The sequence below is a fragment of the Macromonas nakdongensis genome (assembly GCF_002837145.1).
Classification (GTDB): domain Bacteria; phylum Pseudomonadota; class Gammaproteobacteria; order Burkholderiales; family Burkholderiaceae_C; genus Macromonas_B; species Macromonas_B nakdongensis.
The window spans coordinates 1-56,923 of the sequence record NZ_NWMV01000042.1 but is presented as its reverse complement, the minus strand read 5'-3'; the positions used below and the strand labels follow the sequence as shown (position 1 = coordinate 56,923).

Annotated in this window: 55 protein-coding genes (1 of these 55 cut by a window edge); 25 read left to right on the top strand and 30 right to left on the bottom strand. The window is 61.0% G+C overall.

Features of this window, described 5'->3' with window-relative positions:
- The 4 genes from glnA to ntrC all read left to right on the top strand — a co-directional run.
- Positions 1-717, top strand: partial view of a type I glutamate--ammonia ligase gene (gene glnA / locus CON77_RS07190; RefSeq protein ID WP_101048488.1) — the 3' portion only. 699 nt of this gene lie to the left of the window's left edge; only the last 717 of its 1,416 coding nucleotides appear in the window; its start codon lies beyond the left edge, outside the window; the stop codon is at positions 715-717.
- Positions 718-873: 156 nt separating this feature from the next.
- Positions 874-1,416, top strand: coding sequence for a hypothetical protein (locus CON77_RS07185; RefSeq protein WP_198552296.1), 543 nt, complete (start codon positions 874-876; stop codon positions 1,414-1,416).
- 2 nt (positions 1,417-1,418) lie between these two features.
- Positions 1,419-2,501: a nitrogen regulation protein NR(II) gene (glnL, locus tag CON77_RS07180; RefSeq protein WP_101048487.1), complete on the top strand. Its 1,083-nt coding sequence runs from the start codon at positions 1,419-1,421 to the stop codon at positions 2,499-2,501.
- A gap of 84 nt (positions 2,502-2,585) precedes the next feature.
- The gene (ntrC, locus tag CON77_RS07175; RefSeq protein ID WP_101048486.1) at positions 2,586-4,109 is read left to right on the top strand and encodes a nitrogen regulation protein NR(I); all 1,524 of its coding nucleotides are present in this window, start codon (positions 2,586-2,588) and stop codon (positions 4,107-4,109) included.
- 37 nt (positions 4,110-4,146) lie between these two features.
- On the opposite strand, the gene CON77_RS07170 is transcribed toward ntrC, so the two are convergent.
- Genes CON77_RS07170 through pilB form a run of 3 tightly spaced genes read right to left on the bottom strand, consistent with a single transcriptional unit; the run spans position 4,147 to position 7,937 of the window.
- On the bottom strand, positions 4,147-4,956 hold the full coding sequence (locus CON77_RS07170; RefSeq protein ID WP_101048485.1) for an exodeoxyribonuclease III: 810 nt from the start codon (positions 4,954-4,956) through the stop codon (positions 4,147-4,149).
- Positions 4,953-6,167 (bottom strand): type II secretion system F family protein, encoded by a 1,215-nt coding sequence (locus CON77_RS07165; protein WP_101048484.1) that lies wholly within the window; start codon positions 6,165-6,167, stop codon positions 4,953-4,955. The genes CON77_RS07170 and CON77_RS07165 overlap by 4 nt, the downstream gene beginning before the upstream one ends.
- Positions 6,168-6,209: 42 nt before the next feature.
- Positions 6,210-7,937 carry a type IV-A pilus assembly ATPase PilB gene (gene pilB, locus CON77_RS07160; protein ID WP_232788436.1) on the bottom strand — a complete coding sequence of 576 codons (1,728 nt, stop codon included), beginning with the start codon at positions 7,935-7,937 and terminating at the stop codon, positions 6,210-6,212.
- 151 nt (positions 7,938-8,088) lie between these two features.
- On the opposite strand from pilB, the gene accB reads away from it, so the two are divergent.
- From accB to CON77_RS07135, 5 genes are all read left to right on the top strand, one after another.
- Positions 8,089-8,550 (top strand): acetyl-CoA carboxylase biotin carboxyl carrier protein, encoded by a 462-nt coding sequence (gene accB / locus CON77_RS07155; protein WP_101048483.1) that lies wholly within the window; start codon positions 8,089-8,091, stop codon positions 8,548-8,550.
- Positions 8,551-8,564: 14 nt separating this feature from the next.
- On the top strand, positions 8,565-9,914 hold the full coding sequence (gene accC, locus CON77_RS07150; RefSeq protein WP_101048482.1) for an acetyl-CoA carboxylase biotin carboxylase subunit: 1,350 nt from the start codon (positions 8,565-8,567) through the stop codon (positions 9,912-9,914).
- Positions 9,915-9,945: 31 nt separating this feature from the next.
- Positions 9,946-10,833, top strand: coding sequence for a 50S ribosomal protein L11 methyltransferase (gene prmA, locus CON77_RS07145; RefSeq protein WP_101048481.1), 888 nt, complete (start codon positions 9,946-9,948; stop codon positions 10,831-10,833).
- Positions 10,834-10,908: 75 nt separating this feature from the next.
- Positions 10,909-11,946 (top strand): DUF3426 domain-containing protein, encoded by a 1,038-nt coding sequence (locus tag CON77_RS15515; RefSeq protein WP_101048480.1) that lies wholly within the window; start codon positions 10,909-10,911, stop codon positions 11,944-11,946.
- 39 nt (positions 11,947-11,985) lie between these two features.
- Positions 11,986-12,891 (top strand): carbohydrate kinase family protein, encoded by a 906-nt coding sequence (locus tag CON77_RS07135; protein ID WP_101048479.1) that lies wholly within the window; start codon positions 11,986-11,988, stop codon positions 12,889-12,891.
- 65 nt (positions 12,892-12,956) lie between these two features.
- Here CON77_RS07135 and CON77_RS07130 read toward each other — a convergent pair whose 3' ends face one another.
- The 8 genes from CON77_RS07130 to CON77_RS07095 form a co-directional block, all read right to left on the bottom strand.
- Positions 12,957-13,580, bottom strand: a complete 624-nt coding sequence (locus CON77_RS07130) for a histone (protein WP_101048498.1) — start codon at positions 13,578-13,580, stop codon at positions 12,957-12,959.
- Between the two features lie 204 nt (positions 13,581-13,784).
- Positions 13,785-14,945 carry a ribonucleotide-diphosphate reductase subunit beta gene (locus CON77_RS07125; protein ID WP_101048478.1) on the bottom strand — a complete coding sequence of 387 codons (1,161 nt, stop codon included), beginning with the start codon at positions 14,943-14,945 and terminating at the stop codon, positions 13,785-13,787.
- A gap of 131 nt (positions 14,946-15,076) precedes the next feature.
- Positions 15,077-17,989: a ribonucleoside-diphosphate reductase subunit alpha gene (locus tag CON77_RS07120; RefSeq protein ID WP_101048477.1), complete on the bottom strand. Its 2,913-nt coding sequence runs from the start codon at positions 17,987-17,989 to the stop codon at positions 15,077-15,079.
- A gap of 196 nt (positions 17,990-18,185) precedes the next feature.
- Positions 18,186-18,764 (bottom strand): 1,6-anhydro-N-acetylmuramyl-L-alanine amidase AmpD, encoded by a 579-nt coding sequence (gene ampD, locus CON77_RS07115; RefSeq protein ID WP_101048476.1) that lies wholly within the window; start codon positions 18,762-18,764, stop codon positions 18,186-18,188.
- Positions 18,754-20,256: a sigma-54-dependent transcriptional regulator gene (locus tag CON77_RS07110; protein WP_101048475.1), complete on the bottom strand. Its 1,503-nt coding sequence runs from the start codon at positions 20,254-20,256 to the stop codon at positions 18,754-18,756. Before CON77_RS07110 ends, ampD begins: the two co-directional genes overlap by 11 nt.
- Positions 20,253-21,965 (bottom strand): sensor histidine kinase, encoded by a 1,713-nt coding sequence (locus tag CON77_RS07105; RefSeq protein WP_101048474.1) that lies wholly within the window; start codon positions 21,963-21,965, stop codon positions 20,253-20,255. Before CON77_RS07105 ends, CON77_RS07110 begins: the two co-directional genes overlap by 4 nt.
- Before the next feature lie 10 nt (positions 21,966-21,975).
- Complete coding sequence (locus CON77_RS07100) at positions 21,976-22,221, bottom strand: PP0621 family protein (RefSeq protein WP_101048473.1); 246 nt, start codon at positions 22,219-22,221, stop codon at positions 21,976-21,978.
- A complete protein-coding gene (locus tag CON77_RS07095) occupies positions 22,218-23,012 on the bottom strand; it encodes a cytochrome C assembly family protein (RefSeq protein WP_101048472.1) in 795 nt (264 codons plus the stop codon). The genes CON77_RS07100 and CON77_RS07095 overlap by 4 nt, the downstream gene beginning before the upstream one ends.
- Before the next feature lie 54 nt (positions 23,013-23,066).
- On the opposite strand from CON77_RS07095, the gene ffh reads away from it, so the two are divergent.
- From ffh to CON77_RS07060, 7 genes are all read left to right on the top strand, one after another.
- Positions 23,067-24,440 carry a signal recognition particle protein gene (ffh, locus tag CON77_RS07090; protein ID WP_101048471.1) on the top strand — a complete coding sequence of 458 codons (1,374 nt, stop codon included), beginning with the start codon at positions 23,067-23,069 and terminating at the stop codon, positions 24,438-24,440.
- A 92-nt stretch (positions 24,441-24,532) separates the two neighbouring features.
- On the top strand, positions 24,533-24,784 hold the full coding sequence (locus tag CON77_RS07085; protein ID WP_101048470.1) for a type II toxin-antitoxin system Phd/YefM family antitoxin: 252 nt from the start codon (positions 24,533-24,535) through the stop codon (positions 24,782-24,784).
- Positions 24,785-24,815: 31 nt separating this feature from the next.
- Positions 24,816-25,094 (top strand): type II toxin-antitoxin system RelE family toxin, encoded by a 279-nt coding sequence (locus tag CON77_RS07080; protein ID WP_232788435.1) that lies wholly within the window; start codon positions 24,816-24,818, stop codon positions 25,092-25,094.
- A gap of 12 nt (positions 25,095-25,106) precedes the next feature.
- Entirely contained in the window at positions 25,107-26,120 is a 1,014-nt protein-coding gene (locus CON77_RS07075; protein ID WP_101048468.1) for a sensor histidine kinase, read from the top strand.
- Positions 26,121-26,169: 49 nt separating this feature from the next.
- Positions 26,170-27,501 (top strand): ArnT family glycosyltransferase, encoded by a 1,332-nt coding sequence (locus CON77_RS07070; protein WP_101048467.1) that lies wholly within the window; start codon positions 26,170-26,172, stop codon positions 27,499-27,501.
- Positions 27,498-28,481: a glycosyltransferase family 2 protein gene (locus CON77_RS07065; RefSeq protein WP_101048466.1), complete on the top strand. Its 984-nt coding sequence runs from the start codon at positions 27,498-27,500 to the stop codon at positions 28,479-28,481. The genes CON77_RS07070 and CON77_RS07065 overlap by 4 nt, the downstream gene beginning before the upstream one ends.
- Positions 28,400-28,891 carry a GtrA family protein gene (locus CON77_RS07060; protein ID WP_101048465.1) on the top strand — a complete coding sequence of 164 codons (492 nt, stop codon included), beginning with the start codon at positions 28,400-28,402 and terminating at the stop codon, positions 28,889-28,891. Before CON77_RS07065 ends, CON77_RS07060 begins: the two co-directional genes overlap by 82 nt.
- Here CON77_RS07060 and CON77_RS15785 read toward each other — a convergent pair.
- Positions 28,825-29,004, bottom strand: coding sequence for a hypothetical protein (locus CON77_RS15785; protein ID WP_369407346.1), 180 nt, complete (start codon positions 29,002-29,004; stop codon positions 28,825-28,827). The genes CON77_RS07060 and CON77_RS15785 overlap by 67 nt on opposite strands.
- Positions 29,005-29,525: 521 nt before the next feature.
- On the opposite strand from CON77_RS15785, the gene CON77_RS07055 reads away from it, so the two are divergent.
- The 8 genes from CON77_RS07055 (at position 29,526) to CON77_RS07025 (ending at position 38,589) form a co-directional block, all read left to right on the top strand.
- On the top strand, positions 29,526-29,999 hold the full coding sequence (locus CON77_RS07055) for a pilin (protein ID WP_101048464.1): 474 nt from the start codon (positions 29,526-29,528) through the stop codon (positions 29,997-29,999).
- A 91-nt stretch (positions 30,000-30,090) separates the two neighbouring features.
- A complete protein-coding gene (locus CON77_RS15130; protein ID WP_157826870.1) occupies positions 30,091-32,007 on the top strand; it encodes a tetratricopeptide repeat protein in 1,917 nt (638 codons plus the stop codon).
- Between the two features lie 58 nt (positions 32,008-32,065).
- Positions 32,066-34,033 carry a tetratricopeptide repeat protein gene (locus CON77_RS07050; RefSeq protein ID WP_101048463.1) on the top strand — a complete coding sequence of 656 codons (1,968 nt, stop codon included), beginning with the start codon at positions 32,066-32,068 and terminating at the stop codon, positions 34,031-34,033.
- Positions 33,993-34,916 (top strand): glycosyltransferase family 2 protein, encoded by a 924-nt coding sequence (locus CON77_RS07045; RefSeq protein WP_198552294.1) that lies wholly within the window; start codon positions 33,993-33,995, stop codon positions 34,914-34,916. The genes CON77_RS07050 and CON77_RS07045 overlap by 41 nt, the downstream gene beginning before the upstream one ends.
- Positions 34,913-36,070, top strand: a complete 1,158-nt coding sequence (locus tag CON77_RS07040; protein ID WP_101048462.1) for a glycosyltransferase family 4 protein — start codon at positions 34,913-34,915, stop codon at positions 36,068-36,070. The genes CON77_RS07045 and CON77_RS07040 overlap by 4 nt, the downstream gene beginning before the upstream one ends.
- 56 nt (positions 36,071-36,126) lie before the next feature.
- Positions 36,127-36,792: a class I SAM-dependent methyltransferase gene (locus CON77_RS07035; protein ID WP_101048461.1), complete on the top strand. Its 666-nt coding sequence runs from the start codon at positions 36,127-36,129 to the stop codon at positions 36,790-36,792.
- 55 nt (positions 36,793-36,847) lie between these two features.
- A complete protein-coding gene (locus CON77_RS07030; RefSeq protein WP_198552293.1) occupies positions 36,848-37,741 on the top strand; it encodes a glycosyltransferase family 2 protein in 894 nt (297 codons plus the stop codon).
- A gap of 5 nt (positions 37,742-37,746) precedes the next feature.
- Positions 37,747-38,589 (top strand): glycosyltransferase family 2 protein, encoded by an 843-nt coding sequence (locus CON77_RS07025; protein WP_101048459.1) that lies wholly within the window; start codon positions 37,747-37,749, stop codon positions 38,587-38,589.
- A 52-nt stretch (positions 38,590-38,641) separates the two neighbouring features.
- Here the strand turns inward: CON77_RS07025 and CON77_RS07020 are convergent, their stop codons facing one another.
- From CON77_RS07020 to miaB, 15 genes are all read right to left on the bottom strand, one after another.
- Positions 38,642-39,436, bottom strand: coding sequence for a class I SAM-dependent methyltransferase (locus tag CON77_RS07020; RefSeq protein WP_101048458.1), 795 nt, complete (start codon positions 39,434-39,436; stop codon positions 38,642-38,644).
- Entirely contained in the window at positions 39,433-40,389 is a 957-nt protein-coding gene (locus CON77_RS07015; RefSeq protein ID WP_101048457.1) for a glycosyltransferase family 2 protein, read from the bottom strand. Before CON77_RS07015 ends, CON77_RS07020 begins: the two co-directional genes overlap by 4 nt.
- On the bottom strand, positions 40,382-41,818 hold the full coding sequence (locus CON77_RS07010) for a lipopolysaccharide biosynthesis protein (protein ID WP_232788433.1): 1,437 nt from the start codon (positions 41,816-41,818) through the stop codon (positions 40,382-40,384). Before CON77_RS07010 ends, CON77_RS07015 begins: the two co-directional genes overlap by 8 nt.
- A 92-nt stretch (positions 41,819-41,910) precedes the next feature.
- A complete protein-coding gene (locus CON77_RS07005) occupies positions 41,911-42,495 on the bottom strand; it encodes an acyltransferase (RefSeq protein WP_101048455.1) in 585 nt (194 codons plus the stop codon).
- A gap of 16 nt (positions 42,496-42,511) precedes the next feature.
- The gene (locus CON77_RS07000) at positions 42,512-43,630 is read right to left on the bottom strand and encodes a DegT/DnrJ/EryC1/StrS family aminotransferase (protein WP_101048454.1); all 1,119 of its coding nucleotides are present in this window, start codon (positions 43,628-43,630) and stop codon (positions 42,512-42,514) included.
- 443 nt (positions 43,631-44,073) lie between these two features.
- Positions 44,074-45,339 carry a nucleotide sugar dehydrogenase gene (locus CON77_RS06995; RefSeq protein ID WP_198552292.1) on the bottom strand — a complete coding sequence of 422 codons (1,266 nt, stop codon included), beginning with the start codon at positions 45,337-45,339 and terminating at the stop codon, positions 44,074-44,076.
- Positions 45,340-45,366: 27 nt separating this feature from the next.
- Positions 45,367-47,028: a type IV pilus modification PilV family protein gene (locus CON77_RS15125; RefSeq protein ID WP_157826869.1), complete on the bottom strand. Its 1,662-nt coding sequence runs from the start codon at positions 47,026-47,028 to the stop codon at positions 45,367-45,369.
- The gene (locus CON77_RS15120) at positions 47,025-48,305 is read right to left on the bottom strand and encodes a PilX N-terminal domain-containing pilus assembly protein (RefSeq protein ID WP_157826868.1); all 1,281 of its coding nucleotides are present in this window, start codon (positions 48,303-48,305) and stop codon (positions 47,025-47,027) included. Before CON77_RS15120 ends, CON77_RS15125 begins: the two co-directional genes overlap by 4 nt.
- A 9-nt stretch (positions 48,306-48,314) precedes the next feature.
- Positions 48,315-48,962, bottom strand: coding sequence for a PilW family protein (locus CON77_RS06990; protein WP_101048453.1), 648 nt, complete (start codon positions 48,960-48,962; stop codon positions 48,315-48,317).
- 3 nt (positions 48,963-48,965) lie between these two features.
- Complete coding sequence (locus CON77_RS06985; protein WP_157826867.1) at positions 48,966-49,475, bottom strand: GspH/FimT family pseudopilin; 510 nt, start codon at positions 49,473-49,475, stop codon at positions 48,966-48,968.
- Positions 49,472-49,891, bottom strand: a complete 420-nt coding sequence (locus CON77_RS15505; protein ID WP_101048495.1) for a type IV pilin protein — start codon at positions 49,889-49,891, stop codon at positions 49,472-49,474. Before CON77_RS15505 ends, CON77_RS06985 begins: the two co-directional genes overlap by 4 nt.
- An 87-nt stretch (positions 49,892-49,978) precedes the next feature.
- Entirely contained in the window at positions 49,979-50,512 is a 534-nt protein-coding gene (locus tag CON77_RS06975) for a GspH/FimT family pseudopilin (protein WP_101048451.1), read from the bottom strand.
- Between the two features lie 85 nt (positions 50,513-50,597).
- A complete protein-coding gene (locus tag CON77_RS06970; RefSeq protein WP_255408173.1) occupies positions 50,598-50,867 on the bottom strand; it encodes a nucleotidyltransferase domain-containing protein in 270 nt (89 codons plus the stop codon).
- An 80-nt stretch (positions 50,868-50,947) separates the two neighbouring features.
- Positions 50,948-51,370, bottom strand: a complete 423-nt coding sequence (locus CON77_RS06965) for a nucleotidyltransferase substrate binding protein (protein WP_101048450.1) — start codon at positions 51,368-51,370, stop codon at positions 50,948-50,950.
- Complete coding sequence (gene miaB, locus CON77_RS06960; protein WP_101048449.1) at positions 51,367-52,716, bottom strand: tRNA (N6-isopentenyl adenosine(37)-C2)-methylthiotransferase MiaB; 1,350 nt, start codon at positions 52,714-52,716, stop codon at positions 51,367-51,369. Before miaB ends, CON77_RS06965 begins: the two co-directional genes overlap by 4 nt.
- A gap of 149 nt (positions 52,717-52,865) precedes the next feature.
- On the opposite strand from miaB, the gene CON77_RS06955 reads away from it, so the two are divergent.
- Positions 52,866-53,408, top strand: coding sequence for a Uma2 family endonuclease (locus tag CON77_RS06955; protein ID WP_232788432.1), 543 nt, complete (start codon positions 52,866-52,868; stop codon positions 53,406-53,408).
- On the opposite strand, the gene CON77_RS06950 is transcribed toward CON77_RS06955, so the two are convergent.
- From CON77_RS06950 to CON77_RS06940, 3 genes are read right to left on the bottom strand one after another with little or no spacing between them, the layout of a single operon-like run.
- Positions 53,387-53,875 (bottom strand): hypothetical protein, encoded by a 489-nt coding sequence (locus CON77_RS06950; RefSeq protein ID WP_101048447.1) that lies wholly within the window; start codon positions 53,873-53,875, stop codon positions 53,387-53,389. The two genes, CON77_RS06955 and CON77_RS06950, sit on opposite strands and share 22 nt — an antisense overlap.
- Entirely contained in the window at positions 53,872-54,171 is a 300-nt protein-coding gene (locus CON77_RS06945) for a nucleotidyltransferase domain-containing protein (protein WP_157826866.1), read from the bottom strand. The genes CON77_RS06950 and CON77_RS06945 overlap by 4 nt, the downstream gene beginning before the upstream one ends.
- Before the next feature lie 27 nt (positions 54,172-54,198).
- Positions 54,199-56,916 carry a cation-translocating P-type ATPase gene (locus CON77_RS06940; RefSeq protein ID WP_101048492.1) on the bottom strand — a complete coding sequence of 906 codons (2,718 nt, stop codon included), beginning with the start codon at positions 56,914-56,916 and terminating at the stop codon, positions 54,199-54,201.
- Between the last annotated feature and the right edge of the window lie 7 nt (positions 56,917-56,923).

Below are 56,923 nucleotides of genomic sequence, written 5' to 3'. Positions count from 1 at the left end.
CGTGCCGACTGGACCGTGCTGCAGAAGTACGTGATCCAGAACGTGGCCAACAGCTACGGCAAGACGGCCACCTTCATGCCCAAGCCCTACCACGGCGACAACGGTTCCGGCATGCACGTGCACCAGTCCGTGTGGAAAGACGGCAAGAACCTGTTCGCCGGTGACGGCTACGCCGGTCTGAGCGATTTCGCCCTGTACTACATCGGCGGCATCATCAAGCACGCCCGTGCCCTCAATGCCATCACCAACCCGACCACCAACTCCTACAAGCGTCTGGTGCCGCACTTCGAAGCCCCGGTGAAGCTGGCCTACTCAGCCAAGAACCGTTCCGCCTCGATCCGCATCCCGTACGTGGCCAACCCCAAGGCCCGCCGCGTGGAAGCCCGCTTCCCGGACCCCATGATGAACCCCTACCTGGGTTTCGCGGCCCTGCTGATGGCCGGTCTGGACGGCGTGGAGAACAAGATCCACCCGGGCGAAGCCGCCACCAAGGACCTGTACCACCTGCCGCCGGAAGAGGACAAGCTGGTGCCGACCGTGTGCCACAGCCTGGACCAGGCGCTGGAGCACCTGGACAAGGACCGCGCCTTCCTGACCAAGGGCGGCGTGTTCACCGATTCCATGATCGACGCCTACATCGAACTGAAGATGCAGGACGTGACCCGCAGCCGCGTCGAAGTGTCGCCCTGCGAATTCGACATGTACTTCAGCCTCTGATCGGCTTGGCCCATAAGGCTTGGAAAGGGACGGCGCAAGCCGTCCCTTTTTCGTTGGCGCCCCCGGTGGTGCAGACCCCGGGCAATTTCGGCGATACTGGAAATCCCTGAGGTGTGGGGGCTTTGACCGCCCCGAATCCGCATTGCAGAGCAAGCCATGAACGTCTTTTCTTCGCGCCCCGCCACCGTTGTGGCCCCCCTGCTGCTGGCCCTGTCTGCTGCGGTCGGGGCCCAGAGCCCGATCTACCGCTGCGGCAACGAATACACCAACAACCCGGGCAACGCGCAGGCCCGCGGCTGCCGCCTGGTGGAGGGCGGCAACCTCACTATCGTCGAAGGCACGCGCCCGGCGGCGGCCCCGGCCGGTGCGGCGGCGGGCGAAGGTAAACCCGGTGGCGCACCCAAGGCCGCTGGGGCACGCAACGCCGGCGAACGGGTGGACAGCAGCGAGCAGCGCGCGCGCGACAGCGATGCCCGCCAGATCCTCGACCAGGAGCTGCAGCGCGCCCAGGAGCGCCTGGACGAGCTGCGCGAGGAATACAACAAGGGCCAACCCGAGCGCCTGGCCAGCGAGCGCAGCAACCCGCAGCGCTACCAGGAGCGGGTGGCCGATCTGAAGGCCCGCCTGGAGCGGGCCGAAAGCGATGTCGCGGCCATCCAGCGCGAGATCGCGCGCCTGAAGCCGGCCGGGGAACGCTGAGCATGCCGACCGCGCGCAAAGCCAAAAATCCCATCCCCCAGCGTTTCCAGGCGCTGGACATGCTGGCCACCCTGGTGGCGGTGGTCAACGGCGAAGGCCAGGTGCTGTTCGTCAACAACGCGCTGGAAGACGCCATCGGCCTGTCGCGGCGCAGCATCGCCGGGGTGCCTCTGACCGATTGGTTCACCTCGCCGGAGCTGCTGCAGAACGCGCTGCAAGGCGCGGGCGGCAACGAGTACGCGGTGATCCGCTACGACGCCCACCTCAAGCGCCTGAACCACGAGCCGCTGTCGGTGCACGTGGTGCTGGCGCAGAGCGATGTGCCCGGCGAGCTGGTGGTGGAACTGCTGCCCCTGGAGCAGCAGGCGCGCCAGGAGCGCGAGGAGCGCCTGATGGACCAGGCCCAGGCCAACAAGGAACTGATCCGCAACCTGGCGCACGAGATCAAGAACCCCCTGGGCGGCATCCGCGGCGCGGCCCAGCTGCTGCAGATGGAGCTGGACTCGCGCGAGCTGGTGGAGTACACCCAGGTCATCATCCACGAGGCCGACCGCCTGCAGACCCTGGTGGACCGCCTGCTGGCGCCGCACCGGCGGGCCCAGGTGGTGGGCGACGTCAACATCCACGAGGTCTGTGAGCGGGTGCGTTCGCTCATCCTGGCGGAATTCCCGCGCGGGCTCAAGGTGGTGCGGGATTACGACATCTCCATCCCCGAATTCCGGGGTGACCGCGAGCAACTCATCCAGGCGGTGCTCAACTTGGCGCACAACGCGGCACACGCGCTCAAAGACCGCATCGCCGCGGGCGACGCCGAACTGGTGTTCCGCTCGCGCGTGCAGCGCCAGGTCACTTTCGGCAAGCGCCGCTACCGGCTGGCATTGGAATTGCATGTCATCGACAACGGGTCCGGCGTGCCCGACGAGATCAAGGACCGCATCTTCTACCCGCTGGTGTCGGGGCGCGATGGCGGTTCCGGTCTGGGGTTGACCCTGGCACAGACCTTTGTGCAGCAACACCATGGCCTGATCGAATGCGACAGCGAGCCGGGCCGCACCGATTTCAAGTTGCTGATCCCCCTGCCTTGAACCCGGTTGCCATTGGAGCCCGAGGTGACGCCACAGACACAAGCCAGGGGCAGGGGGACACATGACAAGTACAGGAATGCGCGCATGAAACCCATCTGGATCGTGGACGACGACCAATCCATCCGGTTTGTTCTCGAGAAAGCCCTGCTGCGCGAAAGCCTGCCCACCCGCAGTTTCACCAGCCCGCGCGAGGTGCTCGACGCCCTGGCCGATGCCGACGACGAGGGGCCGCAGGTGCTGGTCAGCGACATCCGCATGCCCGGTGGCTCTGGCCTGGAACTGCTGGACAAGGTCAAAAAGCAGATGCCCGGTCTGCCGGTCATCATCATGACCGCTTTTTCTGACCTGGACAGCGCCGTGTCGGCTTTCCAGGGCGGTGCCTTCGAGTACCTGCCCAAGCCCTTCGACCTGCCCAAGGCGGTCGAACTGATCCGCCGTGCCGTGGAAGAAAGCCAGCGCGAGGAGGTGGCCGAGGAGCGCCTGAGCGCCGCGCCCGAAATGCTGGGCCAGGCCCCGGCCATGCAGGACGTGTTCCGCGCCATCGGCCGCCTGAGCCAGAGCAACGTGACGGTGCTGATCACCGGCGAATCGGGTTCGGGCAAGGAGCTGGTGGCGCGTGCCCTGCACAAGCACTCGCCGCGCGCCAAAGGACCGTTCGTGGCCATCAACACCGCGGCCATTCCGAAAGACCTGCTGGAAAGCGAACTGTTTGGCCACGAGCGTGGCGCCTTCACCGGCGCCCAGACCATGCGCCGCGGCCGTTTCGAGCAGGCCGAGGGCGGTACCCTGTTCCTCGACGAAATCGGCGACATGCCCTTCGACCTGCAGACCCGGCTGCTGCGGGTCCTGAGCGACGGGCATTTCTACCGCGTCGGCGGGCACAGCGCGGTCAAGGCGAACGTGCGTGTCGTCGCCGCCACCCACCAGAACCTGGAGCAGCAGGTCAAGGAAGGGGGCTTCCGCGAAGACTTGTTCCACCGCCTCAACGTCATCCGCCTGCGCCTGCCGGCGCTGCGCGAGCGGCGCGAGGACGTGCCGGTGCTGGCCCGCTTCTTTCTGCAGGCCAGCGCCAAGCAGCTCGACGTGGAGCCCAAGCGGATTTCCGACGCCGCCCTGCAGGCGCTGTGCGGTTTCGACTTCCCTGGCAACGTGCGCCAGCTGGAAAACATCTGCCACTGGCTCACCGTGATGGCCCCTGCGCAGCTGATCGACGTGAAAGACCTCCCGCCCGAGGTGCTGGCTGCCGCCCCCGCTGGCGGTGGCGCCGAGGCCCTGGTGCCGGTGGACGAGCACGACCCGATCGCGCTGGCCGGCGCCGCGGCTGTGCCGACCGCGCGTTCGCTGCCACTGGTCGCACCGCTGGCCGCGGTGGCGGCCTTGCCCGTGGCCACTGACGTCGGTTGGGAGCAGGGCTTGCAGGCCGAAGCACAGGCCCTGCTCGCCGACGGCCGCCCCGATGTCTGGGATGTGCTCAGCCGCCGTTTCGAGTCACGCCTGATCCAGACCGCCCTGGTGGCGACCCGGGGGCGGCGCATCGAAGCCGCGCAGAAGCTGGGCATTGGCCGCAACACCATCACCCGCAAGATCCAGGAATTGCACCTGGAGTGAACCCCGCACCGCCCGGTCGCATGGCCGGGCGGGCACTTCAGTCCAGCGTCAACACCACCGGGGCGTGGTCACTGGGCTGCTTGAGCTTGCGCGGCGCGCGGTCGATGGTGCAGGCGCGGGCACGCGCTTTGAGCGCGTCGCTGACCAGGATGTGGTCGATGCGCAGGCCGCGGTTTTTCTGGAAGCCCAGCATGCGGTAGTCCCACCAGCTGTAGCTCTTGGGCACTTGCGGGAACAGGCGGTGCGCGTCGTGCAGGCCCAGGCCGATGAGTGCCTGCAGGTGAGCGCGTTCTTCGGTGGTGCAGTGGATGGTGTCGCGCAGGCCGTCCGGGTCCCAGACGTCGGCGTCGTCGAAGGTGATGTTGTAGTCGCCCACCAGGGCCAGACGGGGGTGGCGGGCCAGTTCGTCGGCGACCCAAGCACGCAGCGCCTCCAGCCAGCGCATCTTGTAGGCGAACTTGTCGCTGCCGGGGGCCTGGCCGTTGGGGAAGTAGGCGCCGATCACGCGCACCGCGGCCTCGCCTTCGCCGTAGGTGGCGGCGATCACGCGGGATTGCTCGTCGGCAAAGCCGGGGATGTTCTTCACCACCTCGCGGCCCGGGCTGCGCGAGAGCAAGGCGACGCCGTTGTAGGTTTTCTGGCCGAACCAGACCGCGTGGTAGCCGGCCTGGGCCAGGGCATCGGCCGGGAATTTGTCGTCGGTCAGCTTGAGCTCCTGCAGTGCCAGCACGTCCACCGGGTGATTGGCGTCCGCCTGCGCGGCGAGCCAGTCCAGCACCTGCGGCAGGCGCACGCCCAGGGAGTTGACGTTCCAGGTGGCGAGGCGGAGGGCTGTCGTTGCGCTCAAACCACCTGCCCCAGCTTGAAGATGGGCAGGTACATCGACACCACGATGCCACCGATCACCGAGCCCAGAATGACGATGATGATGGGCTCCATCAGGCTCGACAGGCCGGCCACCATGTCGTCCACCTCGGCCTCGTAAAAGTCGGCGGCCTTGCCCAGCATGTGATCGATCGAGCCGGACTCTTCGCCGATGGCGCACATCTGCAGCACCATCGACGGGAAGATGTTGGCGTTGGTCATGGCCATGGTCAGGCTGGTGCCGGTGGAGACTTCCTGCTGGATCTTGCTGGTGGCGTCGGCATAGACCGTGTTGCCCGAGGCACCGCCCACCGAATCCAGGGCTTCGACCAGCGGCACGCCGGCGGCGAACATGGTCGAGAGCGTGCGCGTCCAGCGCGCCACGGTGGATTTTTCCACCAGGGCGCCGAAGATCGGCACTTTCAGCAGCAGCCGGTCCATGAAGCGCTGCACCTTCTCGTTGCGCTGCCAGGCCTGCATGAAGAAATACACGCCACCGCCCAGGCCGCCGAAGATCAGCCACCAGTAGGCCACGAAGAACTCGCTCATCGCGATCACGAACAGGGTGGGCGCGGGCAGGTCGGCACCGAAGGACGAGAACACCTCCTTGAACGCCGGGATCACGAAAATCATGATCACCGCCACCACCACGAAGGCCACCACGACCACCGCCGTGGGGTACATCAGTGCGGACTTGACCTTGCTCTTGATCGCCTCGGTCTTCTCCATGTAAGTGGCCAGGCGGTCCAGCAGGTCTTCCAGAATGCCGGCGGCCTCGCCGGCCTCCACCAGGTTGCAGTACAGGGCGTTGAAATACAGCGGATGCTTGCGAAAGGCCGCGCTCAGCGAGGTGCCGGTTTCCACGTCGGTGCGGATGTCGTTGAGCAGCTTGGTGACGCTGGGGTTGGGGTTGCCGCGGCCGACGATGTCGAAGGCCTGCAGCAAGGGCACGCCGGCCTTCATCATGGTCGCCAGCTGGCGGGTGAAGATGGCGATGTCCTTGGGCTTGATGCGCTTGGCAGAGGCCATCTTGCGCTTCTTGACCTTCTGCACCAGGATGCCCTGGCGCCGCAGGCTGGCCTGCACCTGGTTCTCGCCCACCGCGCGCAGTTCGCCGCGCACGGTCTTGCCGTTGCGGTCCTTGCCCTCCCACTCGAACACGTAGTCCTTGACACTTTTGCTAGCCGTGGCCATGTTTTCCCCGTGGTGTCTGTGTGTGGCGGAGGTACGCGCCCGTCATTCGTTGGTGCAGCCCAGCACTTCCTCCAGCGATGTGATGCCCAGTTTAACCTTTCGCAACCCGGATTCGCGCAAACTGCGCACACCTTCGGCCTTGGCCTGGTTGGCAATTTCCAACGCACTGCCGCCGCGCAGGATGATTTGCTGCATGTCTTCGGTGATCGGCATGACCTGGTAGATGCCGACCCGGCCCTTGTAGCCGTTGTTGCAGGCGTTGCAGCCCACGGGCTTGTACGGTTTCCAGGAGCCGTCGAGTTCCTCGGCCTTGAAGCCGGCCTCCCGCAGGGCCACCTCCGGCACGTCGTCCAGGGGCACCTTGCACTGCTTGCACAGGCGCCGGGCCAGGCGCTGCGCCGTGATCAGGTTCACGCTGGAGGCGATGTTGAACGGCGCGATGCCCATGTTCAGCATCCGCGTCAGCGTCGAAGGCGCGTCGTTGGTGTGCAGCGTGGACAACACCATGTGCCCGGTCTGCGCCGCCTTGATGGCGATGTCGGCGGTTTCCAGGTCCCGGATCTCGCCCACCATGATGATGTCCGGGTCCTGCCGCAGAAAGGCCTTCAGCGCCGAGGCGAAGGTGAGGCCCGCCTTCTCGTTGACATTGACCTGGTTCACCCCCGGCAGGTTGATCTCCGACGGGTCTTCGGCCGTGGAAATGTTCACCCCCGGCTGGTTCAGGATGTTGAGGCAGGTGTAGAGCGACACCGTCTTGCCCGATCCGGTCGGACCGGTCACCAGCACCATGCCGTAGGGGCGGTGGATGGCGTTCAGCAGCTTTTCCTTCTCGTCGGGCTCGTAACCCAGTGCTTCAATGCCCATCTGCGCGCTGCTTGGGTCCAGAATCCGGATCACGATCTTTTCGCCGAACAGCGTGGGCAGGGTGCTGATGCGGAAATCGATCACCTTGTCCGGCCCGACCTTGAGCTTCATGCGTCCGTCTTGCGGGATGCGCTTCTCGGAAATGTCGAGTTTTGAAATGACTTTGATGCGCGAAGCCAGTTTTTCCTTGATGGCCGGTGGCGGCGAGGCGATTTCGCGCAACTCGCCGTCGATGCGGAAGCGCACCCGGTACTGGTGTTCGTAAGGCTCGAAATGCAGGTCCGATGCCTTCATCGAGTAGGCATCGAGCAGCATTTTCTGCAAAAACTTCACGATCGGCGCATCTTCGACCTCCTGCGCCACCTTGTCGGTGGGCTCGGCCGAGGCCATTTCGATGCTGCCCTCTTCGAATTCGAAGTCGCCGCCGACGATGTGGTCGATTGCCTCGCCGGTCGAGGCGCTCAGGCTCTCCACCAGCTTGCTCAGCTTGTCCACCTCGGCGATGACCCAGTCCACCCCCAATTGGGTGGCGAACTTGATTTTTTCGGCGGCCTGGTGGTCCGACGGGTCGGCCGTGGCCACCGTGAGGCGGTTGCTGCGCTTGCTCAACACCACCAGCCGGTACTGCTGGCAGGTTTTGGCGTCCAGCAGGCCTTTGGGCAGGCGCTGCACGTCCACCGCGTCCAGGTCCACCAGGGGGGCGGCAAAGGCCTCCGACATGGTGTGGGCCAGGTCGCGCGCCGACACCGCCCCGCTGCCGATGATTTCCTGGATGAAATTGGCCTTTTTGGCCTGGGCCTGGGCGTAGAGTTCTTCGGCCGTCTTCTGCGGCAGCGTGCCGGCCGCGACCAGCGCCCGGGCCAAGCCGGGCAGGGCCATGGTGGAGACGCCTTCTTCTTCGACCATCGCTCGTCAAGCCCCTTTGAAACGCCCCGCGCGGGGTTTTCCTAGCACAGAAATCCGCCGCCGTGCGGCCGCGACATCGTGTATATTCCGTCCCAAATCCGCGTGAATGCGGAAAGTTTGATGCATTTTAGATGCATATTCTGGAGAAAACATGGATTTGCGCAAGCTCAAGACCCTGATCGACCTCGTTTCCGAGTCGAATGTATCCGAACTCGAGATCACCGAAGCCGAAGGAAAGGTCCGCATCGTCAAAACCGCCCCGGCTGCGCCCGTGGCCATGGTGGCCGCAGCGCCGGCCATGACCGTGGCCGCCCCCGTGGTCGCCGCCCCGCTGGAGGCCGTGGCGGCCCCCGTGGCCGCGGCCCCGGCTGCGCCGACGGGCCATGTCGTCAAGTCGCCCATGGTCGGCACTTTCTACCGCGCCTCCAGCCCGGGCGCCAAGCCTTTTGCCGAGGTGGGCCAGACCATCAAGGAAGGCGAAGCGATTTGCATCGTGGAAGCCATGAAGATCCTCAACGAAATCGAGGCCGACAAATCCGGCACCGTGACCCAGATTCTGGTCGAAAACGGCCAGGCCGTCGAATACGGTCAGCCGCTGTTCGTCATCGAATAAGGGGCGCTCCGCTCATGTTCAAGAAAATCCTGATCGCCAACCGCGGCGAGATCGCCCTGCGGGTGCAGCGCGCCTGCCGCGAAATGGGCATCCAGGCGGTGATGGTCTACTCCGAGGCCGACCGCGACGCCAAATACGTCAAGCTCGCCGACGAGGCCGTCTGCATCGGCCCGGCCCCGTCCGGCCAAAGCTACCTCAGCATGCCGGCCATCATCTCGGCGGCCGAGGTGACGGACGCCGAAGCCATCCACCCCGGTTATGGCTTCCTGAGCGAAAACGCCGACTTCGCCGAGCGCGTGGAAAAGAGCGGCTTCGTCTTCATCGGCCCCACGCCCGAGTCCATTCGCATCATGGGCGACAAGGTCTCGGCCAAGCAGGCCATGATCCGCGCCGGCGTGCCCTGCGTGCCCGGCTCCGAGGGCGCGCTTCCCGACGACCCGGTCGTCATCAAGCGCACCGCCAAGGCGGTGGGCTACCCGGTCATCATCAAGGCCGCGGGCGGCGGTGGTGGCCGCGGCATGCGCGTGGTGCACACCGAGGCGGCGCTGCTGCACGCGGTGCAGACCACCAAGGCCGAAGCCGGTGCGGCCTTCGGCAACCCCGAGGTGTACATGGAGAAGTTTCTCCAGAACCCCCGGCACATCGAAATCCAGGTGCTGGCCGACCAGCACCGCAACGCCGTCTACCTGTTCGAGCGCGACTGCTCCATGCAGCGCCGCCACCAGAAGGTCATCGAAGAGGCGCCGGCGCCGGGCATCCCGCGCCGCCTGATCGAGAAGATCGGCGAACGCTGTGCCGCCGCCTGCAAGAAGATCGGCTACCGTGGCGCCGGCACCTTCGAGTTCCTGTACGAGAACGGCGAGTTTTACTTCATCGAGATGAACACCCGCGTGCAGGTGGAGCACCCGGTGACCGAGGCCATCACCGGCATCGACATCGTGCGCACCCAGATCGCGGTGGCCGCTGGCGAGAAACTGCCCTTCACCCAGCGCCAGATCCAGGTGCGCGGCCACGCCATCGAATGCCGCATCAACGCCGAAGACGCGTACAAGTTCACCCCCTCGCCGGGCCGGGTCACCACCTGGCACATGCCGGGCGGGCCGGGCGTGCGGGTCGACTCGCACGTCTACGCCAACTACATGGTGCCGCCGAACTACGATTCGATGATCGGCAAGCTCATCGTCCACGGGGACACCCGTGAGCAGGCCCTGGCGCGCATGCGCACGGCCTTGTCGGAGGTGGCGGTCGAAGGCATCAAGACCAACGTGCCGCTGCACCGCGAGCTGATGGTGGACGCCAACTTCGAGGCCGGCGGCACCAACATCCATTACCTTGAATCCTGGCTGGCCCAACGTGAGCGCTGACACCGTTGCAACCGGCAGCGCCGGCGCCCGCATGTTCGAGCTGGTGCTGCTGGCGCCAGAAGAGCGCATCGAGGACCTGAGCGATGCGCTCGAGGCCCTGGATGCCCTGAGTGTGTCGGTGGAAGACGCCGATGCCCAGACCCCGGCCGAGCGGGCCCTGTTCGGCGAACCCGGCATGCCGGCGCCCAAAGCCGGCTGGCAGCGTTCGCGCGTCGTCGCCCTGTTTCCGGCGCAGTCTGCGGCGCAGGAAGCCGCCGATCTCTTGGCGCTGCAAGTCTTTTTCGAGGGCTGCGAGACCGTGGGCGTGCGCCCGGTGGCCGACGAAGACTGGGTGCGTCTGACGCAGTCCCAGTTCTCGCCCGTGGACATCACCCCGAGCTTCTGGATCGTGCCCAGTTGGCACGAGCCGCCGGCCGCGGCCCAGACCGTGATCCGGCTGGACCCGGGGCTGGCGTTTGGCACCGGCACGCACCCCACCACCCGCATGTGCCTGCGCTGGGTCGCACAGCGCTCGCTCGCCGGTCGGCGGGTGCTGGACTACGGGTGCGGCTCGGGCATCCTGGCCATCGGTGCCGCCAAGTTCGGTGCCACCGAGCTGATCGCGGTCGACATCGACCCGGCGGCCGTGGAGTCGACCCGGATCAACGCCGCCAACAACCACGTCGCTCTGCAGGCCGGCTTGCCGGAGCTCGCGCAGGGGGCGTTCGACGTGGTGCTGGCCAACATCCTGGCCACGCCCTTGAAAGTGCTGGCCCCCCTGCTGTGCGGCCATGTGGCCGCGGGCGGGAGCCTGGTGCTGGCCGGCATCCTGGAGCGCCAGGCCGACGAACTGAAGGCGGCCTACGCCCCCTGGCTGGCGCTGGAGGTGGCCGACTGCGAAGACGGTTGGATCCTGATGACCGCCGGTCGCCCGGCCTGACCGCGCCCGTGCCAGGCTCCCGCGGCAGGTCTGGGCGCTTCCCAGCTGCCGTGGTGGGCCTGCAATAATCCAGGCATGAGCTTTATCACCCGTTGTCCGGCGTGCGCCACCGCATTCAAGGTGGTGAGCGACCAGCTCAAGATTTCCGAAGGCTGGGTGCGCTGCGGCCACTGCCAGCAGGTGTTCGACGCCACCCTCGACCTGCAGCCCTGGTGGCCCGGCCTTGAGCCCATCGACTTGCCCGCCCAAGCGGCGCCCCAGACCGACCCGGTGCCGCCTGCGCCAGTGTCCGTGCCTGATCCTGTTTCGGAAACCCCCGCCTCCGCGCCCGAACAACCGGCCGTCGGCCTGACCGAAAATGGGGTGGGCACCGCAGTGGTCGCCCCCGATCTCGCGTGGCCGACCGCGTCTGATCGGGCAGAGCCCGTCGGTCCTGCGCCCGAGCCCCTGAGCGGAACGCCGACCGAGCCCCTCTGGTCTTCTGCTGCGCCGGGCGAACCCGCTGTCGCCCCCGCACAGGCTCCGCGTTCCGAGCCCTCCGACCGGCATGAGCCCGCCCATCCCCCGGCGTTCGCTGCCGAGCCGGATCCCTACCAGCCCAGTTTCGTGCGTCAGGCCGAGCGCCGTGCATTCTGGCGCCGGCCCTGGGTCCGCGTGGGCTTGGTCGCAGTGGTGCTGGTGCTGCTCGGTTTGCTGGCGTTGCAGGCTAGCCTGCATTGGCGCGACAGCCTGGCCGCCCGCGTCCCCGATGCCCAGCCGGCCCTGGAAAAAATCTGCGCGCCGCTGGAGTGCGCTGTGGCCCCGCCGCGCCAGCTGGAGGACGTCGTCATCGACAGCTCCGTGCTGCTGCGGCGAGCGCCGGGCCGCTACACTTTCAACGTCGTGGTGCGCAACGCCTCCGCGCTGGAAGTCGCCACGCCCGCGTTGGAGTTGACCCTCACCGACATCCACGACCAGGTGCTGGTGCGCCGCGTGCTGCCCCCGCAGGAATGGCCAGAACCCCGGGCCACCCTGGCGCCGGGGGCCGAATGGCCGGTGCAGTTCGAACTGGAACTGGCCAGCCCCGAGGCCCAGGTCATGACCGGCTACCGTGCCATCCTGTTCTACCCCTGAATTTTGTCCACGGGCTGCGGCCCGAGAAAGCGTTTCGGCATGTCCATCCTGATTTGCGGCTCCCTGGCCTTCGACACCATCATGACCTTTGAGGGGCGCTTTGCCGAACAGATCCTGCCCGACCAGCTGCACATCCTCAACGTCTCCTTCCTGGTGCCGGGTTTGCGGCGCGAGTACGGCGGCTGCGCCGGCAACATTGCCTATGGGCTGCGCCAGCTCGGGGCCCAGGCCCGTCCCGTGGCCACCCTGGGCAGCGACGGGCAGGACTACCTGAGCCGCTTGGACAGCCTGGGGGTCGACACTCGCCACGTCCAGCTGGCGGCGGAGCAGTACACCGCCCAGGCCATGATCATGACCGACCGCGACAACAACCAGATCACCGCCTTCCACCCCGGGGCCATGTCGCTGGCCCACCGCAACCCCATCGGGGCCGACACGGGCGCGGTGATTGGCATCATTTCGCCCGATGGGCGCGACGCCATGCTGCAGCACGCCGAGCAGTTCCACGCCGCGGGCATTCCCTTTGTGTTCGACCCGGGCCAAGGCCTGCCCATGTTCAATGGCGAAGAGTTGTTGCGCTTCGTCGAGCTGGCCGATTGGGCGGCCTTGAACGATTACGAAGCGCGCATGCTCAGCGACCGCACGGGTCTGGATCACGCGGCCCTGTCGCAACGCTTGCGCGGGCTGGTCATCACCCTGGCCGACCAGGGCTGTGAGCTGTGGCAGGACGGTGAGCGCACCCACGTGCCGGGTGTGCCGGCGGCCGAGGTGGTGGACCCCACCGGTTGCGGTGATGCCTTCCGGGCTGCCCTGCTCTATGGCCTGTCGCAGGGCTGGCCGCTGGCACGGTGTGCCGCCTTGGGCAACCGCATGGGCGCCGAGAAGATCGCCTCGCGCGGCGGTCAGAATTACCGTTTCGACGCCACGGCTCTGGCGACTGCCTGAACCCCGGGTAAAAAAACAGCCCGCCAGCCGAGAGCGGCTGCGGGCTGCGGTGGACGGGGGCCGTGTTAAGGCTTCTTGGTCGGGAAGGGCCAGGCCGCCTGGGGCGTGAGCTTGGTCTGCGCGGACGGAGCCGGTGCTGCGGCTGCGGCCTTTTTGGCCGGGGCTTTTTTCGCCGGTGCTGCCTTGGCTGCGGGGGCTTTGGCGGGAGCGGCCTTCTTCGCCGGCGCTGCTTTCTTGGCGGGTGCAGCCGCTTTCGGGGCGGCGGCCTTGGCCGGAGCCACGGCGGCTTTCTTGGCGGCAGGTGCCTTCTTGGCCGGGGCGGCGGCCTTGGGGGCGGCTGCGGCCTTCTTCGCCGGCGCCGCCTTCTTGGCGGGTGCAGCCGCTTTCGGGGCGGCGGCCTTGGCCGGAGCCGCGGCGGCTTTCTTGGCAGCGGGCGCCTTCTTGGCCGGGGCGGCGGCCTCGGGGGCCGCAGCAGCGGCTTTCTTCGCTGGTGCGGCCTTCTTGGCGGGCGCGGCCGCCTTTGGTGCGGCGGCTTTGGCCGGAGCGGCCGCCGCTTTCTTGGCCACAGGGGCCTTCTTCGCGGGCGCCGCGGCAGCTGCCGTCGGAGCCGCTTGCTTGGCGGGGGCCGCGGCTTTCTTCGCCGGCGCCGCCGCTTTCTTGGCCGGAGCGGCCTTTTTCGCAGTTGCCATGTTGTTCTCCTTGATCAAGTTGCAAAGAGCGCTTGACCGCAAACACTGCAGGGCAAGCGATTCAGCGCCATGGGTTCGGGCGGATGCATCTCGCCGATGAACCCAGGGCGTTGAATGGGGACACCAAACCCGCGCTCGGCCCACCGGGCCGCCGTGGCGGAGTTTGCAAAAAAAGGCCGCATGGATCGTTGCCGTGGGCTGGGATCAGTCCCAGGACAGCGCGCCCCCCGACTGGTACTCGATCACACGGGTTTCGAAGAAATTGCGCTCCTTCTTGAGGTCGATCATCTCGCTCATCCAGGGGAAGGGGTTTTCTTCGTTCGGGAACAGCGGCTCCAGGCCAATTTGCGTCGCGCGGCGGTTGGCAATGTAGCGCAGGTAGCCCTTGAACATGTTGGCGTTCAGGCCCAGCACGCCACGCGGCATGGTGTCTTCGGCGTAGGCGTATTCCAGGTCCACGGCCTTGAGGAACAGCGCCTTGATCTCGGCCTTGAACTCGGCCGTCCACAGGTGCGGGTTCTCAAGCTTCAACTGGTTGATCAGGTCGATGCCGAAGTTGCAGTGCATCGACTCGTCGCGCAGGATGTACTGGTACTGCTCGGCGGCGCCGGTCATCTTGTTTTGGCGGCCCAAGGCCAGGATCTGCGTGAAGCCGACGTAGAAGAACAGGCCTTCCATCAGGCAGGCAAAGACGATCAGCGACTTGAGCAGGGTCTGGTCGGTCTCGGGCGTGCCGGTGTGGAAGTTGGGGTCCATGATCGCGTCGATGAACGGGATCAGGAACTCGTCCTTGTCGCGGATGGACTGCACCTCGTGGTAGGCGTTGAAGATCTCGGATTCGTCCAGCCCCAGCGACTCCACGATGTACTGGTAGGCGTGGGTGTGGATGGCCTCTTCAAAGGCCTGGCGCAGCAGGAACTGGCGGCATTCGGGTGCGGTGATGTGGCGGTAGGTGCCCAGCACGATGTTGTTGGCGGCCAGCGAGTCGGCGGTCACGAAGAAGCCGAGGTTGCGCTTGACGATGCGGCGCTCGTCCTCGGTCAGGCCGTTGGGGTCTTTCCAGGTCGCGATGTCGCGCGACATGTTCACTTCCTGCGGCATCCAGTGGTTGGCGCAGGTGGCCAGGTATTTTTCCCAGGCCCACTTGTACTTGAACGGCACCAGTTGGTTGACGTCGGTCTGGCCGTTGATGATGCGCTTGTCGGCGGCGTTGATGCGCTGGCCGGCGGCCACCGCGGTGCTGCTGGCCGTGGCCGGTGTGGCGGTGTAGGAGGGTGCCGAAACCGTCGCCGGCGTTTGCGGAGCGGCGGGGGTGGTGCGCACGGGTTGCAGTGCGGGGGTGCTGTGGTCGTCCCAGGTCAACATGCTTGAGTCCAGTCTGTCGGATTATGAAAGTGCAGGCCGGAAAAGCAAGCGTTTTCCGAGGGGCCACGCGAACTCCCCGCAGGGTGTTGCGTGGCCGCATCGAAACGCGGCTGTTGCGGCCCGGCCGCGCCTCACTGGCAGGCTTCGCAGCCCGGATCGTCGATGGCGCAGAACTTGATGTCGGTGGCCGGCACTTCGGCTTCCGGGGCGGCGCTGGTCGCCACCGGGGCTGCGGCGGAGGGGCTACCGGTACCGGTATGACCGGCGCTGGGCACGGCGTTCAACTGGCCAATGCGACCGGTCGATTTTTCGGCGTGCGTGGCGCTGGTGGTGCGCAGGTAGTAGGTGGTCTTCAGGCCGCGCGTCCAGGCCAGCTTGTAGGTGTCGTCCAGCTTCTTGCCCGAGGCACCAGCCATGTAGATGTTCAGGCTCTGGGCCTGGTCGATCCACTTCTGGCGGCGTGCGGCGGCTTCCACCAGCCACTGCGGTTCCACCTCGAAGGCGGTGCAGTACAGCTCTTTCATGTCCTGCGGCACGCGGTCGATCGGCCACAGCGAACCGTCGAAGTGCTTCAGGTCCATCATCATCACCTCGTCCCACAGGCCCAGGCGTTTCAGGTCCTTGACCAGGTAGCTGTTGATGACGGTGAATTCACCCGACAGGTTGGACTTGACCGACAGGTTGCCGAAGCAGGGTTCGATCGACGCGTCCACGCCGATGATGTTGCTGATGGTGGCGGTGGGGGCGATGGCCACGCAGTTGGAGTTGCGCATGCCGTCGCGGGCGATTTTGGCGCGCAGGGCGTCCCAGTCGAGGGTGGTGCTGCGGTCGACCTCGACGTAGCCGCCGCGGTGCTGGGCCAGGATGTCGAGCGAGTCCTGCGGCAGGATGCCGCGGTCCCACAGCGAGCCCTTGTAGGTGGCGTAGCGGCCGCGCTCGGCCGACAGTTCGGTGCTGGCCCAGTAGGCGTAGTAGCACACGGCTTCCATGGACTGGTCGGCGAACTGCACCGCGGCCATGCTGGCGTAGGGCGTGCGCTTGAGGTAGAGCGCGTCCTGGAAGCCCATGATGCCCAAACCCACCGGGCGGTGGCGCAGGTTGGAGTCGCGCGCCTTTTTCACGGCGTAGTAGTTGATGTCGATCACGTTGTCCAGCATGCGCATGGCGGTGGACACGGTGCGCTTGAGTTTGTCGTGGTCGATCTGGCCGTCGGCGCTCAGGTGCTGGGCCAGGTTGACCGAGCCCAGGTTGCAGACGGCGGTTTCGGCGTCGTTGGTGTTGAGCGTGATTTCGGTGCACAGGTTGGACGAGTGCACCACGCCCACGTGCTGCTGCGGGCTGCGCAGGTTGCACGGGTCCTTGAAGGTGATCCAGGGGTGGCCGGTCTCGAACAGCATCGACAGCATCTTGCGCCACAGGTCGGTGGCGGGCAGCGTCTTGGTGGGCTTGATCTCGCCGCGCGCGGCCTGGGCCTCGTAGGCGGTGTAGGCTTCCTCAAAGGCGGTGCCGAACTTGTCGTGCAGGTCGGGCACGTCGGACGGGCTGAACAGCGTCCACGGGCCTTTTTCCATCACCCGCTTCATGAACAGGTCGGGGATCCAGTTCGCGGTGTTCATGTCGTGGGTGCGGCGGCGGTCGTCGCCGGTGTTCTTGCGCAGCTCCAGGAATTCTTCGATGTCCAGGTGCCAGGTTTCCAGGTAGGCACAGACCGCGCCCTTGCGCTTGCCGCCCTGGTTCACTGCCACCGCGGTGTCGTTCACCACCTTCAGGAAGGGCACCACGCCTTGCGATTCGCCGTTGGTGCCTTTGATGTGGCTGCCCAGGGCGCGCACGCGGGTCCAGTCGTTGCCCAGGCCACCGGCAAACTTGCTCAGCAGCGCGTTTTCCTTGATGGACTCGTAGATGCCGTCCAGGTCGTCGGGCACGGTGGTCAGGTAGCAGCTGGAGAGCTGCGAACGCAGCGTGCCGCTGTTGAACAGCGTGGGGGTGGACGACATGAAGTCGAACGAGGACAGCACCTCGTAGAACTCGATGGCGCGGGTTTCGCGGTCGATCTCGTTGAGTGCCAGGCCCATGGCCACGCGCATGAAGAAGGCCTGCGGCAGCTCGATGCGGGTCTTGCGCACGTGCAGGAAGTAGCGGTCGTACAGGGTCTGCAGGCCCAGGTAGTCGAACTGCAGGTCGCGCTCGGCCTTGAGGGCCGCGCCCAGGCGGGCCAGGTCGAAGTTCAGCAGTTCGGGGTTGAGCAGCTCGTTGTCCACGCCCTTCTGGATGAAGGTGGGGAAGTAGTCGGCGTAGCGCGTGGCCATGTCGGCCTGGGACACTTCCTCGCCCAGCACTTCCTTGAGGATGGTGTGCAGCAGCAGGCGGGCGGTGGCGTAGGTGTAGTCGGGGTCGGTCTCGATCTTGGTGCGGGCGGCCAGGATGGCGGCCTTGTACACCTCGGTCATGGGCACGCCGTCGTACAGGTTGCGCATGGTTTCGGCGACGATGGGCTCGGCCTTCACGTCGGCTCCCAGGTGGGCGCAGGCCGAGGCGATGAGGGCGTGCAGGCGCGGCACGTCCAGGGCGATGCGTTGGCCGTTGTCGGTGACGTGCAGTTCGGGGTGGGCCACGGCCGGGGCTTCGGCTTTCTGTGCGGCGCGTTCCTGGGCGCGGCGCTCGCGGTAGAGCACGTAGGCGCGGGCCACTTCGTGGTGGCCACCGCGCATCAGGCCCAGTTCCACCTGGTCCTGCACGTCTTCGATGTGGAAGGTGCCGCCGCCCGGGCGCGAACGCATCAGGGCGCGCACCACGGCCTGGGTCAGCACTTCCACGTCCTGGCGCACGCTGGCCGATGCCGCGCCCTGCGCGCCGTGCACGGCCAGAAATGCCTTCATCAGCGCCACGGCGATCTTGTTCGGTTCGAACGGCACCACGGCACCGTTGCGGCGGATGATTTGGTAGTGCTGCAGCGCGGCGCCGTGGGGCGCACGGGCGGCTTCGGCGGTGGCGGCGCTGTGCAGCGTGGCGGCGGGCGTGGGGGCGGTGGTGGTGGGTTGCATGGGTCCTCTCAGCTTGTTGGTGGGGCTGTGCCAAACACTATAGGTAGCGTTGCTTTTGTGTAAAAAGCACTAGCGGTAGTGTAGCTGCGCAAATCTCCCCCGGGGGCGCCGAGCCCCAAAAAAATTCGACAGACGCGCCACCTGCCTGGGATGAGGTCGGGTAAACCCCGGTGCCGCTGGCCGTGTCTGCTGGGGGTCAGCGCACCGCTGGCGGGAAGCGCTCGGCAGGCCAGTGGGTGAGCCGCTGCAGCCGTGCCCAGTCGAAGCCGGGGCCGGGGTCCTGCTTGCGGCCGGGGGCGATGTGTTCGTGCCCCACCACCTGTTCGATCGGGTATTGCCGGGCCAGGTGGTGGCACAGCGTGGCCAGGGCTTGGTACTGCGCGGGCTCGAAGGTGTCGCCTTCCAGCCCTTCGAGTTCGATGCCGATGGCGTAGTCGTTGCAGTTGTCGCGTCCGCACCAGCTGGAGCGCCCGGCGTGCCAGGCGCGCTGGTGGCCGTCCACAAACTGCACCACCTCGCCCGTGCGGCGCACGAAGAAGTGCGCCGACACCTCCAGCCCGCGGATGGTCTGGAAGTAGGGGTGGGCGTCCCAGTCCAGGGTGTTGGTGAACAGCTGTTCCACCGCCGGCCCGCCGTATTCGCCGGGCGGCAGGCTGATGGAGTGCACCACGATCAGGCTGACCTCGGCGCCGGCCGGCCGGGGGCCGAAGTTGGGGCTGGCGCACCAACGGCTGCCCGGCGGGCGCTGGGGGGGCGATGTGGGCTCAGCCGTCACGGTCGGGGGTCCGCAGGTGGTGTTCCAGCCCCAGGCGCTGCAGGCGGAAGCGGAGCTGGCGCGGGTTGAGCTGGAGTGCCGTGGCCGCGGCTTCGGCCTCCCCGCCGTGTTGCTCCAGGGCGTGGAGCAGCACCTCGCGTTCGCGGCGGTCCAGGTAGTCCACCAGGGTGGCGGTGGGCGTTGGGGGGGGCGCGGGGGGTGGCGGTTCCGCCACGGGCAGGGTGGGGGCTGGCGCCGGGCTGGGCGCTGAGGCCGCCGACAAGCCGCCGAGGCCGGAATGGGGTTCCTCGGCCATGTCGTCGGGGGTGAGCGTGTCGCCGTTGCACAGGGCCAGGCCCCGGTGCAACAGGTTTTCCAGTTCGCGCACGTTGCCCGGCAGGGGCTGTTGTTGCAGCCAGGCCAGGGTGCTGGCGTCGAGCCGGGGCAAGGCCTGGCCGGTTTCGCGGCACAGCCGCAGCAACAGGGTCTGGGCCAGTTCGGGCAGGTCTTCGCGGCGTTCGCGCAGCGGCGGGATGCGCAGTTCGATCACGTTGAGGCGGTAGAACAGGTCTTGCCGGAACTGCTGGGTGCGCACGGCCTGGGCCAGGTCGCGGTGGGTGGCGCTGACGAAGCGCACGTCGACCGGTTCTTCCTGGGTGGAGCCGAGCGGGCGCACCTTGCGCTCCTGGATGGCGCGCAGCAGCTTGGCTTGCATGGGCACGGGCAGGTCGCCGATCTCGTCCAGAAACAAGGTGCCGCCGCGGGCCGCCTGGAAGTAGCCGGGGCGGTCGTGGGTGGCGCCGGTGTAGGCCCCTTTGCGCACCCCAAAGAACTCGGCTTCAATCAGGTTTTCCGGGATGGCGCCGCAGTTGACCGCGACGAACGGCCCGTCGGCCCGGTGGCTGCAGGCGTGCAGGGCCTGGGCCACCAGTTCCTTGCCGGTGCCCGATTCACCCAGCACCAGCACCGGTGCCATGCTGCGGGCGACTTTCTCCAAGCGCTGGCGCACGGCCACCATGACGGCGGAGGGGCCGACGATGCAGGCCAGGGACGCGGCGGCGCCCGGCGCCGGGGCCGTCGGCGTCGGATGGCCGGTGGGGGCTCGGGGCGGGGCGCTGCTGGGGCTGGAGCGGCTGACGTCGTGCAGCGCCGTGGCCACGGCGGTTCGGAATTGCTGCAGGTCCACCGGTTTGGTCAGGTAGTCGAACGCCCCGGCTTTCAGGGCCTCCACCGCTTTTTCGGGGGAGCCGTAGGCGGTCACCACCATGCATTTTTCCGGGCGTTGTGCCTGGGCCAGTTCTTTCACCAGTTCCAGGCCCAGACCGTCGGGCAGGCGCATGTCGGTGATGACGATGTCGAAGGTCTGCTGGGCGAGCCAGTCGCGGGCCTCGGCCAGGTTGGCGGCCGCCTCCACCTGGTAGCCCAGGCGCAGCAGGGTGAGTTCGTACAGGGTGCGCAGGTCGGGTTCGTCGTCGACCACCAGCAGGCGCGGGGAGGCTGGCATGGGGTTCATGGGGCGGCGGAGGTGGGCTGGGCCGGGCAGTGCAGGGTGAAGGCGTTGCCGGTGTCGGGGCCGTGTCGGCTGCGTTGGTAGCCCAAGGTGGCGCCGTGGCGTTCGCACAGTTCCTTGGAAATGTACAGGCCCAGCCCGCTGGAGCGGCTTTGCGACGACACAAAGGGCTCGAACAGGTGGGCCTGCACCCGTTCGTCCAGGGCAGGGCCGTCGCTCCAGACGGTGAGGGCCACCCCGCGAGGGTTGTTGGTGTTGGCTTGGGTGTGCACGCGGATGGCCCGTGCCGCCCCGCTGGCATGGCGGTCGGCGTTGTCCAGCAGGTTCACCAGCACACGGCGCAGGTGGTCGGGCTCGAATGCCACGGCCCAGCCGGCCGCGTTCGCTTGCCAGTCCAGCCGTGCGCCTTGCGGGCGTTGCAGCTGCCAGTCGCCCAAAATCTGGGCCACGGTGTCGTCCCAGGGGCAGCGGGTGGCGTTGTCGGGTGTGTCGAGTCGCGAGGGCTGGCGCACCACTTCCAGGATGTCGTCCACCGTGCGGTTCAGGCGCTGCACGTTGTGGCCGATCATGGTCGTCAGCCGTTTCTGCCCGGGGTGCTGGATGTCTTCGTCCAGCAGGGCGTTGGCCTGGGCAATGGCCGCCAGGGGGTTGCGGATTTCGTGGGCCACCGCGGCCGACACCCGGCCCATGGCCGCGAGTTTTTCGTTGCGCACCCGGGTTTCCACGTCGTGCTGGTCTTCCAGAAACACCACGCAGGCGGCCTGTGCCGGGTCGCCGCCGGGCGGGTGGGTCAGGCGGGCGCGGGCCACCACGCGCCGACTGTCGCCCTGGGCGGTGGGCAGGGTGAAGGTCCGGTCCTCGTCCTGGCCAAGCCGCAGGCAGGCCTGGGTCCATGCGGCCAGCAGGGGCCAGGCCGGGGTATGGGTCGCCTGCATCGGCGTCAGGGCCGCCTGCGCGGGCAGCCCCAGCACCAGGCAGGCGGCCGGGTTGGCGTGCCACACCTGGCCGTTGGAGTGCACCACCAGCACCCCTTCGTTCAGGCCGGTGGCGATCAGGCCGTTCACCTGCGTCTGGGTGTCCACCAGCAGGCGGCTCAGGCGGGCTTGTGCCTGTTCGCGGCTCAGGCGCAGGGCCAGCTCGTGCGCCAGCAAGGCCACCAGGAACAGCCCGGCCCCGGTGATGGCGCCTTGCACGTACTGGGCGGCCCATTGGTCCACCCCGCGGGCGCTGCCCCAGGCCTCGAACAACAACACCAGGGTGGCCGCCGACGCGCTGCCCAGGGCCAGCGGCAGTGGCCCCAGGGTGGCGGCCAGCAGCACCGGCATCACGAACAGGGGGGTGTAGTTGATGGCCGCCTGGCCGTGGCCCAGTTGCAGCAGGGCGTACAGGCCGATGTCCACCCACAGGGTTAGCAGCCAGCGGGTGGACCAGGCCGTGTCCGAAGGCGCCGGTTGCGCCCAGCGCAAGGCGGCGGCGGTGGCGAGCAGGTACAGGCCACACAGGCCCAGCAGCCACAGGCGCCCAGTGCCTTGCGCCAACGCCAGGCTTTGCAGCGCCACCAGGGCCAGGCCCACAAACAGGCGGGCTGCCATGAAGTAGTGCCACAGCCGTTCCGGGGCGTGGCCCGGTGTCGGGGCCGGGGTGGCGCTGGGCGCTGGCACGAACCACGACGGCGCAAAGCCGTGGGCCGTGTCGGGCGGTGGGGCGGTCACGGGCAGCGCCTCAGCCTTCGGCCAGGCGCCGGTGTTCCTCGCCGCAGTAAGGGCCCAGGGCGCCGCGCACGGCCTCGCTGTGGGGCAGGTGCAGGCCGCAGTGCCGGCAGGTCACCATGGCATTGGGTGGCACCGGCGTGCGGGTGCTGGGGGGCGGCGGGGCGGGGCGGTCCTGGGCGCGCACCTCGGCACCGCGTTTGTGGCGCCACACTTGCACCGCCACCAGCAGCACCGCGAGAACGAGGAGGTATTTCATGCGCGCTGCAGCACCACTTCGAGCACGAAGCGCGAGCCCACGTAGCCCAGCAACAACAGCCCGGCGGCGGCGTAGAGCATGCGCACCGCCAGCCGGCCGCGCCAGCCCCAGCGCCAGCGGCCCCACAACAGCACCCCCAGCACCGCCCACGACAGCACGGTGAACACGGTCTTGTGGGTCCAGCTCCAGCCGTGGGCCGGCAGCACGGTGCCAAAGTACCAGCCGGCCAGCAGCGTCAGGGTGAGCAACACGAAAGCCGCTGCCACAAAGCGGAAGGTCAGCCGTTCCAGGGCCAGCAGGGGCAGCATGGCCTCGCCCGCCTGGCCGCGGCGGATCAGTTGTTCGGTGCGCTGCATCATCCAGGCGTGGGCCACGGCCACGCCCAGCAGCCCGTAAGACGCAATGCCCAGGGCCCAGTGCAAGGGCAGCCAGGTGGACTGCAGCACCGGGTAGGCCGCGCCGGGGAACACCAGGGCCAGCAGCACCGCGGGGGTGCCCAGGCCCGCCAGCGTCCAGCGGGCGCGCAATTGCGGGTACAGCCGCGTTTCCAGCGCGTAGACGCTGAACACCAGCCACGCCGTGACCGACAAGGTGGTGGCAAAACCAAAGCGCACCGGCTCCATGCCCAGCACCAAGGCCAGGGCCAGCCCGTGCAGCACCCACACCGCGCCCATCAGCGCGCTGATGGCGTGGCGCCCCAACTGCCCCGAGCCGGCGGCCAGCAGGGCGTAGCCCAGCGCGGCGCCCACCGAGGGCACGGTCGTCCACCAGGGGCTCGCAGCTAGAATCATCCCCACAGTTTAACGGCCAGCCGCGCCGCTCGCCGCCCACCCGGAACACTTTGCATGGCCTCAGCCCTTACCGAAAAACTTTCCCGCCTCGTCAAAGAAGTGCGTGGCCAGGCCCGCATCACCGACAGCAACGTCACCGACATGCTGCGCGAGGTGCGCATGGCCCTGCTGGAGGCCGACGTGGCCCTGCCGGTGGTGCGCGACTTCATCGCCCGGGTCAAGGAAAAGGCCCTGGGCGCCGAGGTGGTGGGCTCGCTCACGCCGGGGCAGGCGCTGGTGGGCATCATCAACCGCGAGCTGGCCGCCACCATGGGCCAGGGGGTGAGCGACATCAACCTGGCGGCGCAGCCACCGGCCGTCATTCTGATGGCCGGCCTGCAGGGCGCCGGCAAAACCACCACCACCGCCAAGCTGGCCAAGCTGCTTATTGAAAAGCGCAAGAAGAAGGTACTGACCGTCTCGGGTGACGTGTACCGCCCGGCGGCCATCGAGCAGTTGAAGACCGTGACCAAGCAGGCCGGGGCCGAGTGGTTCCCCAGCACGCCCGAGCAGAAGCCGCTGGACATTGCCCATGCCGCGCTGGACTACGCGCGCAAGCACTACTTCGACGTGCTGCTGGTGGACACCGCCGGCCGCCTGGCCATCGACGAGGCCTTGATGGCCGAAATCCAGCAGCTGCACGCCGCCCTGAACCCGGTGGAAACGCTGTTTGTGGTGGACGCCATGCAGGGCCAGGACGCGGTCAACACCGCCAAGGCCTTCAAGGAGGCACTGCCGCTGACCGGCATTGTGCTGACCAAGATGGACGGCGACTCGCGCGGCGGCGCGGCGCTGTCGGTGCGAGCGGTCACGGGCGCGCCCATCAAGTTCGCCGGGGTGAGCGAGAAGATCGACGGGCTGGAGGTGTTCGACGCCGAACGCCACGCCGGGCGCATTCTGGGCATGGGCGACATCGTCGCCCTGGTGGAGCAGGTGACCGCCGGGGTGGACCTGGCCCAGGCGCAAAAGCTGGCCGCCAAGGTCAAGAGCGGCGAAGGCTTCGACCTGGAAGACTTTCTGGACCAACTGCGCCAGATGAAGAAGATGGGCGGCCTGAGCAGCCTGATGGACAAGCTGCCCACCCAAATGGCCGCCAAGGCCACCGACGCCGACCTGAGCCGCGCCGAAAAAGACATCAAGCGCAAGGAAGGCATCATCTGCAGCATGACGCCACAGGAGCGGCGCAAGCCCGATCTCATCAAGGCCACGCGCAAGCGCCGCATCGCCGCCGGTGCCGGTGTGCACGTGCAGGAGGTGAACCGCCTGCTCAAGGAGTTTGAGCAGATGCAGGCCATGATGAAAAAGATGAAAGGCGGCGGCCTGATGAAGATGATGAAACGCATGGGCGCCATGAAGGGCATGGGCATGCCCAAGTTGCCGGGCATGTGAGCCTTGGCAGCTCTCATGCCTGACGCGCTGTTGGACGGGCATTGAACTTGTATTTAGAATGGCTCCAAATTAAGACTTAATTTGGAGCTTTTATGCAAGCCATTCTTGCCGACTACTCGGTCAGCATGTCCGAGTTCAAAAAAAACCCTGCCCAGGTGCTGCGCGAGGCCGGTGACAAGCCGGTGGCGGTGCTCAACCACAACCGGCCCGCGTTTTACATGGTGGCGCCGGAGTTGTTCGAGGCCATTCTGGACGATCTGGCCGACCGCGATCTGGTGGCCCTGGCCCGCCAGCGTTTGACCACCAAGGCCTTGGCCATTGAGGTGGACATTGATACCGTCTGAAACGCTGCCTGCCGCTTACCGCCTGCGGTTTGTGCCAGAAGCCTTGGCAGAATGGCAGCGTTTGGATGGCAGTGTCAAAGAGCTTTTGCGCAAGGCTTTGAAAAAGCGCCTGCAGCAACCCCGTACGCCAGGGGCCGAATTGCACGGTGACTTGCGAGACTGCTACAAGATCAAGCTACTCAAGCAGGGCTACCGGCTGGTCTATCAAGTAGACGATGGAGTGTTGCTTGTATTGGTTTTGTCCGTTGGCAAACGTGAAGACTTGCAAGCCTATCGCTCGGCCGTTGCGCGCCTGAAACCAGGCCATTGAGCCACAGCACCCATGGCCCAAACCGCCCCCAGCCGCCTGCCCAACTTTCGCAACCTCGGGGTGGTGTTGCGTGCGTTGGTGCTGACGCAGTTGCTGCGCCTGGCCTACGGCTGGGTGCAGGCACCCGGCTGGCAGGTGTGGTGGCAAAGCCTGCTGGACGCCGCCCCCCTGTACGAACCCGTGACGCTGAGTACCGTGTTGCTGCTCTACGCCCTGGCCCCCTGGCTGGAGCGCGCCGCCTACCGCCACGCCGTGGCCGCCGTGCTGGCCCTGGCCGGGCTGGTGGCCACCGCCTGGCACAGCGCCCTGGTGCACGGCATGGGGTTGACCCTGCCCGACACCGTGGGCCACAGCGCCAGCGTGGCCGCCCTGGTGGCCGGGGTGGTGCTGTGCTACTTCAACTGGCGGCACCACCGCCTGTCGCCCGCGCTGGCCCAGGCGCGCATGACGGCCTTGCAGGCCCGCATACGGCCACATTTTTTGTACAACAGCCTCAACAGCGTGCTGGCCCTGCTGCGCAGCCAACCCGCCCAGGCCGAAGCCATGCTGCACGACCTGGCCGACCTGTACCGCGCCCTGCTGGCCGACGCCCGCACCCTGGTGCCCCTGCAGCAGGAGCTGGCACTGGCCCGAGCGTACGCCAACATCGAACAACAACGCCTGGGCGAACGCCTGCGCCTGCACTGGCTGTGCGACCACGCCCCCGCCCAGGCCCTGGTGCCGCCCCTGCTGCTGCAACCCCTGCTGGAAAACGCCGTGCGCCACGGGGCCGAACCCAACCCCCGGGGCGCCGACGTGACCCTGCAGGCCGTGGCCGACGACAGCACCTTGCTGCTGTACGTGCGCAACACCCTGCCGCCGCCCGAGGTTCCCGCGCAGGCGCCGCACAGCGGCAACCACCTGGCGCTGGACAACATCCGCGAACGGCTGGCTCTGCACTTTGACGCCGAAGCCAGCCTGCGGCTGCGGCAGGAGGGTGGGGAATACGAGGTGTTGGTGCGCTTACCTTTGCGCCTGACGAGTTGATGCTGCGCTGCTGCTAGGATTGTTCATTCATCTCTTGCTGCGCTGCCCCATGCCCCAGTCCCAGCTCTCCCGTTCATTGGTCGCCTTGCTGTTGCTGGCGGTGCTTGTGCTGGCCGCTGCGTTGCGCCTTCAAGCCATCAGCACCACCGTGGTAGACACGCCCATTCGGGCCGATGCCAAGGTTTATTACAACAGTGCGCTCAACCTCCAGCGTTGGGGCGTGTTCTCCAGTGCCCCGCCAGCCAAACAGGCACCAGCCCCCGATGCTTTTGTCCAACCCCTCATGCCCTGGATGGCCTCGTCGGTGGTAGACCGCTACGCCAGTGAACGCATGCTGCTGCGCTTCAACACCCTGCAGGCCGTGCTGGGCGTGTTCACGGTGCTGCTCACGTTCTGGTTGTTTGCCGGCCTCGCCCATCCCCTGGTCGGCGTGGGGGCGGCCTTGCTCACAGCCTTGTCTCCGCACCTCATTGTGATGAGTACGTACTTTCTCACCGAAACGCTGTTCACGTTCCTGCTGGTGGCGGCTTTGGGCGGTCTGGTCCAGGCGGTGCGGCGCTCCAGTGCGGGCTGGGCTTGTGTGGGAGGCGTGTTGCTGGGACTGACGGCCCTCACACGGGCCACCACCGAGTACGCTCCTTTGCTGATGGTCGGGGCGGTGTTGCCATTTGCCACCCGGCGCCAGTGGCTCACCCTGTTGTTGCCGGCGGCTTTGGCCGGTTTGGTGGTGGTGCTGGGCTGGAAACTGCGCAACTGGGCGGTGGTGGGGGCCGTGTCCGACCCCACCCTCATGGTCAACACCGTGTTGCACGGTGCGTATCCCGACTTCATGTTCAATGGCCTGGAGGCTTCTCACGGCGCCCCCTATTGGTACGATCCTTTTGCCCAGCAGGGCGGGTACGACATGGCCGCCGTGCTGCAGGAGGTGTGGCGCCGTGTGGTGCAAGACCCTGTCACCTACCTTTATTGGTATCTGGCCGGCAAGCCCATCTCGCTGTTGTCGTGGAACATGATCGATGGCATGGGCGATGTGTTCATCTACCCCGTGCTGGAGTCGCCGTACTTCGACAACTTCTACTTCGCCATCTCGCGCTGGGGCATGCAGCACATCCATGCGCCGCTCAGTGTCTTGGCCGTGGTGGGGGGCGTTTCCCTGCTGTGGAAGGCTGGCGCACTGGGTCTTTCCAGCACCCAGCGCCTCATGCTGGCCTGGCTGGTGGCCTTGTTCGGGTACTTTTTCCTCATCCACGCCGTGGGGGCTCCCTTTCCACGTTACGGCATTCCCCTGCGCCCCTTTGTGTATGGCCTGGCCGTCTGGGTGTTGTGGGTGGCCGGTCAGCAGACGGTGAAGTGGTGGCAAAGCCGCAAGGTGTCTGCATGAAGCCGTCGGTCCAGTCCTGGCCTCGGGTGGCAGTCGTCATCCCGTGTTACCGCGTCACGCGGCACATCGGTGAGGTGCTGGCCGCCATCGGCCAGGGCTGCCACGCCATCTACGTGGTAGACGATGCCTGCCCCGATGGCAGCGGACAGTGGGTGCAGCAGCATTGCACCGACCCCCGTGTTCATGTGTTGTTTCAATCCGCCAACAGCGGTGTTGGCGGGGCCGTCATGCGGGGGTACAGCCAGGCCTTGGCCGATGGGGCCGACATCGTCGTCAAAATCGATGGGGACGGGCAGCACGACCCGGCGCTCATCCCCGAACTGATTGTTCCCTTGCTGGACGGCGAGGCCGATTACACCAAAGGCAACCGTTTTTTCGATTTGGATGGGCTCCAGGGCATGCCGCGCTTGCGCATTTTTGGCAATGCCGTGCTGTCGTTCTTCAATAAATTGTCCACCGGTTATTGGAACGTGTTCGATCCCACCAACGGCCTCACTGCGGTACGGGCCGAGGTGCTGGCCAAACTGCCTTTTGACAAAATCAGCCAACGGTATTTTTTTGAATCCGACATGCTCTTTAGGTTGAGTCTGGTGCGGGCGGTGGTGGTGGATGTGCCCATGGCCGCCCACTATGCCGACGAAGTCAGTCATTTGCGTGTGGGGCGGGTGGTGGGCGAATTTTTGTTCAAACACCTGCGCAATTTTGGCAAGCGCATTTTTTACAACTACTTCCTGCGCGATGTGTCGCTGGCTTCGCTGGAACTGCTGCTGGGCGTGGCTTTGCTGGGTTTTGGCAGCGTGTTCGGTGCCTGGCATTGGTACCAGGGCGTGCTGAGTGGGCAAGCCACACCGGCCGGTACTGTGATGCTGGCCGCGCTGCCCGTGCTCATGGGGCTGCAGTGCTTGCTGGCGTTTTTTGGGTACGACATTGCCAATGTGCCCAAGCGGCCACGCGCTCGGCCCTTGCGGGACTTTCGGTGACCTGGCCGGCACGTTGGCGCGAAGCTTCGCGCTTTCTGGTGGTAGGCCTTGCCGTGACCGCCGTGGATTTTTCCATCACCTGGCTGGCTGTCTGGGGGGGGCTGCCTTGGCCTTGGGCGGTCAGTCTGGGTTATGCCTCGGGTTTGGTATCCGGGTACGTGTGGCATGGATCGGTCAGTTTTCGGGCGAGTCTGGAACCAGCGCGCCAAATCCCCCGTTTTGCCGTGTTGGTGGTGCTGAATTACATGATCACACTGGTCGTGGCTTGGTGGCTGGTGGATGTGTTGGGTGCAGGCGTGCTGTTGGCCCGGGTGCTGGGTGCCGTGCCCGTGGCCTTGAACAGCTATGTGTTGTCCCGATATTGGGTGTACGCGGCGAGCCCGCCCGTTTCGCGCCAACCCTCCAACTGAGACTGGGCAATCCTGTGCCCCGCACCGGCAGCTTTGGCCAGCCAAACCATGCCTTGGGGCAAACTGGCTTCACAACCTTCGCCACGCAAGTGGCACATGGCCAGCCAGTGCATGGCGTCCCCAGCGCCCTGTCTGGCGGCCAGTTGAAACCAATACACCGCACCACCTGCGGCGCCCGCTTGCAGCAAAGCCTCGCCCAGTTCGGCTTGGGCGGACGCAACTCCTGCATCGGCGGTCAGCACCAGGGCTTGTGTGGGTTCGCCAGGGGGCAATTTCAGCCAAGGGGATAGAGCGAGCCACGGCACCGTGGCCCGACCTTGGGCGTCGTCTGGCCCGCGCGGCAGGGTGCCGTCGGCCACTTTGCGCCACAAAGTGCGGCGGCTGCGCCCGGTCAGGGTTTCTGCGGCGTAGAGGCTGATACAGGGGGAGGTGTCCCCCCTTGCTGTTGGTGTGTCATCTGCATTTGTCACACCTATATTCTGTGTCAATTTGGTCGGCGTGCGACCGAGTGCGTGGTTTTTTGGCAAAACTGCCGCTCTAAGCTGCATAGTTACCGTTTGGCGGCACTACACTGCGATGGCATGCTTCGTGCGTGGCAAGTGACGTCCATCCCATCCATCACAGGAGGTTTTTCATGAAATCCATCCAGCGCTCCATTCAGCGCGGCTTCACGCTCATCGAACTGATGATCGTGGTGGCCATCATCGGCATTCTGGCTGCCATTGCGCTGCCCGCGTACCAGGACTACACCATCCGCACCCAAGTGTCGGAAGGCTTGACCTTGGCGGCGGGTGCCAAAACTGCTGTCGCAGAATTTTATGACAATAATGGCCGATTCCCTTCGACCAACGCTTCCGCAGGCTTGTCTAGTCCTGTCAGTATTAAGGGCAACTATGTTTCCAGTGTGTCTATTGATGGTACTGGTCTCATTCGTGCCGGTTTCGCTACAACCGCGGCTCATGCAAAACTGAAAGACTTGACAGATCCGTCCTTGGTGTTGTCTTCTGTTGTCACAGCGGGAGATGGTGCTTTGGCGTGGCGTTGCAAATCAGATGCTACTAATGGTATTCCCAACAAGTGGTTGCCAACTGCTTGTCGTACAAATTAATTCAAGTAATTTTCTAATAAGCCCCGCATTGCGGGGCTTATTTTTTGGAATTTAAATTACTTCAAGCATGCGACTGCCAATTATTTCGTGTTTGATCACGGCGCTGATCGCGGTTTTATATTGGCCGGGACTCGCTGGTGGTTTTGTCTTTGATGATTTTGTTAACATCGTTGAAAATCCGAAATTTATCGCCATATCGAAAAATGAGATTCCATGGTGGTCTGCGGCTTTTTCGGGGGGGGCTGGGCCGCTTGCTAGGCCTATTTCTGTTCTAAGCTTTGCCTTGGAAGTTTATTTTTTTGGATTGCAGCCTTATACCATGAAGGTTGTCAATCTTGTTTTGCATTTGATTAATGTTTGGTTGGTCTTTGGCTTGAGTTATGCGATTGGTCGATCATTTTGGGATAGATATCCTTTATTGCCTTCCTCTGTCTCCCCTTGTTTGTTCGCGATCTTGGTGGCTACGGCCTGGGGTGTTTTGCCAATCAATTTAACTGGGGTTTTGTATGTTGTCCAACGTATGGAAAACCTCTCTACATTGTTCATGCTTGCTGGTTTGTGGGCATATGTACATGGCCGAGGGTTGATAAATTCCGATGCTTGTACGGCAAGTGCGGGGTGGCGGTGGGTTTGCTTTGGCATGTTTGGCTTTGGCCTGCTTGCCGTGTTTAGCAAGGAAAATGGGGTCATGCTGCCAGTCTATGCTTTATTGATAGAGTGGATGGTGTTTTTTAAATATTCTGATGCCAAAGCGAAAAGAAATATTTATTTTCTGTATGGGATTGTTTTGTTTTTGCCAGGGGTCCTGGGTCTTGCGTGGATATTGCCTGGCTTGATATCTGGCGCAGCGTATGAGAGCAGGCCATTCACGTTGAGTGAGCGGTTGTGGACAGAGGCTCGTGTGGTATGGGGCTATTTGGCATGGATATTGGCGCCATCCATGGATGTGCTTTCTCTATATCATGATGCTTATGAGGTTTCCACGGGCCCACTGAGTCCGCCAGCAAGCATTTTTGGTGTAATTGGAATTTTTTTGTTGATCTGTGTTTCCATTTTACTCCGTAAAGATAAGCCGTGGCTTGCTTTTGGGATTTTATGGTTTTTCGTAATGCATTTGCTTGTTTCGACTGTAGTTCCGCTTGAGTTGGTGTATGAGCATAGAAATTACATGGGTTCTGTCGGGGTTATGTGGGTTGTATTTGGCTTATTGCTTTTTCATGCGCATTTCGGTCGTTGGAGGTTGGTGATATATTTTTTTATATTTGCATTGCTTACTTGGTATGTTGGTGTGACGTATATGCGCTCTAACGAGTGGTCTCACCCGGTCAAGCATGCATATTTCGAAAGTCAGCGGCAGAGTAATTCCCCGCGTGCAGTTTATGAACTGGGAGTCGTCTTGAATCGGCTTAATCCTGATCCTGGCACACCTGGGTTTCACGAGTCGGTGTCTGCTTTTAGGCGTGCTGCGGATTTGCCTAATACTACATTTTTGCCGTATCAGGCTTTGCTTTTTCTAAATGGTAAAAAAGTTTTGTTGGATGCCGATGTTTGGTGGGGTAGGGCGGAGAATTATATTGTGTCCCATCCGCTCTCAAACCAAGATGTTAATGCTTTGTATGGACTTTTGGAAGCTCAGATAAGCGGTGAAATTCAATTGGATTCGGAGAGGTTGGTGAATCTCCTGAGGGAGGCCTATCGGGTTCATTCGTGGCGCTCGGACATATCGGCAATGTATGCAAACAGTTTGTTGAATTTGATCAAGGATGTCGATGAGGCTGGTTTGGTTTTATCGCAAGCGGTTGTTCAATCCCCCCGTGACGTTCAGATGTGGATGAACTTGATTTCTGTTCAATTGATTTTGGGGCACTTTCGTGAGGCGCAAGAAGGGATTGAAAGAGTTCAAGAGCTTGATCGTTGGGGTCATAGAGATGGCGCAATTCAGGCTTTGCAACAAAAGCTCGATCAATTGTCAGGGCGGTTGAATGAAAAAAAATCCATGCCTCGTTGATTTTTCAAAGGTAAAACCAGTTTGTTGGATATTGGTGTGGCTTGGGGTTGCGGTACTGGTGTCCCTCCTGTACTGGCCGGGCCTGTCGGGTGAATTCATTTTTGACGACTGGAGCAACCTAGCCCTGCTGGGGCAGTACGGTGTCATCGACACCGCAGAAAAGCTGTGGCTGTACCTCAGCTCGGGGTTTTCTGGGCCCACAGGGCGCCCGCTGTCGCACCTGAGCTTTTTGCTCGATGCGCGCACCTGGCCGGCCGAACCCTGGCCTTTCAAACGCACCAACCTGCTCATTCATTTGCTGAATAGCTTGCTGCTGTGGGGCCTGCTGCGCCAGTTGTTGCTGGCTGTGGGCACACCAGCCCACCGCAGTGCGGCGGTGGCCGTGTTGGCCACGGGCCTGTGGTTGCTGCACCCCATGTGGGTGTCCACCACGCTGTACGTGGTGCAGCGCATGGCCCAGTTGTCGGCGCTGTTCAGTCTGCTGGGTTTGTGGTGGTATGTGTGGGCCCGTACCAGCCATGCACCACGCGCTGGCTGGCCCTTGTACTTGCACATGGCTTTGGCGGTGGGCGGCTGTGGCTTGTTGGCGGTGCTGAGCAAAGAAAACGGCGCCCTGTTGCCGGTGCTGGTGCTGGTGCTGGAAATCACGGTGCTGGCCGCGCACGACCGGCGCCAGCCCCATCCGCCCACAGCGGCCTTTCGCACCTGGCGGGCCGTTTGCGTGGGCTTGCCGGCCGCGTTGGTGCTGGGGTATTGGTTGGCTTTGGTGCCCAGTTTGTGGGGGGGCGAAGCCGGTGCACGTGCCTTCACGCCCTACGAACGCCTGCTGACCCAAGGCCGCGTGCTGTGGGACTATCTGGCCGCGTTGGCCTTGCCCAAACCGGGCGGTGGCAGCCTGTACAACGACGCGGTGGTCGTGTCCACAGGTTGGTTCAGTCCGTGGACCACGGCATTCGCCTGGGTTGCCTGGGCCGTGGTGGCGGGACTGGCGCTGCGTTGGCGCACGCGCTGGCCCCTGGCCGCCGCGGCAGTGCTGTTCTTTCTGGCCGGGCATCTGCTGGAGTCCACCTTTCTCCAGTTGGAGTTGTACTTTGAGCACCGCAACTACCTGCCCGCTGCCTTGTTAGGCCTGCCGGTGGCTTGCGCCTTGTGGCCCAAGGCCCCGGCACCTGGCCGGCCGTGGTGGGCCGACCGGCGTGTATTGGCTGTGCTGTTGTTGACTGGCTTGGCCGCCGTGACGGCGCAGCGTGCCAACGTGTGGGGGCAGCCTTTTGTGCAGGCCTTGCGCTGGGTGCAGGAGCAACCGCGTTCGCCCCGGGCCTTGCACCACCTGTCCAACTTCTGGCAGCGCACCGGCCACTTGGAGGAAGCGGCGCGACTCAACCGCCTGGCGCTGGAGCTGGACCCGAACGGCCTGCCGTGGGTGCTGGCTTCTGTGGGTTTGGATTGCCAGCAAGGTCAGCCTCCGCAAGCCGGGGTGGGGCGTTTGCTGGCCACCTTGAATGCGGTGGCACACCAACCCCAAATAGCCACAGCCCAGCTCAACCAACTGTTTGCGTATTTGACCGACGGCACCTGCCGTGGCTATACCCCTGCACAGGTGTTGGTGCTGGTGCACGAGGTGCGTACTTCCCGCCTGGCCCGCGATGCACAGCCGGTGCAAGTGCTGTTGTGGCAACGCGAGGCCCAATTGCACTTGCAGCAAAAACGCTATGTCGAAGCGGCGCAGGCCTTTGGGCAGGTGCGGCAACTCACGCCGGAACCCGACGTGAACCTACTGGGCGTGGCCCAGTTGGCCACCCATGGGCAATACCGCCAAGCCTTGGCCCTGTTGGACACGCTGCAACCCACCACCGCCGCCGCGCCAGGCCTGCCGCGCAACATGCCGGCCGTACACCGCTGGTACATGGCGAAGGTGGGCTACCATGAGCGCGAAATGCAGCGCCTGCGCCAGGCCCTGCTGGACGAACTGAAGGACCTACCTCTTGACGCCCAACCCCACTCACCAGAGCCCCCTGTCCGCTGAGGCCGGTCTGCCCACACTGAGCATTGTGTTGCCCGCCAAAAACGAGGCGGGCGCGATTGGCCGGGTGGTGGCCGAACTGGTGCAGCGCCACCCCGGGGCCGAAGTGCTGGTGGTGAACGACGGCTCCACCGACGACACCGCCGCCGTGGCCACCCAGGCCGGTGCCCGGGTGGTGAGCCACCGCTACAGCATGGGCAATGGTGCTGCCATCAAAACCGGTGCGCGCCACGCCCAGGGTGAGGTGCTGGTGTTCATGGACGCCGATGGCCAGCACCACCCGGCCGACGTGGCCCGCTTGCTGGACACGCTGTGCCAAGGCTTCGACATGGTGGTGGGGGCACGCGGCAAAGGCTCCCAGGCCAGCGTGGGGCGCGGCTTGGCCAACCGTTTTTACAACCGGCTGGCCACGTACATGGCGGGCCACCGCATTCAAGACCTGACCTCGGGCTTCCGGGCGGTGCGCGCCCACAAGTTCAAGGAATTTTTGTACCTGCTGCCCAACGGCTTTTCTTACCCCACCACCAGCACCATGGCGTTTTTCCGGGCCGGGTATGCGGTCGGTTACATCCCGATTGACGCCGCCCAGCGGGTGGGCAAAAGCCACATCAGGTTGGTGAAAGACGGTGTGCGCTTTCTGCTCATCATTTTCAAGATCGGCACCTTGTATTCTCCGCTCAAACTGTTCGGGCCTGTGGCCCTATTGCAGTTTATGGCGGGGGCCGCCTGGTACGGCTATACCTTGGGCACCACGGGCCGCTTCACCAACATGAGTGCCATGCTGTTCAGCGGGGCGCTGCTGGTGTTTTTGATGGGCTTGATTTCGGAGCAGATCACCGCCTTGATGTACAAAGACAGTCATTCCCAAGATGGGGTGGATGCATGAGCCGTGTGCTGGTGGTGACCCGCAACTACCCCCCCTTGTTGGGCGGGATGGAGCGGCTCAACCGCCACATGGTGGATGAATTGGCCCGCAGGCACGAGGTGCGGTTGATCGCTCCTGAGGGGGCTGGTAAGCACACCACAAATGACGTACGGGTGCGTGAAGTGCCGTTGAACCCCTTGCGGCGTTTTGTGTGGCGCAGTGCCTGTGTGGCCCTGGCGGAGGCGCGCATTTGGCGCCCTGACGTGGTGCTGGCAGGCAGTGGACTCACCGCCCCTGCAGCTTGGTTGGCCGCCAGGGCCTGCGGCGCCCGTGCAGTGGCATATGTGCATGGACTGGACGTGGTGGTGCCCAATCAGGTGTACCAGCGTGTTTGGGTGCCCATGCTGCGCCGCATGGACCGCTTGGTGGCCAACAGCCGTGCTACCGCTGCTTTGTGCGAGGCCGCGGGTGTGGCACCTGCGCGGGTGGGGGTGGTGCACCCGGGCGTGGCCATGCCGGCCACTTTGCCTGCAGAGACCTCTGTGGCTGCCTTCCGTCACAAACATGGTTTGGGTTGCAAACCCATGTTGTTGTCGGTGGGGCGCTTGAGTGCGCGCAAAGGCCTGCTGGAGTTTGTGACCCATGCCTTGCCAGCCATTGCGCGCGCAGTGCCCCATGTGGTGCTGGTTGTGGTGGGTGATGCACCCAAGCATGCACTTCATGCCCAGGCGCAATCGCCTCAAGCGATTGCCGAAGCGGCTGAATCTGCCGGCGTTGGTGCGCATGTGCATTTTTTGGGCATTTTGGATGATGCCGAATTGGCCCTTGCTTATGGAGCGGCCAACCTGCATGTGTTCCCCATACGCGAAATGGCGGGTGATCCAGAGGGCTTTGGCATGGTGGCCATCGAGGCGGCTGCACACGGCTTGCGCACCGTGGCATTTGCCGCAGGGGGCGTGAGTGATGCGGTGTGCCCCGACCGTTCGGGTTGGCTGGTGCCTGTAGGCAACTACGCCGGGCTTGCCGATGCGGTGGTTCATGCACTGGCTTGCGGTGAACCCACCATTGCGCAATGCCAAGCCTTTGCCAGCCAGTTTGAATGGCAGAACTTTGGTCTGGGCATCACCCAAGAATTGCAGCGAACCATAACCAGTTTGAGCGAGACAGCGCTTTGAGCAAAAGTAGACAGCCGCATGCGGTGCTGGACTTGCCGTCCAGATGCCTCAAGGGCATGAAGATTGAGCAATTGCTGGCGCTGCCGCCACGGCTTGAACCTTACCGGTTGCTGGAAATCGGTACTGGGTCTGGCGGCATTGCGCATTATTTTGGTGTGCAAGCCACCCACCGTTATGACGTGACGGCTGTGGATGTGGTGGACCAACGCTTGGTGCACGATGGGTACCGCTATGTGCAGGTGGCAGGTGCCGCCTTGCCCTTTGAAGATAGAGCTTTTGATGTGGTCGTGACCAACCATGTGATTGAGCACGTGGGTGACGAGGCCGCCCAATTGGCCCACCTACAAGAAGTGCGCCGAGTATTGAAACCGGATGGTGTGGGGTATTTGGCTGTGCCCAACCGCTGGATGCTGGTGGAGCCCCATTACCGGCTGCCCTTTTTGAGCTGGCTGCCGCGCGGCTGGCGCACACCTTACCTGCAAGCTGCACGCCGGGGCAGACATTACGACTGCGAGCCCTTGACGCTGGGCGAGATAGAAACCTTGCTGGCAGAGGCCGGTCTGGCATTCGAAAATGTGTGTGTCCCCGCTTGGCGTGCAACCCTGGACATAGAGCGGCCAGGCAGCAGGATGGCGAAATGCTTGAAGGTCGTGCCTGATAGCTGCCTGACCCCGTTGCGTCCCATGATTCCCACATTGATTTACCGATTGAAACGGGCCTGAAATGTCGGCAGCCGCGATCACCCAAAGGGCCAGTGGGCTGGACAAGGTGCTAGTTGTGACGGTTACCTACCACCCAGACCTGGACGTTCTGCGGCGGCAAATGCAGTTGTTGCCACCAGAATGCCCAAAAGTGGTGATCGACAACGCCTCTGGCGAGGCCACTGTGCAGGCCCTGCTGGCGCTGCAAAAAACAGTGCCCCGCTTGCAGGTGGTGGCGAATACACAGAATTTGGGCTTGGCGGCAGCCTTGAACCAAGGTATCAAGCAAGGCCGTGCGCAATGGCCGACTGTGGAGTACTGCTTGCTGCTGGACCAAGACAGCGAGCCACAACCGGGCAGTGTCCAAGCCTTGTGGGACGCGATGGACGGTCTGCAACGGGGCGGATTGAACCCGGGCACCGTGGGGCCCATGTTGCTGGATGTAGAAACCGGCTTGCAACATGGGTTTCACCAAGCCACACGGTGGCGTTGGCGGCGCATTTACCCGGAGGCAGGAAGCCTCCAAGCCGTGCCCTGCACCAATGTGAATGGAAGCGGTAGCTTGGTGCCGGTTCACTTGTTTGATGAACTGGGAGGACTTGATGAAGCCTTCTTCATTGACCATGTGGACACCGAATGGGCCTTTCGTGTGCTGCACCATGGGTACAGCCTTTGGGGGATACCCAAGGCTATCTTCAAGCACCGAATGGGGCAGAAAACGCTGAAGTATTGGCTCTTTGGGTGGCGCGTGTGGCCATATCGATCACCAATTAGGCACTATTATCTTTTTAGAAATGCAATCTGGCTGGTGAGGAATGATTGCGTGCCAGGTGTTTGGAGGTTTTGGGCGGTAATCAAACTGGGAATCACCATTGTTGTACATGGCATTTTTGACTCGCAGCGCATGGTCCAGTTGACTCACATGTGGAGAGGGGTTGTGAGTGCATCTAATGTTAAAAAATATCGGTAAATTATATGAAAAGTGTTGTGGGGCTCACGCTGAATTATAGAGATGCATTGAGAACAGAAAAATGCGTTGAGAGTTTATTGGATGATGGTGTTGACCATGTGTTGATTTTTGATAACTCTGAGGATCAAGGTGTCTCTGCTGGAGAAGTTAAAGAAATTTTCTCTTTAAATGAGAAGGTCAGTGTTGTGATAAGTGAGAGAAATTTGGGGTTTTCGGCTGGTGTTAACCGGGGTAGAGAGTGGATTCAGCAGAATCATCCAGGCTCTTGGATTTTATTGATAAATAATGATGCAGTTGTCGTTAAGGGGGCGATTGCCAAAATGTTGAGGCCTCTGGAGGAGGATCGATCGATTATTGTCTCTTGTCCATCTATCGATCATAATGGTGCTGTTTTGGGGGAAGTTTATTATCAAAAGTATTTTGGATTGTATTTGAGGAAGAAATGGTTGGGTAGTTTTGGATATCCTAGCGGCTGCTGTCAACTCCTTGCGACAGAGCGTCTTTCTTCAAAATGGTTTGATGAAGATTTTTTTATGTATGGTGAGGATGTTGAGTTTGGACTAAGGCTTGGAATAGGGAAAATTGCTTTTGTTGATTCAGCTAGAGTTCTTCATGAAGTTGGGGCAAGTAGCGTGCCAGGATCCGATTTTTATGAAAAAAAAATCATTGGCTCTCATCTTTTACTTCATAAGAAGATGTTTGAATCTGGATTTATAGCAGAGATGGTCTATTTTTTGAAATTGACTGCACTGCTTTTGCGATCAGTAACCAGGGCGATTCGCCATAGTAGTCTTTCATTTATATCTGCATATTTCTCGGTTGTTGCGGGTGATAAATTTGGTGGTTGATTGAGTTTGGATGCTGCTTGATAAGGGGCTCTTTGTTTTTTGCAATCTGGATTCAATCGATTTCGGGTTTTTTAAATAAGAAAAATGGCTCATTTGGATTGACGCCGATTTTTTTGTGGTTTGTGTTTGATAATATATTGTTGTGTTGGCTTACTGCTGAGATTAAGCCGTGAGTCGAGAGAATTTGGAAAATATCAGACCCAAAAAGACGAACATGATCATTTTGGCCGTAGGCTTGTAGACGCGCCTCTTCAGTGTCAATCCCTTTGTCTTCCCATGTAGATATTAATTTCTTGCAAAATGGTGTTTGAATAATCGCATGGCCGCCAGGTTTGATTACGCGTGTTATTTCTTTAATTGCGCGATCTGCATCGAATACGTGCTCCAGAACATGATTGGCTATTAGAAGATCAAACTGGGAGTCCTTGAAAGGCATGCTAAGCATGTCAACTTTTATGATATCTGGACTATGCGGGTACAGGTCACATCCAATGTACTCGTCTGGAGAGCTTGCTCGAATAATCCGACTCAAATGCTTTTCTGGAGCGAAATGCAAGATTTTCTTTCCGGTAAGATCCGGAAGAAAACCTGATGCAGTCATATACATGAAAATATGACGTTCGCGATCATGGCATCCACACCAAGGGCATGAAAACGCCTCGACATTACTGCCAATGCATTCAAGTGCATCTGTAAGTTTGGAGACTCCAGCATGCGCGTAAGGTAAAAACCCGCCTGAATATCGTTTACAAATTACGCAGTAATGGCGCTTGAATGGAGTGAGCCGATAAAACAACCCTAAAGCAATAACTTTTGGGTTGATTTTAAGGATTCGTTTAATATTCATCGTGGATACAATATCTTCATTGGGTTTCCGGTTAATTTTTTGTATATTCTAGAGGCTACTATGGTTGAACATCTACGAATTATAGCGCTGATGGCTTGGGCCAAAATTATGATTTTTCCTGAAGGGGCATTCTTAAGAATGCGAGGTAGCCAGTAGGAGAGGGGTGATAAAGATTTTTGGAGAATCGCTTGGAAAAAAATTGTTCGAAGAAACTCTGCCATGCCAGCGCTGATTTCGCTATTGGTTGCGTATGGATATTTAACTGAGCTGAGAGTTGCCCAGTAGAGTTCGCGAATGTAGTTTCCTGAGTGAGTTATTATGGAGGTTCTTGATGATACTCGATAGGTCGTTAGGGGTTGATTTAGAAAGCCCAATCTTCCATGTGATGCTAGATTAATGTGGATGCTGTAATCTAGCATATTGCAACTTGGGTGTACTAAAAATTTTTTTAAATTACCTCGATATAAGAGGGGGCTGTGGTTAAGAAAATTTCCTCGACGAATAAGCTCATGCGTACTTATGCGGCTATATTTGTAATTTGTAAACAAGCCGGCGGCGGAGCCATCGTCATTAATGCAAAAAGCATTGGTGTAGACAGCAGGGCAATCAGTGTAATTTTCCAGAAATGAAATTTGCGCAGCAATTTTCCCTGGTAACCAAAAATCATCGCCGTCTAAATGCGCGATGTACTGGCCACGTGCTTCTTGGATTAAATAATTTAAATTTTTTGTAGCGCCTTTATTTTTGATATTTCGAATGTGACGGATAACTCCCGGATTGAGGTTCGCAATTTCATTGACGATTTTCGTGGTTTCATCGTTGGATGAGTCGTCTCCTACTAAGATTTCAAGTGATGCACACTCGGTCTGCATTAGAACACTATTAAGACATGCGCGTATGTATCGTTCGTGGTTGTAGGTGGTAACGCAGACACTCACTAGGGGCTTAGACATTATTTTGGTTTCTCGCAATCGAAAATTCTTTCAAGATGTACTGGCAAGTATGTCTGCCAGATAATATTCCTCCGAAACCAGCTAGAACCATTGAGCATGTGATCCATACCAGAGCAAGTGGGGTCCAGAGTCCATCGGGCATGAAGAGTGATGAAAGCAAAAGAAGACTGGCAATCGCAATAGTCGGCGGAATAATATCTAAAAATAACCATCGCCATTGAAGATAAGGTATAAATTTTTTGTGAACAATTGGTGACCAAGCAAGTAAAAAAAGCATATTTGTAGTAAAAAATGTGAATGCTGCTCCAGTGGCGCCAAAGTTTGGAGTAACGATTAATAGGGTTGGTATTGATATGAAGAGTAAGATGCTGCTGCCAATCGCATGTAATTTCAATTTACCATGTGCGAGCTGAAGCATAAATGGCATCAGCATGGTCCCCATTGTCGAGTTGGCTAATCCGTACCAAAAAAGTACTGGTGAAATTGAGTTGATCAGTTCCTTTTTTCCTGTCCAGATGTAAATAATTTCTTCGGAAAATATGGCGGCAGAAATTCCCAATGTGAAGAAACCTATGGCGCTGAACTGACTTGATAAGCGATAAAGCTGAATAAATTCTTTAAGCTCTGATTTGGCTAACAAATAGTTCAGGCGTGGCTGAATAACTTGATTCATTGGCGCGATGAGTACAAAAACACCACTTGCAACTGCAGTTGCGAGGGTGAGGTGGCCATAATTATTTAGGCTAAGAATACCCGATAGTATAAATTTGTCTGTTTGCGTCTGCAGAATCCAAATGCCATTAAGAAATGCCATGCTGCTCACCATGGGGATGGTCTCCCTGAGTGATAATAATAATTGCCGGCTTTTCTTCAGTTTGGGGAGGTAATCATGGGAGGATATGCTGAAGGCAGCTAACTCTAAAGCGCTTGTGAATAGTTGAAAGATAAGAAAACTTTCGGGTGTGGTCGATATAAATATAAAAATTGGTATTGGGCCGATGAAGCGAAGGGTTGCAAATATGGCTGACAATTTGTTGATTTTCTGCTGTTCTTCAAGGCCTGCCAAAATGCCTCTATACATACCACTCAACCAGCGAAGTGCACTGGTGCATCCGATTAGTGATAAATATGTGGAAATGCTCGAGGTTGAAAATTTTTCTGTGCTTATCCAGTAGGCTGCGATTAAGTCGCTGCACAACCAGGTTGCTAAAGTAATGACCAAGGCTAGTGTTCTAATGATCCACTTTATGGATTGCACTCGCGCAATAGCTGTTTGTGGCGATAGTTCTTTAGCGCGCATTCTTGCTATTTCGCGTGAGAGCGTTGGTGTCAGGCCCATGTCAAGAAGCTGTATGAGTGACTGGGCCAATAGAAATATGCCTACTAATCCGAAGGCTTCTGGGCTGAGGTAGTTCAGATAGACGGGCATCAATATGATGCCCAATAGGTTGATGTAGGCCTGTACAAGTATGGATGTACTTATTTGGGTTTTCAATTTTTCCCCGCGTGCGTGATCTTATCTTAAGATCTGATATTCTGAGTGATATTTTTCAATTCATTTGTGAATTCTTTTTCAATTTCAAGAAGGTTTTGATTCCTGTTCATGATTTTTTTTGCCGGGTTGCCTGCGTACATGCAAAATTGATCGCAGTCTTTTTTTATTAAACTTAGTGCTCCGATAGCTGCGCCTTCTAAAATTTTGACGCCAGGCAATATGATGCTTCCGCTGCCTATGATGACATGCTTCCCTATATATACGGGTGCATGCTTTACATTCGTGAATTTAGAGGGGACCATTGGATTGGTCATCGCGAATCCACTGTAATCATCATTGCTTGAGTAGATGGAGACTCGTGATGATATATTGCTGTAATGATCGAGATGAACTCGACCATGGCCTATAATTGAGGAATATACAGCTATGTGTACATAGTCTCCTATTTCGATGCCATCAATGCCTGCTGATAAAATGCAAAAATCATCGATTCGAACATGATTTCCCAAATGAATTTTTGAGGCTCCATAGAACTGGGCATGTTCGGATATTCGTACGTTTTCTCCGACGGAGGCAAATCCAATTTTTGCGATCTTTTTTTTGGTCAACATTTTGTCTATATGAATTTTATGTTTTTAGAATGAGGTTTATGATTCTTTCTTGATCGTTGTGGGTGAGATTTGGAAATATTGGGAGGCAGAGAATTTGCTCTGCTGCTTTTGTTGCAATTGGAAGATTGTTTTGCTTCGATGATGGAAGTCCGCGGTACATTGGAAAGTTTGAAATTAGGGGGAAAAAGTATCGTCTAGCATGAATTCCATTTTTCTTGAGTATCCCATAAACTTCGTCTCTGCTGGATTGATTTTCAGCGGTTACGAATAAAGGAAAATACGAGTAGTTATTGCGGGCGCTGATGGGTTGAATTTGGATGCTCACCCCATTGAATTCTGAAAGTGACTTTCTATATCTTTCGTGAATTTCTTTTCGCGCTTCAAGTGCATGTTTGATGTGCTTGAGCTGCGCTAAACCCACAGCGGCTTGGAATTCATTCATCTTGCCGTTGATGCCAGGTGCGACCACCGTAACTTCATCAGCAAAACCAAAATTCTTCAGGTGGTCGATGCGCTTCTTGGTTTTTTCGTCCGGGCTGATGATCGCACCACCTTCGAAGGTTGTAAAAACCTTGGTGGCGTGAAAACTGAGAATCGACAGGTCACCATGACGTAGTATGCTGCCTCCTTCATCCTCGACACCGAAGGCGTGGGCGGCGTCGTAGATAACTTTGAGGCCGTAGGTGTCAGCTATTTTCTGAATGCGTTTTGTGTCACAAGGGCATCCGTAGACATGAACCGGAAGAATGGCTGTTGTTTGAGGCGTGATAGCGGCTTCGATCTTATCTGGGTCTAGATTCAGCGTTTGTGGGTCAATGTCCACGAAGACCGGCTTGATGCCATTCCAGAGCAAGGAATGGGCGGTTGCGACGAAGCTGTAGGGAGTGGTGATGACTTCGCCAGTAATGCGAAGTGCTTGTAACGCAGTGACTAGGGCAAGTGTGCCGTTGGCGAAGAGGGATATATGCTCCACGCCCAGGTAGTCACACAAGGCTTGTTCGAGTCTGACATGGAACGGGCCGCCATTGGTGAGTTGATGATTCGCCCAGATCTGCTCTAGATAGGGAATAACCTCTTCCAGTGGAGGGAGGTGGGGCTGCGTGACGTAGATGGGTTTCGAGTCAGAGTTGCTCATGCGTTACTCCTGTGGTTTTGAGGTGGCCACAATCTGTACCGGATCGCAAAGCACACCTAGATGGACGTTGTTGGGTGGGGCAGGCTTTCCATTACAAGGATTGTGGATATTGACGCCCAGCCCTTTGAACTTAGAGCCAGCCGCGTTGCGAGTGACGAAGGTCAGACGGTGCTTTTGCGTGGTTGTGGCGAATATTGAGTCGCGGATCCTGCGTATATCGGGAGCATGCATGTCGGTACACAACAACGCAGTGTCGATTGTGAAGGGGGATTTCGAGGTTTTAATGCATCCAATTCGTACTGTCGAACGGGTCCATGCGGTCAGCTGAAATCCGCAGCTTCAGGACATCGTCGATACGGTGGTTATGGTCACGGCGCGTCCTGGGTGTTGATTTTGTTGCATGTTATGAGTGCAGTCAGGCCAATGCAAGCTGTCCGCCAAGCTTAAAGCCGCAAATCCGCCTCGTCCGCCGCAAACAGGTTTTTCACGTCGAACAGCGTGTGCACCGGTTTGCCCAGGGCGCGGATGGTGGCGATACCCATGTTTTTGAAGGCTTGGTGGGCCACGGCCAGCACCACGCCGTCGTAGGTGCCGGGGGTGGGGGCCGCTAGCAAGGGGTAGGGGGTGGGGGCTTCGCTGCTGAGGTCGGCCACGGGGTCGAACACATCCACCGCAATGTCGTGCTCGCGCAGTTCGTCCACGATGTCTACCACGCGGGTGTTGCGCACGTCGGAGCAATTCTCTTTGAACGTGAGGCCCATGACCAGCACGCGCGCACCCTGGATGGCGATTTTCTGTTTGATCATTCCCTTGATGAGCTGCCGGGCCACGTGCCGGCCCATGCCGTCGTTGACGCGGCGGCCCGAAAGGATGACTTCGGGGTGGAACCCCACGCTTTGCGCTTTGTGGGTGAGGTAGTACGGGTCCACCCCAATGCAGTGGCCGCCCACCAGCCCAGGGCGGAATGGCAGGAAGTTCCACTTGGTGCCGGCGGCGTCAAGCACGGCCTGGGTGTCCAGGCCCAGGCGGTTGAACAGCATGGCCAGTTCGTTCACCAGGGCGATGTTGATGTCGCGTTGGGTGTTTTCAATGACCTTGGCGGCCTCGGCCACCTGAATGGACGCCGCCCGGTAGGTGCCGGGCTGTACCACGGTGCGGTAGAGCGCGTCCACGCGGTCCAGGGCTTCGGCGTTAGAGCCCGAAATGACCTTGACCACGTTGGTGAGCCGGTGGGTGCGGTCGCCGGGGTTGATGCGTTCGGGGCTGTAGCCGACGTGAAAGTCCACGTTCAGGCGCAGGCCAGAGAGCCGTTCCAGCAGGGGAACGCAGTCTTCCTCGGTGCAGCCGGGGTAAACGGTGGATTCGTACACCACCAGGTCGCCGCGTTTGAGCACGCCGGCGATGGTGCGCGTGGCGGCCAGCAGGGGGGATAGGTCGGGCCGCTTGAAGTCGTCCACCGGCGTGGGCACGGTGACGATGAACACGTTGCAGGCTGCGAGGTCGGCCGCTTGGTCGGTGAAGCGCAGTTGCTGGGCCGCAGTGATTTCCGTCGTGTCCATTTCACGGGAGGCATCCACCCCCGCGCGCAGTTGCTGGATGCGCAGGGGGTTGATGTCGAACCCGACCGTGGGCAGGTGCTTGCCGAATTCCACCGCCAGCGGCAGGCCGACGTAACCTAGGCCGATGATGGCGGGGTGGGTGAGGGGCAAATGGTGACCTTTAATCTTGTGAGATTTTCAAGGAGTGACGGTGCAAGCCATAGTGTAAGCAGTACCTGCAATCGTACACTGAGTTGGGAGAACTGTCGGAGAAGTGCCGCTGGTTGAGCAGACGATTTTTGAGTCAGCGATTGATGTGCAGGTTTTGCTACCGCCGCTTCCAACCTCTATTTTGAGGCCAGTTGGTTTTGCAGCAGTTGAGCCGACATTGAATTCATATGCAGTGGTGCAGTTAAACTCTTTATCGTTCTTTTTGGTGCAGGTGTAAGGCGAAATGATTTCAGGTGTGTTGCAGAATTTTGGAGTGCTGGTGTTGAATTTTATTTCGGCTATTTTTATTGAGCAAGGGGTGCTGACGCAATCTATGGCGGTATATGCTGTCGTGCTTTGAGCATTCCCGAGTTCATCTTCAAACAGACCGGAGGCGCCGTTGCAGGTAAATGTTTTCTTGACACCATTACAATCGCCGGAGGAGCTGGTGGAGTAAAAATCCCTTGTTGCACCAGGATTGTAAGTAATGCCGGCAACTGTGCAGCTGCTAGATCCAGTCGGTGTGCATTCTCTGTATTGGAATGTGCCTGAAAGTGTTCCGTTAGAGCAAACACGGTTTTGGGTTGTGCAGGTGGCTGCAGTAGGGAATTCATAAGCATTAATATTGCTGCCAGAGGCAATGATTCCCAAATAAGTTCCGCCATTGCATGGTTCGCTGCATGATTGATTTGTAAACGTACCCGAGAGTACAGCGTTGGTGCAAGTTCTGGTTTCACTGACAGTATTGCAGGATGACAGGGGGTTGGCGCTGCTGTAGGCAGTTACATTTCCGCCGTTTTCAATGACAGAACCCCAGGGGGCTGTGCACTTACCTGGTTCGCAATCGCCAGATGTTTTGTTCCAGATGCCTGCATTGCAAGTGAAGACGCCACTGCCTACCCCCCCTGCTGTATAAGTGACGGATGCTGTTCCCGCGTGGTTGGTGGGGGGGGCAGTGCCCTCGCATGAACCATCCTGAACCACCGTTTCAGCACAGTTCGCGCTGCATGTACTTGTGCCCTTGACCAAAGTGCCGTTTGTGCAAGTCCATTGACCACTGCCGGCGCCACCTGAGGTGTATGAAATGGTCAAAACTTGCCCGTTGGTTGTTGCTGAGGCTGTGCCGATGCATGCATCGTCATTTACGGTCTGACTCGGGCAACCCCCGCTGGTGACAATACCGGGGTCAGACATGAGAATTCCTGCTGAAGCAGGATCAACCCATGCGACACTGGTTGCAAAAACGACCGATTCTGTCGTGTTGATAGACAGGGTCCACGAAACGGTAACTTTTACATCTATGAACGTGTAGGGGCTTGTGTAGCTGGTGACTTCGGTTAAGCGAAGAAAATTTGCGCCATCTCTGCTGAAACTCTCACCCCCAGATGGCCCAAAAATACCTGGCGTGCTGTCATTCGCCGTGGTGTCAACAGCAGCTATGGCCGAATAACCGGCGGAGCTGATAAAGCCCCGCAGCTCTTCCATGCGTTCTTGGGCTATAGCGGTGGCAATGGAGCGTTGCTTGGCTACCGCGCCATTGAAAAAAAGTTGAGATTGAAATTTGATGATGCCAACCACACCGAGTGCCACAATGGTGATGGCAACGAGGGCTTCAATGAGGGTTATCCCGTGGGATTTATGACTGATCATTGAAAATCCCTCCAAGTGCCAGGAACTCTGGCGAAAATGGCTGCCCCCTCTGTGACGATGGATTCCCAATCGTTGGTGAAGGCGCTGTTTCTGATAATGGTGTTGGCGTTAAATTTCGTAATGCTGCCTTCGGCTGCAATGGTTCCTGTCAAGTCTACAGATCCACCACCGTGAAGCTCACAATTGGAAGTGGTTTCGTAATAGACTAGTGCGTGAAAATCCCCAGGTGCCAGCTTGAGGCAGTCCGCTGAGCTGTCCACGTAGATAATTACTGGCTGTGAGCTGGTTCCTTGGGCTGGAATTTTGGCAGGAGCGTTTGATCCGTTGTAGTAGACAAATCCGGGGACTGAAGCTGCAGCAAATGTTTGCACCATCTGTTCAGTCAGTTTTCCGTTGGGAAATAGCGTATCCCATACGGTTGCAGTTGGGGTATTGAGGAAGCTTCTACCGCCTCCATGCGGTTTCATGTGTGAGCTGCCTAATGGCAAGCAAGACTCCGCGGCTGCGGAGTCAGTAGGTGTAGGTTGCAGTGAAACCAATGCGACGCCTGTTGTGCCAGTACCTGTTGCGCAATCGGGTGCACCGCCAGCCCCTGAAATATCTTCACTTCCGCTGCTAACATTCGCTGGACAAATATCTGGATTTCCGGTAACGCCAGTTAAACATTGCTTGACGATGAGAGGGCTGTCTGCCAATCCGCCAGAGCCCGTTGGGCCTGCTGGTATTGAAACAACTTGTTCTACTCTTGCACTTCCTCCCATTGTGTCGGAAGAGGCTGAGGTTGCTGAAATTTTTAAAAAAGCAATGTCTGAAATGGTGCTTATGGTTTGGGTGTATTGAATGTTTACGGTGTAATTGATGCTGCCCATTTGAATTGCCAAACTGGTTGGCATATTGAGGTTGCATGGAGAGCTTGCATTGATGAATCGTGAGTTGCCAGCGGGCGCTGACCAAGCCAAGGAATATATGCTGTAAACATTGGTTGGTGTGGTGTTCTCTTTGCAAGTTGTCGTGTTGCTTCCAGACCAGTTCTCAATATTAGGGCTGCTGGAGCGAGATTGCAGCCATGCCACTCCACGTTCCAATCCTAGCTGAGCCGCTTCAAAAGCTTGGGTTGATCTGTATTGGTTGGTGGAGATATTTTGTTCAAAAATAAGAAATCTTGATGAGTACAGCGTGACCAAGGTCAGTAGCGTCAAAAAGACTATTGAAATAAATACGGTTGCCACGCCGCGCTGCTTGCCTGGCAAGTGTGTGAGGCTGAGAGTTTTGTGCATCGTACAACCTTAGGAGAATGAATCGTTTCTAATTTTGACTGTTTCAATCAGTGTTTTTGTCGTTGCGGGGCTCTTGATGAGTGCGCCTGTGATTGAGATTTTCACCATGTTGATTTTAATTTTTTCGGATACGCCTGATATGGTTATCGAGTGGCTTGAAGGCGCTGTGCTGGTGCAAGTGTCATTGGTTGGGTCTGAATCGCCCTGTGTGTCTACGTAGCAAAAATTTAAATTGGTAATGCTGGTCGAATAGTCGTCACTAACTTTTTCTGCGGCAGCAGACCCAATTTTGTGTCTGAGTGAGCCGCTGGATAGATCGAATTCCCTTTGAATGCTTTCGTATGTGTATGTGATCTTGTCGCATCCGGACGTGGTGCAAGTGCCGCCAAGTGTCAATGCATTGGGTAGCAATGTTGAGGTGTTTGCTCCAAGGGAAGATTGAATAGAGGCCGTGTAATGAGCGCGACGAATGTCTCGAACCATCAGGTCCATGATGGCCCTTAAGTCTTGATTGAGTCTGGCAGCGTTGACGGCATCCCGGTTTGCCTTCAAATTGTTGACGGCAAATGTCGTGGCAGCTGCAAGCACGATGAGCCCCACGGTGAGGCCAATCATCAACTCAACCAGTGATACGCCCTTTTGTTTTTTTGAGTTCATGTTTTAGCTGCATTCCGGTATGCCGGGTACGGATCCGGCTTTGACGCATTCCCTGACTCGACCGGTTGAGTTTAGCTGCACCTCAACGATTTTGCCTTTTTTTGTGAAAGTAATGGTCGATGAGGTTGAAAAACTTCCATTCCTGGGTTCAAAGAATTGGGTGGTTGCGCTTGCAGTCAAAGTAGTGGCTTGTGTGGTTTCGGGATAGTCGGAAATAATTTTTTTTGCTATATCGCATGTGGTCGTTGCGTCTGTACAGTTGCATGTGGGTAAGGTGCTTGCTGCATAGCAAGTAGTGCTTGCACTGATGTAAATACGTTCATTTCTTTTTATGGATTCAAACTTTGCATTGTTTAGCGTTTGCAAAGCTGTTTCGGCTGCGCCTTTGATGGTGGCGTTGTCTCTAAAATTGGTTAATAGGGGTAGTCCTATCGATGTAAGTATGCCTAGTATGCCTAGCGCAATCATTAACTCAATGATTGTGAATCCAAATTGCGATTTGTATGGTTTCACTTTTTGTTCCAGCAAACATTGGTTGGGCCGAATGTTTCGGTGATGCCGCTGATGGTGAGCGTTATGGTTGAGCAGGTCGTGTCTCTGGCTTGAGAGTCTCTGGGGCTCGCTGTAATGACATAGCCTGTGCTGGTTGGGCTGGTTACGGCAATGTCGTAATACCGTTCAGGAGAGATTGTGGCGTAGGGAAGTGCGGGAGTTGTGGATTCGTTTCCATACGTTGTATTCGTCGCACGGAACCTAGCTTGGTCTTGCTGTATGCGCAGGATGGTGTTGTGTGCATCGGCTCTTCGTGAGCGAAGAATGTAGTCGGTGTATCTTGGAATTGCAATTGAAGCAATTATACCAATTGCCGAAATCACAATCATCATTTCGATCAATGTAAAGCCGATCTGGGGCTGAGCTACCTTTTTCATGCCTCAATACTACGCCGAGTGAGTGTCCTCTGTGTGAGGATCAGACGTGCGTGCTCTAAGTGTCGATGGACGGTCAAAAGTTGTGTGTCAGCACAAAGGATAGCCGGTGAAGCGGGCCTCTCCTGTGGGTGTGCATGTTCGGATGCGTCCTAAGCCACTCACTACTACCCTCAGTTGTTTTCCGTTGCTTGCAGTCAGTGTGACACTGCCCGCAGTGACCGTGCCGCGACGTGGTTGAAATGAGAATCGATTGCCTGAAACGCTTGGCAAGATGCGCACACCAGGGTATTGATGATGCCGTCTGACTTGCTCCAGATTGTCGATAGAACATGAGGTGGGCACTGTGCAGTCGCAGGAAATGTCGATGCTGTATCCGTAACACCACGTGTCGCCGTTGGTTCGGAAGTTGACGGAAAAGCCCGCTTGTCTTTTTACGGACTCGCTTTGCGCATGACGAAGTTCGGAGGTCAGGGCCTCTGCCGCACCTTTTAGCTGCATATTTTGTTGCAGATGTTTCGCGATAGGGATTCCGATTGATGTGAGAATTGCCAATATGCTAAGGCTCATGAGTGCCTCAAGCAGCGTCAACCCCCGGCTGCGTGCGCCGAATGCGTGTTTCATGCCGAATTCCCCCTGAGTATTTATGGGGGAATTTTTAGCATTGCAGGGGGTTGGGGGCTATCCCCTGTTTGGGGGAGTGGGGGCGTTACAGGCTGGCCGTGCGGACGTGGAAAGGCAGACCCACGCGCTGGATGTGTGCCAGCAGTTCGGGGGAGTCGATCGTGTGCCGCAGCACCAGGTCCACTTTCCAGGGGAGCAGCAGGTCATCGATCTCGGCGTCCAGGTTCCAGAGTTCGTGCGGCGAGAGGCTGGGCGCGGTCAGACACAGGTCAATGTCTGACCCTGACCGGTGGTTCCCCTTGGCGCGGGAGCCGAACAGGACCACCTGTTCCACGCTGGGGTGATTTTGGAACACCTGTTGCAGGCGCAGCCAAGCCCCCTCTGGCAGGCCCGACTGAGGCAGCCAGGGTGTGGACTGGCAAGGGATGGGTGCCTTCACCGTGCAGCGGCCAGCGTTTGCATGTGCTGGTGAAAGGCGATAAACAGCGGGTGGTATTGCCCGCAGACGCGCTGGGCGATGTCGTCGGCCACGGCCTGGTTGTAGGTGTGAGAGGTTTGGTTGCGGCTTTTGATGGTTTCCATCCAACCTTCGCCGTCTTGAACCAAGCCTTGTTTGAACGCCTCGCGGATGGCGTCGCGCGAACCGGTGATGCCGGTGTGGCCCTGGTAGACGAAATAGTCTTTCATCACGTTCCAGGCCAGTTCGTGGGTGAATTCGAAGGCCTGGACGAGGCCTTGTTTTTCCAGGTCCGACAAGGACCGTTGCTGCGCCAGTTCGACGGCTTCGCTCAGACGTGCCAAGGCTTTGCCAAAGTTGGCCAAGCGCTGCTGCCAGCGAATGTCGTCAGAGGCGGTCATGCCAGCGCGCCTTCCTTGACCACCACCTCACCCCGCAGCGAATGCGGCAGCGCCTGGGTGATGGTCACGTCCAGCATCTGGCCGACCAGGCGGGTGCTCTGGGGGCCGGCGTCGAAGTTGACGATGCGGTTGCATTCGGTGCGGCCCATGAGTTCCTGCGGGTTTTTGCGGGACGGCCCGGTGACCAGGATGCGTTGCACGGTGCCCACGCGGCTGGCGCTGATGCGCTGCACGTTCTCTTCAATGACGGCTTGCAGGTGTTGCAGGCGCTTCAACTTCACCTCGTGCGGCGTGTCGTCCGCCAGGTTGGCGGCCGGGGTGCCGGGGCGCGGGCTGAAGATGAAGCTGAAGGACGTGTCGTAGCCCACGTCGGTGATGAGCTTCATCATTTTCTGGAAGTCTTCTTCCGTCTCGCCGGGGAAGCCGACGATGAAGTCGCTGCTCATGGACAGATCGGGCCGGATGGCGCGCAGCTTGCGGATGGTGCTTTTGTATTCCATCGCGGTGTAGCCGCGCTTCATGGCCATGAGGATTTTGTCCGATCCATGCTGCACGGGCAGGTGCAGGTGGCTGACCAGTTTGGGAATCTTGGCGTAGGCCTCGATCAGGCGGGGCGTGAATTCGTTGGGGTGGCTGGTGGTGTAGCGGATGCGCTCGATGCCGGGGATGTCGGCCACGTATTCCAGCAGCAGGGCGAAATCGGCGATTTCGTCGGTATCGCCCATCTTGCCGCGGTAGGCGTTCACGTTCTGACCCAGCAGCGTGACTTCCTTGACGCCCTGGTCGGCCAGGCCGGCCACTTCCACCAGCACCTCTTCAAACGGGCGGCTGAATTCCTCGCCCCGGGTGTAGGGCACCACGCAGTAGCTGCAGTATTTGCTGCAGCCTTCCATGATGCTGACGAAGGCGCTGGCGCCGTCCACCTTGGCTGGGGGCAGGTGGTCGAATTTTTCGATTTCGGGGAAGGAAATGTCCACCTGCGGGCGGGCCTGGGCCTGGCGTTCTTCCAGCAACTGCGGCAGGCGGTGCAGGGTTTGCGGGCCAAACACCACGTCCACGAACGGGGCGCGTTTGATGATTTCTTCGCCCTCCTGGCTGGCCACGCAGCCGCCCACGCCAATGAGCACGCCTTTTTGCTTGAGGTGTTTGACGCGGCCCAGGTCGCTGAACACTTTTTCTTGCGCCTTTTCGCGCACCGAGCAGGTGTTGAACAGGATGAGGTCGGCTTCGTCCACGTTCTGGGTGGGTTCGTAGCCCTGGGCGGCGCCCAGCACGTCGGCCATTTTGTCCGAGTCGTACTCGTTCATCTGGCAGCCGAAGGTTTTGATGAAGACTTTTTTGCTCATGGCGGTGCAGCGGCGCTGGTGTAGACCCAGGGGCTGGTGGAAGGTGGAAAACCTTTGATTTTAAAGGCTTGGCTGGCTGGGCGGGGCTGGTCTACACTGCGGTTGCAGGAACACACCACAGGGAGAAAACGATGACCGCACAGGCCGCCATGAGACGTTTCATCGCGCCGCAGGAATACCTGGACGGCGAATTGCACAGCGAAGTCCGCCACGAGTACGTGGACGGGCAGGTGTATGCCATGGTGGGGGCGAGCCGGGCGCATGGGCGCATCGTGAACGCGGTGGCGTATGCGCTCACCCCGAAAGCCCGGCAGAAGGGCTGTCAGCTGTTCACGTCGGACATGAAGGTGCGGCTGGATTTTGCCGGGCAGGAGGTGTACTACTACCCGGACCTGGTGCTGGTGTGCGACCCCGCAGACGCCGCCACCTACTACACCGAACGCCCGTGCCTGATCGTGGAGGTGCTGTCAGAAAGCACCGAGCGCATCGACCGCCGCGAAAAGCTGCTGGCCTACCAGAAGCTGCCCAGCCTGGAGGCCTACCTGCTGGTGGCGCAGGACGCGCGCCGGGTGGAGGTGTTCCGCCGCGCCACCGGCTGGCGCCACGAGCTGCACACCGAAGGCGCCATTGAACTGCCGTGCCTGGACAGCCCCTTGGCGCTGGACGACGTTTACGTGGACGTGGGTTTGTGACCTTGTAGACGTTGTTGGGTTTGCAGCAACAGGCGTTGGGCCGACGTCACCAGCATGGGCACTTGCTCGTGGGCGGTGTTCAGGGCATCGCTCAGCACTGCGGGGTCGCGAATGTATTCGTGGACCATTTTGTTGCGCATTTGTCGCATGTCCAGCCAAGCACTGGCGCTGGGCAGCCAGCCCCACTTTTCGGCGAGGTTGAGGTTGTCAATGACCGGCCCGGGCATTTGCCCCACGAAGCGCAGCAGCGCTGGCAGCAGTTTGTCGCCGGTGGTATCTTGCAGGCGCCCAAAGCGGGCGACGAATGCGTCCAGCTTTTCGGACTCTGTGGGGTCGTGTGCCAACCCCATGACCCGCTGGGCGTCGAAGGGTTGCGCAAACAAGCGTCCATCGGTGACAAGCAGGTGTTGGATTTCCAGTGTCACCACCTCACACAGGTGACGCAAGCGTTCGGTGGCGTCGCTCACAGCAGCTGGCCTTCGGCGTGCGCAATGCGGTGAATGGGCAGCTGCAGCAGGTTGGGCGCTTCCAGTACCACGTCGATGCGTTGATCGCCCAGGGCCAGTTGCAGCCGCGTGGCGAGCTGCGCAGGCAGTAGGGCTGGGCGCTCCACCGGCAAGGGGGAGGTGACGAGCAGGTCGATGTCGCCACCCAGCCCCGTGTCGTCCAAGCGGGAGCCGAACAGCCGCACCTGGGCCTGGGCGCCAAACAGATCGGTCGTGTGGCGTTTGATCAAAGCGGTTTGCTGGGGAGACAGGCGCATGGGGAAATTCTCGCACGGCCCGTCGGTTCAGTGGCGCATTTGTCGCAGCACGGCTTTTTCCAGTTCGAGCAGCACCAGCACCGCCGCACCAATGCCACAGGCCAACGCCAGGTGGACCCCGGGCAGGGCCTGGGTGTGGAACAGCGCCTGCATGAAGGGCACGTAGGTGAACAGACTTTGCAGCACCGCCACGGCCCCCACGGCGGCCAGCACGCGCGGGGTGCCGCGCACGCCCTGCCAGTGGAAGGACGGGTTTTTGAGGTAGCGCACACTGAACAGGTAGCACACCTCCATGGCCACCAGGGTGTTGACGGCCAGGGTGCGGGCGTGTTCCACGCCGTGGCCCTGCTGCAGGGCCCATTGGTAGGCGCCAAAAATGCCTGCGGTGAACAGGCCCGACACCAGCAGCACCCGCCACACGACAAAGGCGCTGAGCATGGGCTCGTGCGGCGGGCGGGGGGCGCGGTGCATCACGTCGCGCTCGGTGGGCTCGAAGGCCAGCACCATGGCCAGGGCGATGGAGCTGACCATGTTGACCCACAGGATTTGCACCGGCGCGATGGGCAGGGCCAGTCCCAGCAGCACCGCCACCAGCAGCGACAGGGATTCGCCACCGTTGATGGGCAGCAGGAAGGTGACGGTTTTGCGCAGGTTGTCGTAGACGGTGCGGCCTTCTTCCACCGCCTGGGCGATGGAGGCGAAGTTGTCGTCGGCCAGCACGATGGCGCCGGCCTGCTTGGCCGCTTCGGTGCCTTTCTGACCCATGGCCACGCCGACGTCGGCCTGCTTGAGCGCGGGGGCGTCGTTCACGCCGTCGCCGGTCATGGCCACCACCTCGCCCTGGGCTTGCAGGGCGCGCACCAGGCGCAATTTGTGTTCGGGGCTGGCGCGGGCGAACACGTCCACGGTTTGCACGGCTTGCTGCAGGGTGGCGTCGTCCAGGGCTTCGATCTCGGGGCCGGTGAGGGTGCGCAGCCCGGGGCCCATGCCGAGCTGGCCGGCGATGGCGCTGGCGGTGACGGCGTGGTCGCCGGTGATCATCTTGATGCGGATGCCGGCCGCCTGGCAGCGTGCCACGGCGCGGATGGCTTCGTCGCGGGGCGGGTCGATGATGCCCACCAACCCGATGAGTGTGAGCCCCTGTGCCACGTGGGTGTGGTCCAGCCCCGGGCCGGCGGCGACGGTGCTGCGCGCCAGGGCCAGCACGCGGCGACCGGCCTGGGCCTGTTGTTCGATGGCCTGGAGCCAGTGGGCGCGGTCCAGCGGGGCCGGCTGCCCATCGGTCTGCAACTGCTGGTGGCACATGGCCAGCAGGCGTTCGGGCGCGCCCTTGACCCAGACCGTCCAGGTGCCGGGCGTGCCGTTGGCGTGGGCGGTGGCCATGTAGCGGTGCTCGGACTCGAACGGCACCACGCCCAGGCGCGGGCGTTCGGCCTGCAACTCGGGCGGGGCGATGCCGGCCTTCATGGCCAGGGTGAGCAGGGCGCCTTCGGTGGGGTCGCCGCTCAGGCGCCAGTGCCCGTCGTGGGGGTGCAGGGCGGCGTCGTTGCACAGGGCCGCGGCTTCGGCCAGGGCGAGCAGGGCAGGGGCTTCGCGGAACAGTTCGGCCGGCTGGTGGGCGTGGCCCTGGTGCCACAGGGCGCCCACGGGCGCGTAGCCAGCACCGTCAACGGTGAGGGTCTGGTCGGCCAGCACCACCTGCTGCACCGTCATTTCGTTGCGGGTGAGGGTGCCGGTTTTGTCGGAGCAGATGACGGTGACCGCGCCCAGCGTTTCCACCGCCGGCAGGCGCCGCACCACGGCGTGGCGGGCGGCCATGCGCTGCACGCCGATGGCCAGGGTGATGGACATGATGGCGGGCAGCCCTTCGGGAATGGCGGCCACGGACAGGCCCACGGCGGTCATGAACACCTCGCCCATGGGCATGCCGCGCACCAGCACGCCAAAGGCGAACAGCCCCAGTGCCGCGCCCAGCACCGCCAGCGTGAGGCTGCGGCCCAGGACGGCCATGTGCCGCACCAGGGGGGTGGTGGTCTGTTCCACCGAGGCCAGCAGCTTGCCGATGCGGCCCATTTCGGTGTGGGCGCCGGTGGCCACCACCACCGCCAGGCCTTGCCCTTGCGTGACCAGGGTGCCGGCGTGGCCCATGCCGCACCGGTCGCCCAGGGGCGCGTCGGCCGGGCTGGCGGCGGGTGATTTGTCCACCGGCACCGATTCGCCGGTGAGGGCCGATTCGTCCACCCGCAGGTGGTGGGTCTGCAGCCAGCGCACGTCGGCGGGCAGGCTGTCGCCCGAGGCCAGGGCGACCACGTCGCCCGGCACGAGGGCGGTGGCGTCGACGTCGTGCAGGCGGCCGTCGCGCCAGACGCGGGCTTGCGGCGCCAGCAGGTGGCGGATGGCGTCGAGCGCCTTTTCGGCCCGGCCCTCCTGCAGCACACCGATGCCGACGTTGAGCCCGACCACCGCGAGGATGACGGCCGCATCGACCCAGTGCCCCATGAAGGCGGTGGTGGCTGCCGCGGCCAGCAGCACGTAAATGAGCAGGTTGTGGAACTGGGCGGCGATGCGCCGCCACAGCGGTGGTGGGGCCACGCTGGCGAGGCGGTTGGGGCCGTGCTGGCGCAGCCGGTCGGCGGCTTGCCCACCGCTCAGACCTTGGACGCTGCTGTGCAGTTGCTGCAGGGCCTGTTCGCTGGCCAGGGCGTGCCAGGGGGGCGCAGGTGGTGCGGGGGCGGCGACGGTCACGCGCCGG

Coding starts and splice junctions, on each gene's coding strand:
- CON77_RS07185 (WP_198552296.1), top strand. CDS start 874: ATGAACGTCTTTTCTTCGCGCCCCGCCACCGTTGTGGCCCCCCTGCTG.
- glnL (WP_101048487.1), top strand. CDS start 1,419: ATGCCGACCGCGCGCAAAGCCAAAAATCCCATCCCCCAGCGTTTCCAG.
- ntrC (WP_101048486.1), top strand. CDS start 2,586: ATGAAACCCATCTGGATCGTGGACGACGACCAATCCATCCGGTTTGTT.
- CON77_RS07165 (WP_101048484.1), bottom strand. CDS start 6,167: ATGGCCACGGCTAGCAAAAGTGTCAAGGACTACGTGTTCGAGTGGGAG.
- pilB (WP_232788436.1), bottom strand. CDS start 7,937: ATGGTCGAAGAAGAAGGCGTCTCCACCATGGCCCTGCCCGGCTTGGCC.
- accB (WP_101048483.1), top strand. CDS start 8,089: ATGGATTTGCGCAAGCTCAAGACCCTGATCGACCTCGTTTCCGAGTCG.
- accC (WP_101048482.1), top strand. CDS start 8,565: ATGTTCAAGAAAATCCTGATCGCCAACCGCGGCGAGATCGCCCTGCGG.
- prmA (WP_101048481.1), top strand. CDS start 9,946: ATGTTCGAGCTGGTGCTGCTGGCGCCAGAAGAGCGCATCGAGGACCTG.
- CON77_RS15515 (WP_101048480.1), top strand. CDS start 10,909: ATGAGCTTTATCACCCGTTGTCCGGCGTGCGCCACCGCATTCAAGGTG.
- CON77_RS07135 (WP_101048479.1), top strand. CDS start 11,986: ATGTCCATCCTGATTTGCGGCTCCCTGGCCTTCGACACCATCATGACC.
- CON77_RS07130 (WP_101048498.1), bottom strand. CDS start 13,580: ATGGCAACTGCGAAAAAGGCCGCTCCGGCCAAGAAAGCGGCGGCGCCG.
- CON77_RS07125 (WP_101048478.1), bottom strand. CDS start 14,945: ATGTTGACCTGGGACGACCACAGCACCCCCGCACTGCAACCCGTGCGC.
- CON77_RS07120 (WP_101048477.1), bottom strand. CDS start 17,989: ATGCAACCCACCACCACCGCCCCCACGCCCGCCGCCACGCTGCACAGC.
- CON77_RS07110 (WP_101048475.1), bottom strand. CDS start 20,256: ATGAACCCCATGCCAGCCTCCCCGCGCCTGCTGGTGGTCGACGACGAA.
- CON77_RS07100 (WP_101048473.1), bottom strand. CDS start 22,221: ATGAAATACCTCCTCGTTCTCGCGGTGCTGCTGGTGGCGGTGCAAGTG.
- CON77_RS07095 (WP_101048472.1), bottom strand. CDS start 23,012: ATGATTCTAGCTGCGAGCCCCTGGTGGACGACCGTGCCCTCGGTGGGC.
- ffh (WP_101048471.1), top strand. CDS start 23,067: ATGGCCTCAGCCCTTACCGAAAAACTTTCCCGCCTCGTCAAAGAAGTG.
- CON77_RS07085 (WP_101048470.1), top strand. CDS start 24,533: ATGCAAGCCATTCTTGCCGACTACTCGGTCAGCATGTCCGAGTTCAAA.
- CON77_RS07075 (WP_101048468.1), top strand. CDS start 25,107: ATGGCCCAAACCGCCCCCAGCCGCCTGCCCAACTTTCGCAACCTCGGG.
- CON77_RS07070 (WP_101048467.1), top strand. CDS start 26,170: ATGCCCCAGTCCCAGCTCTCCCGTTCATTGGTCGCCTTGCTGTTGCTG.
- CON77_RS07065 (WP_101048466.1), top strand. CDS start 27,498: ATGAAGCCGTCGGTCCAGTCCTGGCCTCGGGTGGCAGTCGTCATCCCG.
- CON77_RS15785 (WP_369407346.1), bottom strand. CDS start 29,004: ATGCACTGGCTGGCCATGTGCCACTTGCGTGGCGAAGGTTGTGAAGCC.
- CON77_RS07055 (WP_101048464.1), top strand. CDS start 29,526: ATGAAATCCATCCAGCGCTCCATTCAGCGCGGCTTCACGCTCATCGAA.
- CON77_RS07040 (WP_101048462.1), top strand. CDS start 34,913: ATGAGCCGTGTGCTGGTGGTGACCCGCAACTACCCCCCCTTGTTGGGC.
- CON77_RS07035 (WP_101048461.1), top strand. CDS start 36,127: ATGAAGATTGAGCAATTGCTGGCGCTGCCGCCACGGCTTGAACCTTAC.
- CON77_RS07025 (WP_101048459.1), top strand. CDS start 37,747: ATGAAAAGTGTTGTGGGGCTCACGCTGAATTATAGAGATGCATTGAGA.
- CON77_RS07020 (WP_101048458.1), bottom strand. CDS start 39,436: ATGAATATTAAACGAATCCTTAAAATCAACCCAAAAGTTATTGCTTTA.
- CON77_RS07015 (WP_101048457.1), bottom strand. CDS start 40,389: ATGTCTAAGCCCCTAGTGAGTGTCTGCGTTACCACCTACAACCACGAA.
- CON77_RS07010 (WP_232788433.1), bottom strand. CDS start 41,818: ATGCCCGTCTATCTGAACTACCTCAGCCCAGAAGCCTTCGGATTAGTA.
- CON77_RS07005 (WP_101048455.1), bottom strand. CDS start 42,495: ATGTTGACCAAAAAAAAGATCGCAAAAATTGGATTTGCCTCCGTCGGA.
- CON77_RS07000 (WP_101048454.1), bottom strand. CDS start 43,630: ATGAGCAACTCTGACTCGAAACCCATCTACGTCACGCAGCCCCACCTC.
- CON77_RS15125 (WP_157826869.1), bottom strand. CDS start 47,028: ATGATCAGTCATAAATCCCACGGGATAACCCTCATTGAAGCCCTCGTT.
- CON77_RS15120 (WP_157826868.1), bottom strand. CDS start 48,305: ATGCACAAAACTCTCAGCCTCACACACTTGCCAGGCAAGCAGCGCGGC.
- CON77_RS06990 (WP_101048453.1), bottom strand. CDS start 48,962: ATGAACTCAAAAAAACAAAAGGGCGTATCACTGGTTGAGTTGATGATT.
- CON77_RS15505 (WP_101048495.1), bottom strand. CDS start 49,891: ATGAAAAAGGTAGCTCAGCCCCAGATCGGCTTTACATTGATCGAAATG.
- CON77_RS06975 (WP_101048451.1), bottom strand. CDS start 50,512: ATGAAACACGCATTCGGCGCACGCAGCCGGGGGTTGACGCTGCTTGAG.
- CON77_RS06965 (WP_101048450.1), bottom strand. CDS start 51,370: ATGACCGCCTCTGACGACATTCGCTGGCAGCAGCGCTTGGCCAACTTT.
- miaB (WP_101048449.1), bottom strand. CDS start 52,716: ATGAGCAAAAAAGTCTTCATCAAAACCTTCGGCTGCCAGATGAACGAG.
- CON77_RS06955 (WP_232788432.1), top strand. CDS start 52,866: ATGAGACGTTTCATCGCGCCGCAGGAATACCTGGACGGCGAATTGCAC.
- CON77_RS06945 (WP_157826866.1), bottom strand. CDS start 54,171: ATGCGCCTGTCTCCCCAGCAAACCGCTTTGATCAAACGCCACACGACC.